Consider the following 56,890-nt stretch of genomic DNA (forward strand, 5'->3'; position numbering starts at 1 on the left):
CCCCCCCCCCCCCCCCCCCCCCCCCCCCCCCCCCCCCCCCCCCCCCCCCCCCCCCCCCCCCCCCCCCCCCCCCCCCCCCCCCCCCCCCCCCCCCCCCCCCCCCCCCCCCCCCCCCCCCCCCCCCCTCATCCCCCGCCGCCCCCCGAGATCTACACTGTTCGCATTTCGTCGGCAGCGTCAGATGTGTATAAGAGACAGGGCGGGCCTGCTGCCGCGCCCTGCTCCTGCAGGTAGGAAGCGAGGGCCTGCAGATCCTGCGGCTGCCAGTGCTGTGTGCTGCGCGCCACGACTTCGGCCATGGGGCCCAGCGCCGATCCCGAAGGACCCGAACCCGTCTGCAGCAACTGCACCCAGGCGGACTCCTGGCCCGCGCGCACGCCGGCTTCGCCCGGATCAAGCAGCGACGGCGCATACCAGGCCTGCCCTGCCACAAAACCACCGGACATGGCCTGGGACGAGGCACCCATGCCGTTGCGCGGTGCATGGCACGCCGCGCAGTGCCCCAGGCCCTGGGCAAGATAGGCACCGCGATTCCAGGCAGCCGCCTTCTGCGGCCGGTCCTGCCAATCCTGCGGGGTGAAGAACAGCGCGCGCCAGACAGCCAGCGAGCCCTGCCAGCCATAGGGAAAGTCCAGCGCATGCCGGGGCGCCTGCGCGCGCACGGCGGGCAGGCTTTGCAGATAGGCAAACAATGCGTCCGAGTCGGCGCGCGTCACATGGGTGTAGCTGTCATATGGAAAGGCCGGATACAGCAGACGCCCCTCCCGTGACCGCCCGTTATGCATTGCACGCCAGAAGTCCTGGGCCGTCCACAGCCCCAGGCCACTTTCCTTGTCAGGCGTGAGATTGCTGGTGTACAGCGTGCCGAACGAGGTGGGCAGGCCCCGCCCGCCCGCATACTCGGCGCCGCCAGCCGCCGTATGGCAGCCTGCGCAGTTGCCCACGCGGGCCAGGTAGGCACCGCGCTCTATCAAGGCGGCCGGCGTTTCGCGCGCGCCTGACCAGCCGCCATGGCCGTAGGCGTGCACGCCCTGCTCGCCCCGCAGGTTGAGCCAGACCAGGAGCGCGCCCAGCAGGGCGATGATCAGCAACGCCAGCCCTGCCACCCTGGCCAGCCGCCGTCGCCCGCGTGTGTTCCCGCTTGCCGCGTTTTCTGCCAGGGTGTTCATGGCTTGCCCTCCTGGCCAGCAATGGCGGCCACGGCGCCGCAGCGCAGCGGCATGGGCAGGGCCAGGGCTTCATGTCCGCCCGGCCCTGCCAGTGCGGGGCGTGATGACAGCCAGGCCGTGACGGCCACGACCTCCTGCGCCGTCAGCGCCTTGGCAACCCGGTCCATGCAATCGGGCGCTGCCGCCTTGCGCTGGCCGGAACGCCAGGCACCGATCTGGCTGTTCAGATAGTCGCGCGACAGGCCCAGCAGGCCCGGAATATCGTCACCCGCACCCATGAGCCGCTCACCATGGCATGCAGCGCAGGCGGGCAGGCCGCGCTGCGCGTCGCCCCGCAAGACCAGCTGCTCGCCACGGGCGAGTTCAGCGGGCGGCAGTTGTACCGGCACGGGCGGGGCATAGGGAAGCTCCAGGCCTGCGAAATGCGTGGCGATCTGGCGCAGATAGTCGTCCGACATGAATTCGATCAGCCGGTTCATGGCCGGATAGCTGCGGCGCCCTTGCTGGAAGTTCTTGAGCTGGCGGTACAGATAGCCTGCGGGCTTGCCCGCAATGCGCGGAAAGTAGCCGCTGGGCGTGGCCCGGCCCTCGGGACCATGGCAGGCCGTGCAGGCCAGCACCCTGGAGGCCATGGAGCCCACATCGGGCAGCGGAGCGCTGACCACGGCGGGCGGCAGGTCTGCCATGGGCACGCCCGGTGCTGGCTGCATGGTCTGCGCGGTCTGCGCCATCACCCCGCAGGTTCCACACGCGCCGGCCACCAGCCATGCGCCCAGCAGGGCCCTCCATCCCCTGGAGCCTGGACGCCCCCGCCCAGCCCGCCACCGACTGCCATGTGCCATGTCCGACGCCTCCTGTTCCGTCCTGCCGACGCGCGAATGTAATGAACCCGTCACAAGATGCCAGTCAAGCAGGAAAAGGCCCATCGGTTGAGACCCTGCCATGACCGGGCTATGCTGCTTTCGGGTTTGTCCAGAACATCGCCCGCAAGGGCCGGAGGACGGAAATTCATGGATTACAAGGACTACTACCGCATCCTGGCCGTGGACAGGCAGGCCAGTGCCGATGACATCAAGAAGGCCTACCGCAAGCTGGCGCGCAAGTACCACCCCGATGTCAGCAAGGAGGCGGACGCCTCCGAGCGCATGGCCGAAGTCAACGAAGCCAATGCCGTGCTGTCGGACCCCGAAAAGCGCGCAGCCTATGACGCCCTGGCCGATGCGCCGCGCCGCAGTGGGCCGGGCGCCGGCGGCTTCCAGCCACCGCCCGGCTGGGAAGGGCAGGACTTTCACTTTCGCAGCAGCGACGGCGCCATGCCGCAGGGCGACGCGGACTTCAGCGAGTTCTTCTCACAGATGTTCGGCCAGGGCGCGCGTGCCCGCCATGCGGGCGGGGGCGGCCAGCATCGCGCCCCACCCGACATGCGCGGGCAGGACCAGCACGCCAGCATCGAGCTGGACCTGCTGGACAGCTACCAGGGCGCGCAGCGCAGCCTGCACCTGCGCACCACGGTGCTGGATGAGGACGGACACCCGGTGGCGCGCGACAAGGAATTGCAGGTCAGCATTCCCAAGGGCGTGCGCGAAGGCCAGATGATCCGCCTGGCCGGCCAGGGCGGCCCGGGCCTGGGCAACGGCCCGGCAGGCGATCTGCTGCTGGAAGTGCACCTGCGCCACGACCCGCGCTGGTGGGCCGAGGGCAAGGATGTCTACCAGCCCGTGTCCCTGGCTCCCTGGGAAGCCGCACTGGGCGGCCCGGTCCGCGTGGCCACCATTGCCGGTGAATTCGAGGTCAGCGTGCCCGCGGGCAGCCGCGCTGGCCGCAAGCTGCGCATCAAGGGCAAGGGCTTGCCAGCCGCCACGCCGGGCGACCTGTACCTGGTACTGGGCATCGCCCTGCCCGAGCCCAAGACCGACGCCCAGCGCCAGGCCTATGCGGCACTGGCCCAGGCCTTTCCTTCGTTCGATGCCCGCCAGCACGCAGCGGGCCAAGGAGCCACGCGATGAGCACGCCGCTGTATCCCTTCTACGAGCCCGCAGAACTGCTGGACGAAGGCGCTCTGGACCTGCAGGATTTGGCCCGCCACTGCCAGCGCAACACCGACTGGGTGGTGGAGCGTGTGCAGACCGGCGTGCTGTACTGCGAAAACGAGCCGTCCGGCGAAGCGGCCGCGCCGCCGGCACAGTGGCGCTTCAGCAGCCAGACCCTGGTGCGCGCGCGCCGCATAGCCCATCTGGAGCACAGCTTCGATGCCGACCCTCAACTGGCCGCGCTGACGGCGGACCTGATCGAGGAAGTGCAGATGCTGCGCCGCAAGCTCCAGGCACTGCAGCATTGAGAACGCCGCCTCAAAAGCAAAAGCCCTCGAAAGAGGGCTTTTGCTTTCAGAACGTGGCCGCAGCAGGCATGCATGCGGCCCGCCGTGCTCAGCGGTGACGCTTGCCGGGGTTCTTCTTGGTATGGGTGTGGGCGCCACGGGCGCGGCTCACGCGCTGGCCACGGCCGGGCGTCGGCAGGGTGACGCCGTTGGGCAGGGGGGGCTGGGGAGTGAACTTGCGGTCGGCTTCGGTAACGATCTTGTTGCCCATGGCATTTCCTTCTTCAAAAAAATGAGAACGCGCAATTAGGCCATAGACCTGCATGACCGCGCACAAAAAAACACATGGCCTGCTCTGGCATAGGGAAAGTTCCAGCGTTGCGCGGCCCGCACAGCACCGGCGCAGGCAGCGCCGGCCTACACTGCGGCCCGGTTTTCTGTCCTAAAGTAGGAGCACGCTGCCAAGCGCGCAAGACCCTGGCATGCACGTCTGCCTGAACACGGAGTTCCGCAACATGTCACCCCGCTACCCCAATACAGAGTCAACCACGCCATCCACTTCCCGCCCCGCCTGGGTGCTGCCCACGGCCGGCCTGGCAGGGCTTGCCGTAGGCGCCGCAGCAGCAGCGTTGCTGTGGAAGGGCCTGCGCAACCCGCCCATCCCCCCTACCGTGGAGCCGGTGCGCGGCTGGGACATCCAGCGGTACATGGGCCGCTGGTATGAAGTGGCCCGCATCGACCACAGTTTCGAAAAAGGCCTGGAGCGCACCCAGGCCGAGTACACACAGCTTCCCGACGGCACGGTGCACGTGCTGAACCGGGGCTACGACGCCCGCCACCGGCGCTGGAAATCCTCCGAGGGCAAGGCCCGCACGGTGCACGGCCCGGACGTTGCGGCGCTCAAGGTCTCGTTCTTCGGCCCGTTCTACGGCGGCTACAACGTGGTGGCTCTTGATGCCGAGTACCGCTGGGCCATGGTGGTGGGTTCGGACCTGCGCTATTTCTGGATTCTTTCGCGCACGCCCGAACTGGCCGACGGCGTGGCGGCACGCCTGCTGGCGCAGGCCCGGCTGCTGGGCGTGCCCGTGGACAAGGTCCAGTGGATCCTGCAGGACGGGGTCAATCCCACGGGCAGCTGGTAGCGCGGTCCGGCAACTGCCTCAGAACCCCTCGGGCATGCCGTCGCCCGAGAAGCCGGCGGCCTCCACCAGCCGCTGCGTGTACGCCTGGCGCGGCGCGCCCAGCACCTGGGCGACGGGGCCGGATTCGACGATGGCGCCGTCCTTCATGACCACCACGTCATGGGCCATGGCGCGGATCACGTCCACGTCATGCGTGATCAGCAGATAGGCCAGACCCCGCTCGCGCTGCAGCCGCTGCAGCAGGCCCAGCACCTGCTGCTGAATGGTCACATCCAGCGCGCTGGTGGGCTCGTCGAGCACCAGCACCTCGGGCTCCAGCACCAGGGCGCGTGCAATGGCGATGCGCTGGCGCTGGCCTCCCGAGAATTCGTGGGGATAGCGGTCAAGCAGGCCGGGAAACTGTTCCTGCGTCAGGCCCACGGCCGACAGCATCTCCATGATGCGGTCGCGTTGCTGCGGCGCCGTCAGTGACGGCGCATGCACGCGCAGGCCCTCGCCAACGATCTGCTCCAGCGTCAGCCGGGGCGACAGCGATGAATACGGGTCCTGGAACACCACCTGCACCTTGCGCCGCAGCGCACGGTTGGCGGGCGAGTTGCGCGTGGCTGGCTGCTGCCAGGCATGGCCTGCAATGCGCAGCCGGCCTTCATGGGGCAGCAGCCCCAGCACGGCCTGGGCCAGCGTGGATTTGCCCGATCCCGATTCACCGACCACACCCAAGGTGCGCCCGGGCAACAGCGCCAGGTCTGCGGACTGCACGGCGACGAAGCGCCCCTGGCCGAACCATCCGCGCATGCCTGCCAGCGGCACCGGATAGCTGACCTTGAGGCCCTGTGCCTGCACCAGCGGCTCGCCAGCCGTGGCCTCGGCGCCTGCCTCCACCTCGATCAGGTCGCGGCGCGGCACGCTGGCCAGCAGCTTGCGCGTATAGGCATGGCGCGGAGCCGCCATGACCGCCGACACCCCGCCCTGCTCCACCAGTTGCCCGCGCTCCATCACCGCCACGCGGTCGGCAAAGCGCCGCACCAGGTGCAGGTCGTGCGTGATCATCAGCACGGCCATGCCGGTCTGGCGCTGCAGGTCATCGAGCAACTGCAGGATCTGGCCGCGCAGCGTGACATCGAGTGCCGTCGTCGGCTCATCGGCCAGGAGCAGGCGCGGGCTGCTGGCCAGCGCCATGGCGATCATGGCGCGCTGGCGCTGCCCGCCACTGAGCTGGTGGGGAAAGGCGCGGGCGCGGCGCACAGGCTCGGCAATGCCGGTGGTCGCCAGCAATTCGGTGGCCTGGACCAGGGATTGCGCTCGCGTCAGCCCCTGCTTGAGGCGAAGCACCTCGCCCACCTGCTCGCCCACGGTCATCAGCGGGTTGAGCGCCGTCATGGGCTCCTGGAAAATCATGGCCACGTCGCCGCCGCGCACGGCGCGCATCTCGCGCTCGGGCAGGCGCAGCAGGTCGCGGCCGTCGAACAGGGCCTGGCCGCCCAGCTGAGCGTCTCCAGCCAGCCGCAGCAGCGACAGCGCGGTGATGGTCTTGCCCGAGCCGGACTCGCCCACCAGCGCCAGCTTCTCGCCTGCCGCCAGGTCGAAGCTCACGCCGTGCACCACATCCTTGCTGCCGAAGCGCACGCGCAGGTTGCGCACGGACAGCAATGTCCGGCCACGGCCCGGGGGCGAAGGTAGCTCCATTGCCGGCTGCTCTGCGTTCATGCGGCGTCCTTTGCATCGACACCGGGGGCGGCATCGCTGGCAGCGGCCTTGCGCGGGTCCAGCGCATCGCGCAGCGCATCGCCCATGAAGGTCAGCAGCAGCAGCGTCACCACCAGCACGGCAAAGGTGGACAGCGAGATCCACCAGGCATCGATGCTGTTCTTGCCCTGGTTCAGCAGCTCACCCAGGCTGGGGGTGTCAGGCGGCACGCCCAGCCCCAGGAAGTCCAGCGAGGTCAGGGCCAGGATGGCCGCACTCATGCGAAACGGCAAAAAGGTCACCACGGGCGTCATGCTGTTGGGCAGCAGATGGCGCCAGATCAGCGCGCCATTGCCCACGCCCAGCGCCCGCGCCGACTTCACATAGTCCAGCTGGCGGTTGCGCAGGAACTCGGCACGCACGTAGTCCGACAGGCCCATCCAGCCGAACAGCGACAGCAGCACCAGCAGCAGCGAGACGCTGGGCGCCAGCACCGCGCTGAAGATGATCAGCAGATACAGCTCGGGCATGGAGCCCCAGATCTCGATGAAGCGCTGGAATGCCAGATCGGTCCTGCCGCCGAAAAAACCCTGGACGGCCCCCGTCACCACGCCCAGCACCACGCCCGACGCCGTCAGCGCCAGCGCAAACAGCACGCTGACGCGAAACCCGTAGATCAGCTGGGCCAGCAGGTCGCGCCCCCGGTCATCGGTACCCAGCAGGTTGTCGCGCGAGGGCGGCGCCGGATTGGGCGAGGTCGCGAAGTAGTTCAGCGCCTGTGGCCCATAGGGATTGAGCGTATACAGCGCCCAGTTGTCGCCCTGGCGCAGGCGGTCGCGGATGAAGGGGTCCAGGTAGTCGGTGGCCGTCTCGAAGTCGCCGCCGAAAGTCTTCTCGGAATAATCGTTCCACAGCGGCCAGTAGGTCTGGCCCTCATAGCGCACCACCAGGGGCCGGTCGTTGCTGATCAGCTCGGCGCCCAGGCTCAGCACCACCATCACGCAAAAAGCGACCAGGCTCCAATACCCCAGCCGATTGCGCCTGAACCGCATCCAGGCCCGCCGCGCTGGCGACACTGCCACCACAGCCAGCGATACAGGCGCTGCCCCGGGCAGCCCTGCGCCTGGTGCGGCAAGGGAGTGCATCTCAGTTTCCATGTTGCTGCATCACAGGGGCGCGACCGCCCAAAGTCAGGGACACCAGGCAAGGGCCTGCGCCAGCCGCCAATGGCCCGGACGCTCCCCCCGCAAAGCAAGAGGGGGAAGCGGCGCAGCCGTTCAGGGGGCGCTCAATCAAACCGTACACGCGGATCCACCCACACATAACAAAGGTCACTGACCAGCTTGGTCACCAGGCCAATCAGCGTGAACAGATACAGCGTGCCCAGCACCACGGGATAGTCGCGCCGAATCACGCTGTCATAGCTGAGCAGGCCCAGGCCGTCCAGCGAGAACAGCGTCTCTATCAGCAGCGAGCCCGTGAAGAAGGCCCCGATGAAAGCGGCCGGAAATCCGGTGACGATGGGGATCAGCGCATTGCGCAGCACGTGGCGGTAGAGCACCTGCCGCTCGGACAGGCCCTTGGCGCGCGCAGTCAGCACGTACTGCTTGCGGATCTCTTCCAGGAAGGCATTCTTGGTCAGCATGGCCGTGATGGCGAAGCTGCCCGCCACCATGGCCGTCACCGGCAGCGCGATATGCCAGAGATAGTCCACGATGCGCGCGCCCCAGGACAACTCGTCCCAGTTGGAGGAAGTCAGCCCGCGCAGCGGAAACCACTGCAACTGCCCGCCAAAGATCACCAACAGCGCCACGCCCAGCACGAAACCCGGAATCGCATAGCCGACCAGGATCAGCAGCGTGGTGGCGAAGTCGAACCGCGAGCCAGCCCGCACGGCCTTGGCAATGCCCAGCGGCACGGCAACGAGGTAGCTGATGAAAAAGGTCCACAGTCCCAGGCTGGCCGAGACCGGCAGCTTCTCCTTGATCAGCTGCCAGACATCCTTGTTCTGAAAGAAACTGCGCCCCAGGTCGAAGCGCGCGAACTGCCCGAGCATCTGGAAGAAGCGCTCATGGGCCGGCTTGTCAAAGCCGTAGAGGGCCTTGATCTGCTCTATGCGCTGGGGGTCCACCCCCTGGTTGCCACGGTAGGCCAGGCCACCGCCCTCGCCGCCACGGCCCACGCTGGCCTTGGCCTCGGCCAGATACTGCTCGACCGGGCCACCGGGCACGAACTGCACGACCACGAAGGTCAGCAGCAGTACGCCCAGCAGGGTCGGCACCATCAGCAGCAAGCGTTTGAATATGTAGGCCCACATAAGAAGTCTTGCATTATGTCCATTGCGGGGAGGGGCCCCGGCCGGGGGACGCCCTCATCATGCAACGGATCGCAACGACACAGCCGCAACGCCGGCTCATGGAGGCGGCGCGGTCAGCACCGGCATGCGGGCCCACCAGGTGTCCATGGCCCAGCTCTCGCCCTTGGCATAGGCCGGAACCACGGCCGGACGCACCAGGCGCCAGGAGTCGTAGACCATGCGGTGCGTGCCCGCGCTCCACTGCGGAATCAGGTAGTGGCCGTGCGTGATGATGCGTTCGAGTGCGTGGCAGGCAGGCAACAGTTGCGCCTCTGTCTTGGCCTCGGTCATGCGGCGGATCATGGCGTCGACCGCCGGGTTCTTCACGCCGGGGAAATTGCCGGAACCCTCGGTTGCCGCCGCCTGGCTGCCGAACAGGTCGGCGAACTCCTGGCCCGGATTGTTCGTGCCCTGGTAGGCGATGGAGATGATGTCGTAGTCGAACTTCTCCACGCGCTGCTGGTACAGCGCAAAGTCCGCCGAGCGAAAGCGCAGCCGGATACCCAGCTTTTCCAGATTGCGTATCCAGGGCGAGACCTGGCGAATGCCCGACTCGCTGCTGTCCAGGTACTCCAGCTCCATGGCCTGGCCCCGCGCATTGCGCAGCACGCCATCCTGAATGGTCCAGCCGGCATCGGCCAGCAGTTGCCGCGCCTGGCGCAGATTTCCGCGCAACGAGCTGTCGCCATCGGTGCGCGGCGGCTCGGCCATGGGGCCGAAGGCCTCCGGCGGAATGTCCTTGCGCAAGGGCTCCATCAGCGCCAGCTCCTCGGGCGAGGGCTCGCCATGGGTCTCGCAGGCCGTGTTGCCGAACAGCCCGCGCACGCGCTGGTAGGAACCGTAGAACATCTGCCGGTTCATCCACTCGTAGTCCATGGCCAGGCCCAGGGCGCGGCGCACCCGGACGTCCTGCAGCACAGGCCGGCGCACGTTGAGCACGTAGCTCTGGAATCCCGATGGCAGCTTGTTGCTGAACTCGCCCTTGACCAGCTCGCCCCGGTCGAAGCGCTTGCCGTACAGGCGCCGCGCCCAGTCACCGGCGCTGTAAAAGCGCATGAGGTCGAACTCCCCGGCCTTCAACGCCTCCAGCCTCGCCGTGTTGTCGCGGTAGATCTTGACGGAGATGCGATCGAAATTGGCCGTGCCCACGCGCACAGGCAGGTCGCGGCCCCAGTAGTCCGGGTCACGCACATAGGTGATGTCCTTGCCGAATCGCACGGGACCTATCTTGTAGGGCCCGCTGCCGATGGGCGTGTCCGTCACCACCTGGTCGAAGGGCTTGGCCTTGCCGTTTTCCACGCCCCAGTCGCGGCTGAACACCGGAATGGCCCCCACGGTCAGCGGCAATTCCCGGTTCGGCTGCTTGAAGCGAAAGCGCACGGTGCGCTCGTCCAGCACATCGACGCCCGCCACATCGAAGAACAGCGTTCTGTAGCCGGGCAGTGCATGCGGGCCCACCAGCGTGTCATAGCTGAACTTGACATCGGCGGCCAGCACGGGCTTGCCGTTGTGAAAGCGTGCCTGGGGCCGCAACCGGAATGTGGCGGACAGGCCGTCGGCCGCGGCCTGCACGTCTTCGGCCAGCAATCCGTAGCCGGTGGCGGTCTCGTCCAGCGAGGGCCACAGCAAGGTGTCGAACATCAGCTCCGCCAGATAGGCGGGCGACGACCCCTTGATGGTGAACGGGTTGTATTTGTCAAAGGTGGAGATGCGCAGATTGCTCACCAGGCGCAGCTCGCCCCCCTTGGGAGCCTTGGCGTTGACATAGTCGAAATGGCTGAAGCCCTCGGCATAGCGGGGTTCGCCCCACAGGGCATAGGCATGCGAGCCCCAGGCCGGCACGCACGCCGAGGCCAGCAGCAGCGAAGAAATCATCCAATGGCGCATGCGACAATTCTGCACCACGCAGCCAGCCCTTCCGCTGGCAAACGCTGACGCGGGCCCCGGCCGTCGCCGCCAGCTGGTGCGCACTTCCACTCACTTTCTCTGGAGAACAACAATGGGCTTTCTCGCCGGTAAAAAACTGCTGATCACGGGCGTTCTGTCCAACCGCTCCATCGCCTACGGCATCGCCAAGGCCTGCCATGCACAGGGCGCGGAGCTGGCCTTCAGCTATGTGGGCGAGCGCTTCAAGGACCGCATCACCGAGTTCGCCGCCGAATTCGACTCCAAGCTGATCTTTGACTGCGACGTGGCAGACGATGCCCAGATCGACAAGCTGTTCGCCGACCTGGGCGCGACCTGGGGCAAGTTCGACGGCTTCGTGCACAGCATCGGCTTTGCGCCGCGCGAGGCCATCGCCGGCAACTTCCTGGACGGCCTGTCGCGCGAAGGCTTCAAGATCGCGCACGACATCAGCGCCTACAGCTTCCCCGCGATGGCCAAGGCGGCCCTGCCCTACCTCAACGACAAGTCCTCGCTGCTGACGCTGTCGTACCTGGGCGCCCTGCGCTCCATCCCCAACTACAACACCATGGGCCTGGCCAAGGCATCGCTGGAAGCCTCGGTGCGCTACCTGGCCGAGGCCGTGGGCCGCACGGCAGACGGCCGCGCTATCCGCGCCAACGGCATCTCGGCCGGTCCCATCAAGACCCTGGCCGCCTCGGGCATCAAGGACTTCGGCAAGCTGCTGGGCCGCGTGGCCGATGCATCGCCGCTGCGCCGCAACGTGACCATCGAGGACGTGGGCAATGTGGCCGCCTTCCTGCTGTCGGACCTCGCCTCGGGCGTGACGGCCGAGATCACCTACGTGGACGGCGGCTTCAGCCAGACCGCAGGCCTGTCGGCCGACCAGGTCTAAGTCACCGCCAGACTGCGACCCGCCCCGCAGGCATTGCCGCCTGCGGGGCTTTTTTTCGCCTGGAATCCAGGCATCCGCATCCTGCCGATGCGCGAAAGGAAATACACATCGGATTGCATACGGTCATTTTTGTTTTGAATGAGAATGATTCTCATGAATAATACAATTCTCAGATCAATATCAAAGAACCTCTGAAAACCTCGGAGCCAGCAGATATGCAAGCAACCTCTGACCTCAGTCTGCCCTCTCCCGTCCCGGCACCCTCCGAAGCATCCTTGAATCAATGGGAACAGCTGGCCCGCCGCGCCCATGGGCATTTCCATGCAGGCCAGATCGAAAGCGCGCTCGCCATGCAGATGAAGGCCCTGCATGTGGCGCAGCGCCTCATCGCCGGCCCGCTGCTGGCGGAACACGCCGATCACTGCATGGCCGCCTGGGTGGTCTCCCACCACAACCTGGCCGAGTTGCTGGCATTGCGCCAGCAGCCCGCACTGGCCATCGAATACCTGTGCGAGGCGCACCAGGGCCTGCTGGCCCTGGGTGATGCGCGCCACCATGCGGCCGCCGTGTGCAGCGCCGCCTGGCGCCATATGCGCGAAACCCATTCAGCCCTGCTGCAGTGGCACCGCCAGCACGGCAGCCAGCCCCGCATCGATGCGGCGCTTCAGGCCTCGGCCCGCGTCTTCGACTGCACAGCCACCGCCCTGCCGCCCCGGCTGGCGCATTGATTGCAGCCGCACAGACACCGCAACGCACCGATTTTTTCCCCGTAGTCCCTGAAAGAAACCACATGAGCAACTACACCCTGCCTCCCCTGAACTACGCCTACGACGCGCTGGAGCCCCATATCGATGCGCAGACCATGGAGATCCACTACACCAAGCACCATCAGGCCTATGTGAACAACCTGAATGCCGCGCTCAAGGACACGCCGCACGGCAGCCAGCCCGTGGAGCAGTTGATCGCCGACCTGTCCCTGCTGCCTGAAGGCGTTCGCGGTGCCGTGCGCAACAACGGCGGCGGGCACTCCAACCACAGCCTGTTCTGGACCGTGATGGCCCCGGTGGACCAGGGCGGCGGCGGTGCTCCCTCGGGCGAACTGGCACAGGCCATTGACCGGGAGCTGGGCGGCTTCGATACCTTCAAGGCCGCCTTCACCCAGGCCGCGCTCACGCGCTTTGGCAGCGGCTGGGCCTGGCTGGTGGTGGGCAAGGACGGCAAGCTGGCCGTGGAAAGCAGCGGCAACCAGGACAGCCCGCTGATGGCCGGCATCGGCTCCGGCGCCACCCCCATCCTGGGCCTGGACGTGTGGGAACACGCCTACTACCTCAAGTACCAGAACCGCCGCCCTGAATACATCGCGGCGTTCTACAACGTAGTCAACTGGGCCGAAGTGGCCCGCCGCTACGCCGCCGCACGCGGCTGAACGGTCCGCAACGCCAACCTCTGACCTCGACCAGCATGGATCTGCCACAACGCTTCCGCTCCAAGACCAGCGTACGGTCCAACATCCGCCTGTGGATAGGCCTGGCCATCATGATGGCCGGCGCCTGGGCGCTCACCAGCCAGTTCTGGGCCTACGCCCAGAACCATCCGGTGGTCTTCCAGGCCCTGGCCGGAGGCTCGGCCGCCGCGCTGGCGACCGCACTGGGCACCGTGCCCGTGATGCTGTCCCAGCGCCTGTCCGAGCGCACGCAGGACACCCTGTTCGGCTTTGGCGCCGGGGTCATGCTGGCCGCATGCGCCTTCTCGCTGATCCTGCCTGGACTGGAGGCCGTGCGCACCCAGGAACTGTTCGGTGGCGGCAGTTGGGCGGCTGGCGGGGTCATAGGTTCGGCCATCCTGATGGGCGGTGCCGCCCTCATGCTCATGGACAGGCTCCTGCCCCATGAGCACTTCATCAAGGGCCGCGAAGGCCTGGACCCGCAAGGCGCGCGCAAGCTGCAGCGCACCTGGCTGTTCGTCTTCGCCATCACCCTGCACAACCTGCCCGAAGGCCTGGCCATCGGCGTGGGCTATGCGGGCAACGACGGACTGCGCGCCAATGCGCTGGCCACGGGCATTGCCATACAGGACGTGCCCGAAGGCCTGGTGGTGGCCGTGGCCCTGCTGGCCGCAGGCTACAAGCACAGCTTTGCCGTGCTGCTGGGCATGGCATCCGGCCTGGTGGAGCCCGTGGGCGCCGTGCTGGGGGCAGCCATCGTGAGCGGCTCGGCAGCCATGCTGCCCTGGGGACTGGGCTTTGCAGCGGGCGCCATGCTGTTCGTGATCAGCCACGAAATCATTCCCGAGTCGCACCGCAAGGGCCATGAAGCCTTTGCCACGGGCGGCCTCATGCTGGGCTTCGTGCTGATGATGGTGCTGGACACGGCCCTGGGCTGAGCCAGCGCACCGCGCACGCCTGGCTCAGGGCAGCAAAAGCCCCAGGTCCCGCGCCGCCGCCAGCACATGGCGGGCGTGGCGCTCTTCATAGCGGTGGGCTGGCATGGTCAGTGTCAGCGCCGCTGCCAATTCCCCATCGCGCTTGAACACAGGTGCCGAAATCCCGGCGATCTCGCGGTGCCTGTCCCCCACCATGGCGCAGTAGCCATCGGCACGCACACGGGCCAGCTGCGTGCGGCTGCCGCCGCGCGATGCGGCGTACAGCTCAGCATCGAACGCGGACAGCACGCGCCCGCCTGCGCCCTGGCCCAGCGGCAGCAGATCGCCCGTGCGTGCATGGTCGCGCACGGGATGGGGCGAATCCACTCGGTACAGGCACAGCCGGTCCTGGCCCTGGCGCACGTGGTAGGCCGCACTTTCGCCCGTGGCCTGCACCAGGGTGCGCAGCACGGGCATGACCACGCTGTCCAGCGAGAAATGCCGGGCATAGACGGTGTTCAGCCGCGCCACGGCCGGGCCCACGGCGTAGCGGCCGTCATCCATGCGCAGCACCCAGCCGCCATGCTCCAGCGAGGCCAGCAGCCGCAGCACGGTGCTCTTGTACAGGCGCGTGCGCTCCGACAACTGGGCCAGCGTCAGCCCGTCGTCGCCGTCGCGAAACGCTGCCAGCAGGCTCAAGGCCCTGTCCACGGCCGCCACGCCGCCCGGCGCGGCGTTCTCGTCGGCCACCGATTCCGTCACTGATTTGCGAGGCATAAAAAGGCACCCAAGGGAAAACCCCAGGCACGCAGGCTTGACGATGGCGCGTGCAGCAGGGAATATTTCAATAGAGAGAATATAGTTCTATCTATTAGAACCACACAGAACCCCGATGTCAACAGGTGAATCCGCCACCATCGACACCCACCACCGGATGCAACTGCCCATGTCCTCCCACCGTTTTGACGTACTCATCAGCGAAGTCGGCCCGCGCGACGGCCTGCAGTCCGTGGCCTCCACCATGTCCACGGCGCACAAGCTGGCCTGGATCGCCGCGCTGGCCCATGCAGGCCTGCAGGAGATCGAGGTCGGCTCCTTCGTCTCGCCCAAGCTGCTGCCGCAGATGGCCGACGCAGCCGAGGTGGTCGCCCAGGCCATCACCCTGCCGGGCGTCACCGTGATGGCCCTGGCCCCCAATCTGCGCGGCGCCGAGGCCGCGCTGCGCGCCGGCGCCCACAAGGTCACGCTGCCCGTCTCGGCCAGCCCCGCGCACTCCATGGCCAATGTGCGCAAGACGCCCATGCAGATGGTGGACGAGGTGCGGGCCATTGCCGCGCTGCGCGACGAGATCGCGCCGCAGGCCCTGATCGAGGCGGGCATCTCCACGGCCTTCGGCTGCACGCTGCAAGGGCTGGTGCCCGAGGACGAAGTGATTGCACTGGCCCTGGCCTGCGTGGCGGCGGGCGCCGATGAATCGGGCCTGTCCGACACCACGGGCATGGCCAACCCGGCCCAGGTGCGGCACCTGTTCACACGGCTGCGCGCCGAGCTGGGCGAACATGCAGGCGCGGCCCACATGCACAATACGCGCGGCCTGGGCCTGGCCAACTGCCTGGCCGCCTACGAGGCCGGCGTGCGCACCTTCGATGCCTCGCTGGCCGGCCTGGGCGGCTGCCCGTATGCGCCCGGTGCCTCGGGCAACGTGGTCACCGAAGACCTGGTCTTCATGTTCGAGGCCATGGGCATCCGCACCGGCGTGGACATCGATCGCCTGATCGCCGCCCGCCAGCCGCTGGCCGCAGGCCTGCCCGGCGAGGAACTGCACGGCATGACGCCGCTGGCCGGCCTGCCCAAGGGCTTTGTGCCCCGCATCTACGCACCGGCCTGAGCCGCAGCGACAACCCACACATTCATTCACCGTTTTTCCATGAGCCAACCCACTACCCCCGACACGGCCTCAGGCCAGGCCACGCCACTGCCGTACGCAGGCATCCGCGTGGTCGAATTCACGCACATGGTCATGGGCCCGTCCTGCGGCATGATGCTGGCCGACCTGGGCGCCGAAGTCATCAAGATCGAGCCCGTGGGCCATGGCCGCGACGGCGATGCCACGCGCAAGCTGCTGGGCTCGGGCTCGGGCTTTTTCCCGCTGTTCAACCGCAACAAGAAAAGCCTGACGCTGGACCTGCAGACCGAGGAAGGCAAGCAGGCCGCGCTGCGCCTGATCGCCACGGCCGACGTGGTCTGCGAGAACTTCAAGCCCGGCACCATGCGCAAGCTGGGCCTGGACTACGACAGCCTCAAGGACCGCTTCGAGCGTCTCATCTACGTGAGCCACAAGGGCTTTCTGCCCGGCCCCTACGAGCACCGCACGGCGCTGGACGAAGTGGTGCAGATGATGGGCGGCCTGGCCTACATGACAGGCCGCCCCGGCGACCCGCTGCGCGCCGGTGCCAGCGTCAACGACATCATGGGCGGCATGTTCGGCGCCATGGGCGCGATGGCCGCCCTGGCCCAGCGCGAGAAGACCGGGCGCGGCCAGGAAGTGCAAAGCGCGCTGTTCGAGAACAACATCTTCCTGGTCGCCCAGCACATGATGCAGTTCGCCGTCACCGGCAAGCCGGCCGCGCCCATGCCGGCACGCATCTCGGCCTGGGCCATCTACGACGTGTTCGAAGTCCGGGACGGCGAGCAGATCTTCCTGGCCGTGGTCAGCGATGGCGCCTGGCGCCTGTTCTGCGACGCCTTCGGCCTGGGCGAGCTGCGCGACGATCCGCGCCTTGGCAGCAACAACGACCGCGTGCTGGCGCGCAGCTGGCTGATGCCGCTGCTGCGCGAGAAGATGGCCCCGCACAGCGCCGCCCACATTGCGGAGATCTTCGAGAAGAACGGCCTGCCCTTCGCGCCCATCGCACGCCCGCAGGACCTGCTGGAAGACCCGCACCTGAACGCCACGGGCGCGCTGGCTCCCATCACCCTGCCCGATGGCCGCGAGACCAAGACCGTGCTGCTGCCCTTCACGCTGGACGGCAAGCGCCTGGACGTGCGCCTGTCGCCCCCGCGCCTGGGAGAGCACAGCCTGGAGATCCTCACCGCCCTGGGCTACAGCAGCGAGCAGGCCCTGGCCCTGGCCCGGGGCGACACCACCGACAGCCACGCCAAGGCTTCCCACTGAAGCCAGGCTGAGCCACTGAAGGCGCCGCCGTCCACCCGGCGCGCGGCGCCCCTGCAACCTTGCACCCCATCCACCCCACACGGACGACGCTTGCCGCGCGCCCGGCGGGGAGGCCTTTTCCCAAAAATTCCCGGAGACAACACCATGCCCGCCATCCACCGCAACCCGGCCGCCCAAAAACAGATACAGACACTGACACAGACCCAGGCCCGCCCTTGTTCCACCCCGCGCCGCCAGTTGCTGCTGTGCGCCCTGCCCGCATTGGCTGCCGCCCTGCTCCCGCTGGCGGCCCAGGCCCAGCCTGACCACTGGCCCTCACGCGCCGTGCGCATGGTCGTGCCCTACACGCCGGGCGGCGGCACGGACGCGGTCGCGCGCCAGATCAGCGAGCGCGTGGGCACGCTGAACAAATGGACCGTGGTCGTGGACAACAAGCCCGGCGCGGGCGGCAACATCGGCCTGGATGCAGTGGCCAAGTCCGCGCCGGATGGCTATACCTTCGGCATGGGCCAGACCGCCAACCTCGCCATCAACCCCGCCCTGCTGCCCAGCATGCCCTTCAACCCGCGCACCGACCTGATCCCCGTGGCCCTGGTCGCCGCCCAGCCCACGGTGCTGGTCGTGCCGCAGGACTCGCCATGGAAGTCGGTGCAGGACCTGGTCAAGGCCGCCAAGGCCGACCCGGGCGGCATCCGCCAGGGCCTGGCATCGACGGGCACGGTAGGCCACCTGGCCGGCGAGATGCTGGCCTTCAAGGCCGGCATCCAGGTGCTCAACGTGCCCTACAAGGGCGCAGCGCCGGCCGTGACCGACCTGCTGGGCAAGCAGACGCACTACATGTTCGGCACGCCCCAGGCCGTCTATCCGCTGCTCAAGGGCGGCAAGCTGCGCGCCCTGGCCGTGACCTCGGCCAAGCGCCTGCCCATCCTGCCCGAGGTGCCCACCGTGGCCGAATCGGGCTATGCAGGCTTCGAGGCGGTGGACTGGAAGCTCATCGTCGCGCCCAAGGGCACGCCGGCTGCCATCGTGCAGAAGATGAACACCGCCGTGAACGCGGCGCTGCAGCAGCCAGCCGTGCAGCAGCAATTGCAGGCCGAGGGCAGCACGGCCCTGGGCGGCAGCATTCAGGATGCGGCCCAATACCTGCTCAAGGAACAGACGGACTGGGCCGCGCTGATCCGCGACGCAAAGATACGCCTGGAGTGACCACGGAATAACGACGCCGCAGCGGCGCAATGAAAAAGGCGCGGAGCCCCTTTCGGGACCCGCGCCTTTTTGATGGGCCGTCAGCCGGCCCGGCGATCAGATCGTGCGGCCGAAGGGACCATCGTCCCCCACCTGCACCATCTTGCGGCCGCGCGCAGGCTTGGCTGCCGTGCCGACTTCGGGCGCGGCCGGCTGCGCCTTGCGCGCTGCGGGGCGCTTGGCAGGCGCCTTGACCGCGGCGGCCTTGGCAACCTTGGCGGCCGGCTTGGCTGCCGGTTTCGCTGCCGGTTTCGCGGCTGCCTTGGCAACTGTCTTGGCGGCTGCCTTGGCAGCAGGCTTGGCTGCAGTCTTCACGGCCTTCTTCGCAGCAGGCTTGCCACCTGCCGGCGTCTTGCGCGCCGGCGCGGTCGCGGCCACGCAGTCGGCGTAGTAGCGCACTTCGCCATCTTCGCCTTGCAGTTCCACCAGGCCGTGGATGTCGGTCTCGAAGCCTGGGCACTCCTTGGCGAACTCGCGCGCAAACAGCAGGTAGTCCACGATCTTGCGGTTGAACACTTCGCCGGGAATCAGCAGCGGAATGCCGGGCGGGTACGGCGTGACCAGGCCCACGGTGATGCGGCCTTCCAGGTGGTCGATCTCCACGCGCTCGGTCTTGCGCTGCGCGATGTGGGCGTAGGCATCGGTGGGCTTCATGGCGGGCTGCAGGTCCGACAGGTACATCTCGGTCGTCAGGCGGGCGATGTCGTACTTGGCGTACAGCTGGTGCACGTGCTGGCACAGGTCGCGCAGGCCCATGCGCTCGTAGCGGCGGTGCTGCTGGCAGAACTCGGGCAGGATGCGCGCCAGCGGCTGGTTGCGGTCGTAGTCGTCCTTGAACTGCTGCAGCGCCGTCAGCATGGTGTTCCAGCGGCCCTTGGTGATGCCGATGGTGAACATGATGAAGAACGAGTACAGGCCCGTCTTCTCCACCACCACGCCGTGCTCGGCCAGGTACTTGGTCACGATGGAGGCAGGGATGCCCGTGTCCGAGAAATCGCCGTCCAGGTCCAGGCCCGGCGTCACGATGGTGGACTTGATCGGGTCCAGCATGTTGAAGCCGTCGGCCAGCTCGCCGAAGCCGTGCCAGTTGTCGAACTCCTTGCCGTTCTTGGCCTTGGAGCGCTTGGGCGCCGCGTCATGGCCGCGGATGATCCAGTCCTGGGCCGAGCCCACGCCTTCATCGGCCAGCTTCTCGGGACCCCAGACCTCGAACCACCAGTCGTCGTCGCCGAACTCGTCCTCCACCTTGCGCATGGCGCGGCGGAAGTCCAGCGCCTCCAGAATGGACTCCTCCACCAGGGCCGTGCCACCGGGCGGCTCCATCATCGCGGCGGCCACGTCGCAGCTGGCGATGATGCTGTACTGCGGGCTGGTCGAGGTGTGCATCAGGTACGCCTCGTTGAACAGGTGGTGGTCCAGCTTTTCGGTCTGGCTGTCCTGCACCAGCACATGCGAGGCCTGGCTGATGCCGGCCAGCAGCTTGTGGATGGACTGCGTGGCATACACCACCGAGTGCTTGGGGCGCGCGCGCTTCTTGCCCATGGCGTGGTAGCTGCCATAGAACGGGTGGAAGGCCGCGTGCGGCAGCCAGGCCTCGTCGAAGTGCAGGTTGGCCACATAGCCGTCCAGCATGCTCTTGATGGTCTCGGTGTTGTAGAGCACGCCGTCGTAGGTGGACTGCGTCAGCGTCAGCACGCGCGGCTTGACCGTCTTGGCATCCACGCCCTTGAGCAGCGGATTGGCCGCGATCTTGGCCTGGATGGACTCCACCGAGAACTCGCTTTGCGGGATCGGGCCGATGATGCCGAAGTGGTTGCGCGTGGGCTTGAGGAACACCGGAATCGCACCCGTCATGATGATGGAGTGCAGGATGGACTTGTGGCAGTTGCGGTCCACAACGACCACGTCGCCGGGCGCCACGGCGTGGTGCCAGACGATCTTGTTCGACGTGGACGTGCCGTTGGTCACGAAGTAGCAATGGTCGGCATTGAAGATGCGGGCGGCATTGCGCTCGCTCTCGCCGATGGCGCCGTTGTGGTCCAGCAGCTGGCCCAGCTCCTCCACCGCGTTGCACACGTCGGCGCGCAGCATGTTCTCGCCGTAGAACTGGTGGTACATCTGGCCCACGGGGCTTTTCAGGAAGGCCACGCCGCCCGAGTGTCCGGGGCAGTGCCAGCTGTAGGAGCCGTCTTCCGCATAGTCCAGCAGCGCCTTGAAGAACGGCGGCTGCACGCCTTCCAGGTAGCTCTTGGCTTCGCGGATGATGTGCTTGGCCACGAACTCCGGCGTGTCCTCGAACATGTGGATGAAGCCGTGCAGCTCGCGCAGGATGTCGTTGGGCAGGTGGCGGCTGGTCTTGGTCTCGCCGTAGATGTAGATCGGCACATCGGCGTTCTTGCGGCGCACTTCGCCGATGAAGCTGCGCAGGCTGTGGATCACGGGATCGGTTCCGCCATCGCCCAGCGAGAACTCCTCGTCATCGATGGACAGAATGAAGGCACTGGCCCGGCTTTGCTGCTGCGCGAATTGCGACAGGTCGCCGTAGCTGGTCACGCCCAGCACCTCGAAACCTTCCTCCTCGATGGCCTGGGCCAGGGCGCGGATGCCCAGGCCCGAGGTGTTCTCGGAGCGGTAGTCCTCGTCGATGATGACGATGGGAAAGCGAAACTTCATGGGGGCAGCCTCCGTAACCTGAGCGGGCCAAAAAACGAAACAGGCGCGAAGTGTAAGGAATATCCTTATTGCGCCTTTGAAGCGTGCGGATTTTCACCCAGAATGTGCTGCACTAAACACAAGCAACTGTCACAAAGGGAGTCTCACGCATGGAATATTCCACCATCTGGTGGCTAGTCGCCGGCGCCTTGGTCATCGCCGAGCTGCTGACCGGCAGCTTCTATCTGCTGATGCTGGCGCTGGGCGCCATCGTCGGCGCGCTGTGCGCGCATGCGGGCCTGGCGCCCATTGCACAGATCATCATCGCCGCCGCGCTGGGCAGCGCCTTCGTGCTGGCCTGCTATCTGGTGCGCCGCCGCCAGCCCAGCCGCCAGCCGGCATCGAGCAACCGCGATGTCAACCTCGACATAGGCGAGTCCGTCATGGTCGAGCAATGGAATTCCGACGGCACGGCCCAGGTCCGCTACCGTGGCGCCCAATGGACCGTGATCGGCCGCCCGGGCAACCTGCCCTCGGCCGGCATGCACCGCGTGGCCGAGGTCGTCGGCAACCGGCTGCTCGTGGACAAGCTCTGAGCCACCGCTGCACCTCTTGCGCACACCTGGGGATGCAGTCCTCGCGCCCCTTCGCCTCACCCTCTTGTTTCACTGAATGCCCTCCGGGCTTGGAGACACCATGGAAATCGCCATCGTCATCGCCGTCATCGCGGCCATCTTCATCGCACGATCCGTCAAGGTCGTGCCCCAGCAGCACGCCTGGGTCAAGGAACGCCTTGGCAAGTACGCCGGCACGCTTACGCCGGGCCTGAACTTCCTCGTGCCCTTCGTGGACCGCGTGGCCTACAAGCACAGCCTCAAGGAAATCCCGCTGGATGTGCCCAGCCAGGTCTGCATCACGCGCGACAACACCCAGCTGCAGGTGGACGGCATCCTCTACTTCCAGGTCACCGATCCCATGCGCGCCAGCTACGGCTCGTCCAACTACATCATGGCCGTCACCCAGCTGGCCCAGACCTCGCTGCGCAGCGTGATCGGCAAGCTCGAACTGGACAAGACCTTCGAGGAGCGCGACATGATCAACGCCCAGGTGGTCTCCGCCATCGACGAGGCCGCGCTCAACTGGGGCGTGAAGGTGCTGCGCTATGAAATCAAGGACCTGACACCGCCGGCCGAAATCCTGCGCTCCATGCAGGCCCAGATCACGGCCGAGCGCGAAAAGCGCGCCCTGATCGCCGCCTCCGAAGGCCGCCGCCAGGAACAGATCAACATCGCCACCGGCGAGCGCGAAGCCTTCATCGCACGCTCCGAAGGCGAGAAGCAGGCCGTCATCAACAAGGCCCAGGGCGAGGCCGAATCCATCAAGGCCGTGGCTGACGCCACCGCCCAGGCCATCGAACGCGTGGCCAACGCCATCCGCCAGCCCGGCGGCGAACAGGCCGTGCAGCTCAAGGTGGCCGAAAAGGCCGTCGAGGCCTACAGCCAGGTGGCATCGGACGCCACCACCACCTTGATCGTTCCCAGCAACATGACCGAGGTATCGAGCCTGATCACCTCGGCCATGAAGATGATCCAGACCGGACAGCGCACCAGCTGAGATCTGCCGGAACCCCACGAAGAACGGGCCATCGCGGCCCGTTTTTCATTGCGCGCCGGTCTGCTGCACCAGTGCCATGGCGAAGCGCCCATGGCCCACGGACCAGTCCGAGTAGTCGTTCTCATGCATGAAGATGAACACATCGGCCGGCGCAACCCCGGCCCCCTCGTGCAGGTTGCGCGCAATGGCCGCATACAAGGCCTTCTTCATCGCGTCGCTGCGTCCGCGCCGCATGGTGATCTCGACCACCACCACCGCATCCGAACGCGCCACCCCGTTGAAACTGCGGCTGAACGCGAACTGCCCGGGAGCGTACGGGTGCACCATGTTGAACAGCTCGTCCTCGGGCATGCCGATGCCTTGCACCAGCGCCTGGTGGATGCCCTGCACGACGGCATCGCGCTGGGAAGTGGAGGTGGACTGGGGCAGATAGGTGTGGACGAAGGGCATGGTGCTATGTGCTTTGGGATCGAATTGAAAGGGGGAGTCCGGCCAGAATCCACGCAGGAATTGCCGGCCGAAGCGGCAAATCTATCCACCGGCCCATTGCCTGAAAAGCGATGATTTGGCCGGTTCTATGTACCTGGAACTCACATAGCCTCCACCCGCCCGTGACCCGACTCATGACCCCACCCATGACCCGCCGCCTGCCCCCGCTGGCCGCCCTGCGCGCCTTTGAAGCTGCCGCACGCCTGGGCCGCATGACGGCGGCGGCAGACGAGCTGTGCGTCTCGCCCGGCGCCGTCAGCCGCCAGGTACGGCAGCTGGAGCAGCACCTGGGCCTGGCGCTGTTCGCGGGCACCAAGGCCCGCCCCACGCTCACCGCAGCGGCGCGCACCCTGCAGCCCGCGCTCACCCAGGCCTTCGAGCAGATCCATGAGGCGGTGCGCAGCCTGGGCGACGCCCACGAAGGCCCGCTGGACGTGGCCTGCTTCAGCACCTTCACCGTCAAATGGCTGATCCCCCGGCTGTTCGACTTCCACGCGCACCACCCCGGCATCGAGGTGCGCCTGCGCACCACGGACACCGGCACCGACGCTGCACGCGAAGGCTGCGACCTGCTCATCACGGCCATCCCCACCGACAGCAGCGGCAACAGCGGCCAGGCCATTGCAGACGACGAGTTGGCCCTGCCGCTTTTCGACGAGTACCTGGGCCCCGTGATGTCCCCCGCAATGGCCGGGCCTGTCGCGCGGCCCCAGGACCTGGCCAGTCTCCCCTTGCTGCACACGCGCGGCCGGCGCAACGCCTGGGACCTGTGGGCCGACTCCATGGGCATGGCCCCGCCCGCAGCGGCCGGCCCCGTCTACGAGCACTACTACTTCACGCTGGAAGCGGCGCTGCGCGGCCTGGGTGCAGCCGTTGCTCCCTGGCACCTGGTGATGGACGACGTGCAGGCCGGCCGCCTGCTGGCACCCTTCGGCTTCACGGCCTCCGGCTACCGCTACCTGGCACTTCGCCGCAGCACCGCCGCGCCTGCCCGGCTCGACACCCTGTGCACGTGGCTGCAGGCGCAGGTGCGGGCCATGCCGCAAGCGCCAGCCGTCCAAGGCATGCCGATCACGCCGGCAGGCAACTTCGCCGCCGCCCCCAAAAATCGATGCTAGAATCGCGGTCTTCGGAGAGGTGGATGAGCGGTTTAAGTCGCACGCCTGGAAAGCGTGTGTGGGCTAATCCCCACCGCGGGTTCGAATCCCGCCCTCTCCGCCAAAATGATCTAAGCCCTTGATTGATTCAATCAAGGGCTTTTTTCTTTGCGCAGCGTGACCACACGGCAGGCATCAGGCGAACCCGCTCCTGATGGCAGCGGGTTCGATTCAGGCCTGCCGCCCGGGCTACCTGAGCCGTGGCTGCACGATGATCTTCACCGCCGATTCGTTGTTGTGAATCAGCGTGTCGAAGCCCTGCGCCACCAGGTCATCGAGCTGGATGCGCTGGGTGATGAAGGGCTCGAGGTTGATCTTTCCCTCCTCGACCAGCTTGATGGTTTCCTGGTGGTCGTTGCAGTAGGCAATGGTGCCGCGCACGTCCAGCTCCTTCATGACCACGCTGTGCACGTTGATGGTGGCCGGATGGCTCCAGATGGACACGATCACCACCACGCCCGTGGCCTTCGTCACGGCCACCAGCGTGTCCAGCACCTTGTTCACGCTGGAGCATTCGAACGACACATCCACGCCCTTGCCGCCGGTGAGCTTCATCACCTCGGCCACCACGTCCACTTCGGAAGGGTCGAGGATGTGATCGGCCACGCCCGATTCACGCGCCTTCTGCTTGCGCTTGGCGCTCAGTTCGGTGATGACCACCGTCAGGCCCTTGGCCTTCAGGATGGCGGACAGCAGCAGGCCGATGGGGCCTGCGCCGCCGACCAGCGCCACATCACCCGCCTTCGCTCCGCTGCGGGTGTAGGCATGGTGGCCCACGGACAGCGGCTCGATCAGCGCGGCCTGGTCCAGTGGAATGGCACTGGAGATCGGGTGCACCCAGCGGCGCTTGACCGCAATCCGCTCGGACAGCCCGCCGCCGCGCCCGCCCAGGCCGATGAAATTCATGTCCTTGGACAGGTGGTAGTGGTCGCCCGGCCCCGTGGGCACGTCGTCGGCCACGATGTAGGGCTCCACCACGACGTGCTGGCCGACCTTGATATCGTCGACGCCCGCGCCCACGGCGTACACCACGCCGGAGAACTCGTGCCCCATGGTGATGGGTGCGGACTCGCCCGAGATGGGGTGCGGATGGCCGCAGGGCGGAATGAAGATCGGCCCTTCCATGAACTCATGCAAATCCGTGCCGCAGATGCCGCACCAGGCCACCTCGATGCCCACGGTGCCGGGCTCCACCACGGGTTCGGGGATGTCTTCGATGCGGATGTCGCCCCGGTCGTAGAAACGTGCTGCTTTCATGATTGAACTTTCTGTTTTGCAAGGCTGGGTTGGCGGGCGGCACAGCCGCCCCATGGCGATTATTCGGCCTTACCGCAGGTGATGAACTTGCTGCAGGTCATAGACACGCACTGGCAGGCCTTCCTGCCGCGCCTTGAGCTGCAGCGCCAGGTACAGCGAGTAGTGGCGCGACTGGTGCAGGTTGCCGCCGTGGAACCACAGCGCCTCTTGCTGCGTGGGCTTCCACATGTTGCGCTGCTCGCCCTCCCACGGTCCCGGGTCCTTGGTGGTGTCCGAGCCCAGGCCCCAGACCTTGCCCACCTTGTCTGCCACCTCCTGGCTGATCAGGTCGGCCACCCAGCCGTTCATGGAGCCATAGCCGGTCGCGTAGACCACCAGGTCCGCCGGCAGCTCGGTGCCATCGGCCAGCACCACCGCGTTTTCCGACAGGTGGCTGATCTGCTTGCCCGCCTGCAGCTTGATGCTGCCGTCGATCACCAGATCGCAAGCCCCCACATCGATGTAGTAGCCCGAGGCGCGGCGCAGGTACTTCATGAAAAGGCCCGAGTCGTCATCACCGAAGTCCAGCATGAAGCCGGTCGCCTCCAGTTTGCGGTAGAAGTCCGCGTCGCGCTCGCGGATGCGGTCGTACACCGGCACCTGGAAGTCGGCCATGATGCGGTAGGGCAGCGAGGCGAAGATCAGGTCCGCCTTCCTGGTCGTCACGCCGCTGGCCACGGCGCGCTCCGAATACAGGTCGCCCAGGCCGATGTCCATCAGCGAATCGGAGCGCACGATGTGCGTGGACGAGCGCTGCACCATGGTCACATCGGCGCCGTGCTCCCAAAGGGCCGCGCAGATGTCGTGCGCTGAATTGTTGGCGCCGATCACCACCACCTTCTTGCCCGCATAGGCATCCGGGCCATGGTGCTGGGACGAGTGCTGCTGCTCGCCCTTGAAGACGTCCTGGCCCTTGATCTTGGGCACATTCGCCTTGCCCGACATGCCGGTGGCGAACACCACATGCCTGGGGCGCAGCACCTGCGTCTCGCCGTTTCGCTCCACGGTCACTTCCCATTCCTGCCTGTCCTCATCGAAGCGGGCGTTCAGGCAATCGGTGGAGGGCCAGTAGTTGACCTCCATCACCTTGGTGTACATCTCCAGCCAGTCGCCGATCTTGTCCTTGGGCGCGAACACGGGCCAGTTGTCCGGGAAAGGCATGTACGGCAGGTGGTCGTACCAGACCGGGTCGTGCAGGCACAGCGATTTATAGCGATTGCGCCACTGGTCGCCGGGGCGCGCCTGGCGGTCGATGACGATGTGCGATACCCCCAGCTGGCGCAGCCGCGCGCCCAGCGCAATGCCGCCCTGGCCGCCGCCGATGACGAGCACGAAAGGCTGCTTGTCGCGGCCCAGCTCCTGGGCCTCCTGCTGGCGGCGTTCCAGCCAGGTCTGGCGGCCACGCCGGATGCCGTGCTCGGCCCCCATAGGGCGGCGCGTGCCCATGGGTTCCTCATGGCCCTTGAGCTCCTGGGCGGCCGTCAGCAGCGTCCAGATGCGCCCGTCCCTGATGCGGACATGGCCGCCGCCGCGCGCATGGCGCGTGTCGATCACGATCCAGGCGGACACCACGCCATCGGCCTCCTCCACCGTCTCGCGCTCGTCCAGCGAAAAGCGCACGGGCGCCGCGGCGTCCAGCTGCGCAGCCAGCATGTCGGCGATCTGGCTGCGCCCTTCCATGGTCTTGATGTTCCAGGTCAGCAGCACCAGGTCGCGCCAATAGCATTCATCGGCGAACAGGCGGCTGGCGGCCGCGAAGTCGCGGTCTCCCAGGGCATGGTTGAGTTGGTCAAGCAGCGCCTTGGCGCGGGCGTTGGGCGTCGTATCGGTCATGGTTGTCTCCTTGATGCGGTCATGCCCGCTGGTTTTTCTTCGGGCAGGCGCTCTTACGCAATCACCATGCCAGGCAGGCCCGGCGGCAGGATGCGCCAGGCAAATCAAGGGGTTGCCTGCGCGCCTCCGGTACAAACCCTGAGCCTTGCACCCCGCTGCCCGGCGTTGCCGCCCGCGACAGGTGGGGCAGCCCTGCGACACCTGTCGCACCAGGCGTGCTGCAGCGCAGCAGGGGCAGTGGGTAAGTCTTGATTGGCGCTGCGCCGCACAGGGCACAGAATCGTCTGCGGCACGTTCAAAGCCCGCATCGACTCCACGCCCATGCAGTCCTACGCCTCGCACATCCAGGAAATCGAAGCCTTTGGCCTCGGCTACTCCAACCGCGGCCAAGAGCGCGACCGCGCCGTGCTGCGCAGCTGGCGCCGCTGCATCGACTCCCACCGGCTCGACCCGGCGCATACCAGCGAAGCCCACATCGTGACCGACGGCCAGCTGCGCGCGCACCGCGAGGAATCCGAGCCGCTGATCCACATCGCCCGCCATGCGCTGGAGCGGCTGTACCAGCAGCTCAAGGGCCTGGACTACGTGCTGCTGCTGGCGGACCGGCACGGCGTGGCCGTGGACTTCCTCGGGCACGAGGCCGATGCTGGCGACCTGCGCCGCGCGGGCCTGTACCTGGGCGCGCAATGGCGCGAGGACCACTCGGGCACCTCGGCCGTGGGCGCCTGCCTGGAAACGGGCGAGGCGCTGACCGTGCACCAGAGCGACCATTTCGACTTCACCCACACCGGCCTGTCCTGCACGGCCGCGCCCATCTACGACATGCACGGAGAACTCGCGGCGGTGCTGGACCTGTCGCTGCTGCGCTCGCCCGCCGAGCGGGCCAGCCAGAACCTGGCGCTGAACCTCGTCGTGGCCGCCGCGCGGCGCGTGGAGCAGGCCAACCTGATGGCCCAGTCCGGCCAGGACTGGGTGGTGCGCCTGGCGCAGTCGCCCGATTTCCTCGACGTCGATCCCGACGCCTCCATCAGCGTGGACGCACGGGGCCGCATCCGCGCCATGACCCACGCAGGCGCCCGCCTGCTGGTGGCCGCCGCGCAGCTGGACTGGCGCCAGCGCCACAAGCTCATCGGCCAGCCGCTGGAGCGCTTCTTCGACGTGGACCTGCGCCACCTTCCCGAGCTGCGCCGCCATCGCCCGGCGCAGGAGCGCATCATCCGCGCCCGCGACGGCAGCATCCTCTTCGCCCATGCCATGGAGCCACAGCGCCCGACACGCCGCCTGCGCGCGCAGGCCATGCCGGCGCAGCCCCCGCTGCCGGCAGCGCTGCAGGCGCTGGACACGGGGGATGCCAGGCTGCAGACGCTGCTGCGCAAGGCCGCACGGCTCGCGCCGCAAACGCTGCCCATCCTGGTGCAGGGGGAGACCGGCGCAGGCAAGGAATACCTGGCCCGCGCGCTGCATGCCAGCAGCGGCCGCAGCGGCGCCTTCGTCGCCATCAACTGCGCGGCCATTCCAGAGGCGCTGCTGGAAAGCGAGCTGTTCGGCTACCTGCCCGGCACCTGGACCGGCGGCGCCAGCAAGGGCCGCGAGGGCCTGATCGCCGCGGCGCACGAAGGCACGCTGTTCCTCGACGAGATCGGCGATATGCCACTGGCCCTGCAAGCCAAGCTGCTGCGTGTCCTGTCCGAATCCGAAATCACCCCGCTGGGCGCCCGCGCGCCACGGGCGGTGTCCGTTCGCGTCATCTCGGCCTCACACCGGCCGCTGGCCGAATTGGTGCGGCGCGGCAGCTTCCGCGAAGACCTGCTTTACCGCCTCAATGCCGCCGAGCTGCAACTGCCCGCCCTGCGCCAGCGCAGCGACCTGCAGGCGATTGCCGACCAGATGCTCGCCACGCTGGGCAGCCATCTGCACCTGGGCGACGCGGCCCGCGCGCTGCTGGCCGCGCACGCCTGGCCCGGCAACCTGCGCGAGCTGCACAACGCGCTGCGCTACGCCGCAGCCCTGTGCGGGAACGATGGCGACGGCAGCATCGAGCCCGACCACCTGCCCGATGCGCTGCACGGCAACCCGCCCTGCACCGCCGCCCTGGCCAGCAACACCAGCGAGCCCGCCGCACAGGCGCTGGAGCAACTGCTTGCCCAATGCCAGGGCAACGTCTCCGAGGCCGCGCGCCAGCTCGGCGTCAGCCGCTCCACCATCCACCGCCGCATCCAGCAGCTGCAGCTTGGCGTGCGTCATGCCCAATGGCGCGGGCCATAGGGCCAAGCGGCAACGGGCAACCGGCAACCGGCAATCCCGAAGCATCGCTGACACGGTGTTACAGCAGCTGCGGCGTTCACCAGTAGATTGGCGCGTTTCGTCCATTGCAGCCCCAAAAAAAGATGAAACCCAAGATCAACTTCATTGAACGCGAGCGCCTGTTCCGGCGGGAACTGAAACGGCGAAAGGTCAGGTTCCTGCCCATGCAGGTATTGCGCCGGCTGTTCAAGAAGGCAGGTGTCTGAGCCCTCCCCCACGGCTGCGACAACTGAAGCAGGTCCGGCTGCGCATGCAGCCTGGTCACACCCGCCGCATTCAGCGCTACACTGCCCGGCTCGCTGCCCATGGGCGATGCAATGAATACGGCCGGGTGACTTGGCATGTATGGGCAGCTTTGGCTTTGGATTGCCCCAGAAAAACGGGAGAGTGGCTTGCCGATATACAGCTTGTCTTGTGCCAATTGCTCCGCTCCACTGGAGATTGGAAGTGATACGGAACGCTTCATCTGCGCGCATTGCGGAAGCGCCCAAATTCTTGAACGTCAAGGCGGAATCATTTCACTGAAAAAGGTGGAAAACTCCCTTCACGCCATCCAACGGGGCACGGATCGCACAGCGGCAGAACTGGCCATTCCAAGGCTGACGCAAGAAAAGCAGCAGATTCTTGCGCTGCGTGCACAAGCGTTGGAAGCCCATCAAAAGAAGCGTGCGCACGCACGCGGCCGAAGGTTGAAGCTGGCCGGCATCAGCTTCCTCGTCCTGCTTCTTGCGGGTCCTACGGCGATAAACCAGATCAAGATGACTGCCCTCAACACTGCGCTCACGTTGGCGTGGATGCTTTCCTTGATCGTCATACCCGTTCTTGTTTTTCTAAAAACAAGGATGCCGCGGAGTACTTCCGCGCAGCAGGTCATCAGTGATTACGACGCGCAACTGGCGTCGATTGAAGCCCACCTGCAGGCCAATCGCGCCATTGTTTCCACCCTGCCATCTTGATGTGATGGCTTGCGAAAACGCTTCGCAGGCCATCTCCATGGGAGCTCACGCCCTCATCAACTGATGCAGCAACTGGCTCAGATCCTCCTGCGAATAAGGCTTGGCCAGCCGCGTCATTCCAGGCGGCAGCGCCGGGATGTCTGCAAAGCCGCTGGCCAGGATGAAATTCAAGCCTGGATACCGCTGCGCAATGTGTTCGGCCAGCTCGACGCCGTTCATACCGGGCATGGCGTAGTCGGAGATGACCACGTCAAAGCGTGCCTGGCGCGCCAGCAGGTCGATGGCCTCCTGCCCGGCGCCGAGGGCCGTGACACGGTGGCCCAGGTCCTCCAGCAGGGCCGAGGCGTTGGCCAGCACCAGCGGGTCGTCGTCCACCAGCAGCACGTCCATGGGTCCCACGTCCTGCGTGCGCTGGGCGCCCAGGTGGCAGGCCGTGCTCTCGTCCTTGGAGATGGGCATCCACATCTCCACCGTGGTGCCGTTGCCCGGTGTGCTGTGCAGCACGAGCTTGCCGCCGGATTGGGCCACCAGCCCGTCCACCATGGCCAGGCCCAGGCCGGTGCCCTTGCCCACGCCCTTGGTGGTGAAGAAGGGCTCGACCACGCGGGACAGCGTCTGCTCGTCCATGCCCTCGCCGGTGTCCTCCACGCGCACGCAGACATACGAGCCTGCGGCAAGGCCTGCAAGCTGGCGCGGCAGCGTCGTTTCCACGGCCGCCGCGATCTTGATGACGCCGCCGCCCGGCATGGCGTCGCGCGAGTTGGCAACGAGGTTGAGCATGCTGCTCTCGAACTGGCTGGGGTCGGTGAGGATGCGCGGCAGGTTGGCGGCAAGGGCCATCTTGAGAAAGATATGCGGGCCGGCCGCCTGCTGCAGCAGGCCTTGCAGGCCCGACAGCAGCACCGCCACATCCACCGCCTGCGTCTTCAATTCCTGCTGCCGCGCAAAGGCCATCATGCGCTGGGTCAGCGAGGCGCCACGCTGGGCGCCGCGCGTGGCGGTCTCCACCAGCGCGCGCAGCCGCTCGTCGGGCGGCATGCGCTTGCGCAGCAGCTCAAGGCTGCTGAGCACGGCCATCAGCAGGTTGTTGAAGTCATGGGCCACGCCGCCCGTGAAGCGGCCGATGGCCTCCATCTTCAAGGCCTGGCGCAGCTGGGATTCGGCGGCCTTGCGCTCGGTCACATCGCGGGTGACCTTGGCAAAGCCGAGCAGCCGGCCCTCATCGTAGATGGCATCGATGACCACCGAGGCCCAAAAGCGCGAGCCATCCTTGCGCACGCGCAGGCCTTCGGCCTCCATGCGGCCCGTGCTGACCGCCGTGCGCAGCCCCGCCTGGGGCAGCCCGGCCTGCTGGTCTTCGGGCGTGTAAAAGCGCGAGAAATGGGTGTTGAGGACCTCCTCCTCCTCATATCCCTTGATGCGCTTGGCGCCCAGGTTCCAGCTCACGATGCGGCCTTCGGGGTCGAGCATGTAGATCGCATAGTCGGTCACGCTTTGCACCAGCAAGGCAAAGCTGCGCTCGGCGCTGGAAAGCGGGCTGGACAGGGGCGGCGGCTCGGACGGCGGCGCGGACAGCGGCGTTGCAGGCGAGTGCGCATCGGCCTCGCGCACGCACAGCAGCAACGCCGGGCTGCCGTCCGGCAGCCGTATGCGCGCTGTGCTCGAAGCCACGGGCCTCTCGCGCCCTGAACAGGTCAGCAGCGGCCAGCAGCTGGCCTGCCTAGGCTGTGCGGCCTGGGCAGGCTCCCATTGGCGGCTTGCCCAGCCTGAGCGCGCAGCCTGGGCCACGAAACGCTCTTCGAAGACACTGCCCTCCAGCGCATCTCCGGAGTGGTCCAGCAGGCTGCGGGCCTGGCGGTTGCAGTGGGCCAGACGGCCGTCGAGCCCGACGACAAAGACGGCGTCGGGAAACGCATCCAGAACGGCGTGGCCCGGGTCAAGGGGCAAGAGAGCGTCGGAGCCTGGAGAGGCCGACGCCAGACCATTCGAGGTCAGCATGTGAGCGACTCCGTAGGCAAATGGGTTGAATGCGCCGCGAAAATTGTAAGCAGCACGGATTCATCGCAAGCGGTTGCATCACAGGATCAGGGACGCGCTTCCTGCTCGTGCTCGGAAGCCGCCGGGGCAGGCACGGCGTCCAGGTCGGGCTCGGAATGCAAGGCTTCGCTGAGCTGGTCCACCACCAGCGCCCAGGTCGCATCGGCATGCCACTGCTGCGAGAACAGGGCGCGTTGCGCGTCGGTCCAGAACGGCGCGTCCACCAGCAGCGTGTTTTTCTCCAGGCGGTGCGAAAGAATGAACTGACGGATGCCCTCCGGGCTGGAGTCCAATCCCAGCTGATCGAAGAGGTTGGTCATGGTGGGTTCGGCTGTGATCATGGTGTGTCCTTTTTGGGTGTGGCGGGGGTTGGTGCAAGGCTAGAAGCTCGGCCGGCAGCCCCATGTCGGACACCGAAGCAAGCTACCGTCGGAAGCCCTTCTGCGCTTGGGCCGCAGTGCCCGCGCACAGCACAGCCCTGCTCCTACAAGGCAGCACCAGCGCACTGGCGCACCATGCAGCCATCTCATCACAGGACACCTGTTCCATGAAAAAACTGCTGCTTGCCACCGCCATTTCCCTTGCCTTCGCCGCAGGCCTGTCGCCCGCCCACGCCCAGGTGGGCAAGGCCGCCTCCGAGGCCGCCGACGCCGCCGACCACAAGGTGAAGGAAAAGCAGGCCGACGCCAAGGCCAAGGACAGCGGGCCGGTCGGCAAGGCCGTGAACAACGTCAAGTCGGACTACCACAAGAAGCGCTCCAAGCAGTCGGCAGACAACGCCAAGGAATCGCTGAAGAAGGCGACCGAGTAAACGGCACCGCCCGGATGGACAAAGGCCCACTTGCGTGGGCCTTTGTCTTTTGCAGAGGCCGGCGCTGCCGGCGCGGTCTCAGAAGCTGTGCCGCAGCGTCACCATCACATTGCGCGGCGCACCGGGCAGGTTCAGGTTGGGGCTGGTGCCGTGGGCCGAGACGATATAGCGGCGGTCGAACAGGTTGCGCAGGTTCAGCTGCACCGTGGTGGCACGGCCGATGCGGTACTGGGCCATGGCGTCCACCACCGTGTAGGCGGGCAGCGTGACGGTGTTGCCGGGGTTGGCAAAGCGGTCGCCCACGTAGTTGAGGCCGCCGCCCACGGTCCAGGCATCGCCCAGGCGCTGGGTGAGCCAGGCAGACAGGGAGCTCCTGGGCGTGATGGTGGCGCGCTTGCCCTGCACGGGCTGGCCGGCGTCCACGGTGGTGGATTCGGTGACCACGGCATCCAGGTAGGCGTAGCTGAAGGTGGCCTGGGTGCCGGGGCGCAGTTCGCCGGACAGCGACAGCTCCAGGCCCCGCGTGCGCTGCGTGCCGATGGGGATCAGTTGGGTGGGCTGGGCCGGGTTGGTGGTCTTGATGTCGGTGCGTTCCAGCTGGAACAGCGATGCCGTCGCCATGGCCTTGCCGTCCATCAGGTCCCATTTGCCGCCCACTTCATAGTTGGTGGTGCTTTCCGGCTTGATGGCGGCATTGGTGGCCGACAGCGCAAACATCTCGGCCGAAGGCTGGTAGGAGCGGCTGACCGACAGGTAATAGGACTGCACTGCATCGGGCTGCCACACCAGGCCGGCGCGCGGGCTCCAGGTGGAGTCCGTGCGGCTGAAGTCGCTCTGGCCGGCCAGGCGGTTGTCGGTTTCCTGGCCGAAGCGGTCATAGCGCAGGCCCACCAGCAGCTTCCACTGCGGCGACAGCGTGACCTGGTCCTGCAGGTACAGGGCCCGCGTGAGGTAGCGGTTGAGCGTGCTGCCGCTCAGGGTGCCGCCGCCGTTGAGCGGGGCCACGGGCAACACGGGGTTCCAGAGGTTCACATTGGCCAGGGTGCCGCCGCTGTAGGACAGCGCATCCTTGTTCTGCTGGCCCAGCTCCAGGCCGTAGAGCACTTCATGCTGCACGCTGCCGGTGCGCAAGTTCTGGATCAGTTCGGTCTGGTTGAAGATGCCGTGCTCGTTGCGGTCCACGCCCGAGCGGGTCAGCGCCACGGTGCCGGCCGCCTCGTTGGTGGTGCCGGCCGGCAAGGTGTTCTGGCGGTCCAGCTCGTAGTGGTAGTAGCGCAGCGCGTTGCGCACGCGCAGCGTGTCCGAGAAGCGGTGGTTGAAGGTGGCGGTGAAGGAGCCCACGGTGGATTCGGAGGTGTCCGCATCGCGCGCATTGGCCGAGCCGTAGTAGGTGCCGGGCGCCACATCCACGGGGCGGCCGCGGTAGGCGGGAATGCCGAAGTCGGTGACGCGCTTGTCGCGCAGCAGCTCGGCCTGCAGCGTCAGCGAGGTATTGCCGTCCGGCTTCCACATGACGGAGGGGGCGATGGTCTCGCGCTTGAGGAACTGCTGGCTGCGGTAGCTGTTGGCGTCTTCGGCGGCGCCGGTGACGCGCCAGGACCAGTCGCTGCCTTCCGGCGCACGGCCCACATCGAATTCGGCACGCTTGTCGGCCCAGCTTCCAATGCTGACGGCCACGTCGGAGACATTGACGCCCGGCTTCTTGGTCACGCGGTTGACCAGGCCGCCCGAGGAACCCCGGCCATAGAGCACGGCGGCCGGGCCCTTGACGACTTCCACGCGCTCGATGTTGGAGAGGTCGCGGAAATACAGCGCATCGTCGCGAAAGCCATCCACGAACTGGTCGCCGATGCTGGTGAAGCCGCGGATGCTGACCTGGTCGCGCTGGCCGTCGCCGTGCGACAGGCCGATGCCGGCCACGTTGCGCAGCGTGTCCTGCAGCGAGGTGGCGGCCTGGTCGCGCATGACCTGCTGGGGGATCACGTTGATGGTCTGGGGCACGTCGCGCAGCGGCGCCTCGGTCTTGGTGCCGCTGGCGGCCGAGGGGGCGTAGTAGGCCGTGTCCTCCGCGCGCGAGGCCAGCACGCGCACTTCTGCCATGACGGCACCCGCCGCGCCGGAGCTGGCAGCCGGGCCGCCGCTGCGCTCCACGGTGAAGGTGCGCTCATCCTGCGCACGCACCTGCAGGCCGCTTCCGGCCAGCAGGCGCTGCAGGGCCTCGCGCACTTCCAGCGTGCCGCGCAGCGCGGGCGCCTGCAGGCCCTGGGCCACATCGGTGAGGAAGATGATCTGGGCGCCGCTTTGGCGCGCCAGCGCGTTCAGCGACTGGGCCAGCGGCTGGGCCGGCAGGTCCACGGCCAGGGGCTGGGCATGGGCCAGGCCGGCAATGCACAGTGCGGCGGCCATGGCCGCGATGCGAAGGCGCGGCAGGCCGGTGACGGTAGGGGAAGGGTTCATGGCGACATCTCTCCTGAGGCGTTGGATACGGAATACGGGGTACGGCGGTGGCGGCATGCCCCTCCAGGGCCAGCTCGGGCCCGGGCGCGATGCCGGTCTGCCTGTAAGCCGCTGCAGCGCGCAGGTTTGTACACATGGCCACGGAAAATTTCTGGATCAGGCCAGCGGCTGCAGGGACAACTGCCGGGCGGCCTACCTGCGTCTACCTGCGCCTACCTGTGGCGCGTGGAGATCAGCACGCGGCCGTCGTTCTCATGCCGCACCTGCACGGGCGCAAGGCGGGGCAGCAGGTCCAGCAGCTGGTCGATATGGTCCAGGTCGAACTGCCCCGAGATGCGCAGCTGCGCCGCATGCCGGTCGGCCAGCACGATGGGTGCGCTGCGGTAGCGCTGCATCTGCGCCACGGCCTCGGACAGCGGCGTGCCGTCCAGCACCAGGCGGCCCTCCCGCCAGGCCAGGGCGGCCAGGGCAGCGGCGCCGTCGCCCGCCTCTGCCGGCACGAGCTGCGGCAGCGGCCGGCCGGCGCGCGTGCGCAGTTGCTGGCCGGTGGACAGCTCCACGGGTGCGCCGCCACCCTCCATGGAATGCACGCGCACCCTGCCCTGCAGCACGGTGATGTCGGCACCATCCTCATGGCGGTGCACGCCGAACACGGTGCCGATGTCCTGCACCACCACGCCGCCGGCCTGCACGGTGAAGGGCCGCTGCAGCCAGGGCACCCAGCCGTGCCAGAAGGCATGGGATACCTCGAAGGACGCCTCCCCCTGGTCCAGCACCAGGCGGCGCGAGCGCAGGTGCAGCACCACTTGCACGCGCGAGCCGGTGTTCAGCCGCACCTCGCTGCCATCGGCCAGTTGCCAGCTCTGGCGCTGGCCCACGGCTGTCGCCAGGGTCTGGCGCTGCAGCGCGGGGTCGGCCCAGAGCAGCAGCGCCAGCGCCGCCAGGGCCGCAGCCGTGCCTGCGCGCAGCGCCCTGCGCTGGCGCAGCTTCTGGCGCTGGGCGGCGGCCTGCTCGATTTCCTCGGGCGTGGGCAGGTGCCGGCGCAGCATGTCGGCAAAGGGGGCCAGGGCGTCATCGACGGGCAGATGGGCGCTGCGCCCCGAAGACTGCGCAGAAGCACCCTGGCGCGCGCTGCGCGTGCCGCCTGTGCTGCGCGTGATCTCAGGCGGCATGGTCGGCCATGAGCACGGGCTGCACATCGCGCAGCGCACGCGCCAGATGGCGGGCCACCATGCCGCGCGAGATGCCCATGCGCTGTGCGGCCTCTTCCTGCGGCATGCCGTAGAGCTTGGTGAGGATGAAGGCCTCGCGGCTGGCCTGGGGCAGTTGCTCTATCGCCACCAGCAGCGCGCGCTGGCGCTGGGCGGCGGCCACGGCCAGCTCGGGCGGGGACAGCGGCATGGCTGCGGCGGGGGCAAGGCGCTCTTCCAGCTCGGCGCCATCGAAGGGCGTTTCGGGCCGGCGCGCCTGGGCGCGGTGGCGGTCTATGGCCAGGTCGCGCGCCAGATGCCGCAGAAAGGCCAGCGGGTTGGCAATGCCCTGGGGAACGGGCCGCTCCATCAACCGCAGGCACAGCTCGTTGACGATTTCGCGGGGCTGGCATTCATCGCCGAAGCGGTGGCGCAGGAAACCGACCAGTTCGTCATAGTGCTGCACCAGCTGGGCCAGCAGGGGCTCGGCGGGCGGTTGTAGCGTGGAGGGGGACGGCATGGAGGAAAAGCCAATCGCGAAGAAGATCGCAAATGATTCTTATTATCCTATGCAGTTGCCATGCTTACCGTTGGCAAACCGGGCGGTGACGCGCCGCCGCAACAGCGGCGGGCGAACGGCTCAGGGCAGCGGCGCGCGCATTCCGGTGAGTCCCGGCATGACCTCCCGCATGGCCGCGATGAAGGCACGCAGCCGCGCCGGCTGGTGGCGCGCCGGCGGATACACCACGTGCACGGGCAGCGGCGCGGCCTGCCAGTCCGGGGCCAGGTGCACCAGGCGGCCCGCCTCCAGATCGTCGCGCACGATCCAGGCCGAGGCCAGGGCCGCACCCAGCCCGCCCAGGGCGGCGTTGCGCAGCGCATAAAGGCTGTCGGTGCTGAGCCGGGGCTCGAACTGCAGGCGCCAGGATTTGCACACCCGCTCATCGCCCACGCGGTGCAGTTCCAGCTCGCGCTGGTAGAAAGTGCGCAGCGCAATCCAGGGCAGCCCCTGCAGCTCGCGCGGGTGCTGGGGCACGCTGCCCTGCCCCAGCAAGGCAGGCGCGGCCACGGCAATGCGCGGCACCTCGGCCACGCGCAGCGCGACCACCGATGGATCGACCACGGCGCCCACCTGCACGGCGCAGTCGATGCCCTCGGCAATGAAGTCCGGCTGGCGGTCATGCAGCAGCCACTCGACCTTGACGGCCGGATGGCGGCCCAGGAACTGCAGCAGCGGCGCCATGAGCTGGTCCTGGCCGAAGGCGTGGGGCGCGACCACGCGCAGCAGGCCGCGCGGCGTGTCCTGGGCGCCGCGCAGGTCGGACTCCAGCGCCCGCCATGTATCGAGCAGTTCGCGCGCATGGGCCAGGCAGCGCTCTCCGTCGTCGGTCAGCGCCATGGCGTGGGTGGAGCGCCGCAGCAGGCGCAGGCCCAGCGCGCGCTCCAGCGTCTGCAGGCGCCGGCTGACCGTGGGCTGGGTGGTGGACATCTGCTGCGCGGCGGCCGAGAGGCTGCCGCTTTCGACGATGCGCACAAAGGTCTGCAGCAGTTCGATGCGGTCTGCGCCCGAAGGCAGGGAGAGGTCGTCGATGGTCATACGCCAAGCGTATATCGATTCTGCGAATGCAGCCACTACCGTTGGTTGCTGCATCGCACCACACTACGACCATCGTTTCTCAAACACGCCGTATCGGCGGATCAACATGTCTTGCATTCAATCTACGCATAACCAGGCGGCCACCAGCGAAAAGGCATCCGGCGTGCCCCGGTCGCTGGTGCTGCTGATGGCGACCACGGCGGGCGTGGGCGTGGCCTCGCTCTACTACAGCCAGCCCATGCTGGGCGTGCTCGGCCCCGACCTGGGTGCGGGCGAGCGCGCCGTGGGCTTTGTGCCCACGCTGACCCAGCTGGGCTATGCGCTGGGCATTTTGCTGCTGGCACCTCTGGGCGACCGCATGGACCGCCGGCGCATCATCCTGGCCAAGACCGCCGCGCTGATGCTGGCCCTGTTGGCCAGCGGCCTGGCCCCGGGCCTGGCGCCGCTGCTGGCCGCCAGCCTGGCCGTGGGCCTGGCTGCCACCCTGGCGCAGGATGTGGTGCCGGCCGCCGCCACGCTGGCGCCCGAGCACCAGCGTGGCAAGGTGGTGGGCACGGTGATGACGGGGCTGCTGCTGGGCATTTTGCTGTCGCGCGTGGTCAGCGGGCTGCTGGCCGAGCATGGCGGCTGGCGCAGCGTCTACCTGATGGCCGCCGCTGCCATGGCACTGCTGGGGGTGGCCCTGTGGCGCGGGCTGCCCAGTTTCAGGCCCACCACGCAACTGGGCTATGGCGCGCTGCTGGGCTCCATGGTGCAGCTGTGGCGCGGCCAGCCCGCGCTGCGCCGTGCGGCCCTGGCCCAGGGCCTGCTGTCGGTGGCCTTCAGTGCCTTCTGGTCCACGCTGGCCGTGATGCTGCACCAGCAGTTCCACATGGGCAGCGCCGCAGCCGGCGCCCTGGGCCTGGCGGGCGCCGCCGGTGCGCTGGCCGCGCCGCTGGCAGGCCGGCTGGCCGACCGCAGCGGCCCGCAGCGCGTGACCTGCCTGGGTGCGGGCCTGGCCCTGGCGTCGTTTGCCGTGCTGGCACTGTCGCCCTGGCTGCCAGCCGGCGCACAGCTGCCGCTGCTGGTGGCCAGCGCCATCGGTTTCGACTTCGGCATCCAGGCCACGCTGGTGGCGCACCAGACCCTGGTGTATGGCCTGGACCCCGCTGCACGCAGCCGGCTCAATGCGCTGCTGTTCACGGGCGTGTTCATCGGCATGGCCTCGGGCTCGGCGCTGGGCGCCCTGGCCCTGGCGCAGTGGGGCTGGAGCGGCGTGGTGGCCCTGGCCTGCGCGGCATCGGCGGCGGCCTTGGCCGTGCGGCTGGCGGGCCGCAACCGCTGAACTTCTGCAGGCTGCCGGCAGGCCTATGCCCCGCCCTGCAGCCGTGCCGCGCGCTGGGCCAGCCGCTGCTGCTCCGAGGCGCGCAGGGCAGCGATCTGCGCCAGGATCTGCTGCTGCTTTTCCATCAGGCGCTGCGTGTGCACGCCATGCGCATCCCCCGCCAGGCCCTGGGCGATGCAGGCCAGCGCGCGCGCCGGGTCGCCGCGCTGTTGCCAGGTGTAGGCCAGGTTGAGCTGGGTGCGCGCATCGCGCGGGTCTATGCCTTCGGCCTGCAGGTAGGCGTCATGCGCGGCCGCGAACTGCTCCTGGCAGAACAGGCAGTCGCCCAGCACATTCCACAGCCAGGTACTGAGCCAGGGATTGAGGTCCAGCGCGCTGCGCGCCAGCTCGATGCCGGCGGCAAAGTCCCGCAGCTGCAGGCCCACGAATTCGGCCACCTCGCCCAGCAGCCGCCAGTCGCGCGGGCTGCGGGTAATGGCCTGGCGGTAGCTTTCCAGGGCGGCGTCCTGGCGGCCCGACTCCAGGTGCGTGCGGGCCTCCTGGGCCGGGGCCTCGAAGAACTGCTGCGCGTCGGCGCTGAAGCGGTTGAGAAAGGCTGCCGCCGTGCGCTCGCATCCCTCGCCGATCAGCAGCCGCGCATGGATGGCCCTTTGCGCATCGCCCGAAGGCGCCAGCACCTGCCAGCCCTCGCGCCCGAACAATTGCGCCAGCAGCGGGAAGTTCAGGCCGATGGCGCTGGTGCGGCCAAAGCGCTGGGAGGCGCCCGATTGGGCCGCCGCCTCGGGCGTGCAGGCGCCGTAGTCGTTGATGAGCACCAGCCCCTTGGGCGCCAGCCGCTGCTGCAGCGTCTGCAGCGCGCCAAAGGCGCCGTGGTTGACCAGCAGGCGCGGTGCCGCCTCGCTGACGGACAAGGCGGCATCCACCCAGGGCGACAGCGATGCCTGGTCGCAGTCGAAGAAGCCCACCTCCTGCTCGAACAGGCCCACCAGGGGCAGCAGGCGCGCACGCTGGGCCGCATCCGCATGGTCCACCAGGGCACGGATCTCGCCCGGCGACAGCGCGGTGTACTGGCGCACGAGCTGGGCGTCATCGGTGAGGCGGGTGCGTATGCGCAATTCCTGCACCGGCCCGTCGCCCTGCCACCGCACGACGGTGGCAGGCAGCACGTCCAGCACGTAGTTGCAGAACACGGCGTGCAGCGGCGGCAGGGGCACCGTGCTGCCGTCCGGCAGCTGCACGGCCTCGGGCCGCATGGCGTCGCAGCAGCCGGCCACGACCTGGCCGCCGAACTCGGCAAACAGGGCGCGCTCCTGCCATTGCGCGACCGTGCGGGGAGAGCCGTCGGTGACGTAGTAGACCAGCCGCTGGTCGAAATCACGTCCTTCCTGCTGGCACAGGTGCCGGAAGGCCTGCAGGAACATGCGCGCAAACAGGCCGCAGCCGGCGCCCAATTCCAGCACGGCAATGGCGCCTTGCGGCGCGGTGTCCGCGCAGTGGTGGAACAGCAGGGCCGCCGCATCTTCCGAGAGGCGGCCGCTGTTGTTGACCACGTAGGGCACTTCGTTCTCGGCAAAGGTCAGCAGGCCGGCCTGCGCCCAGTGCAGGTGGCCCAGCTCCCACTCGATGCTTTCGGTGATGGGGCGAAAGTCCTGCAGCAGCTGCGAGGCAACGCGCACGCCCGAAAGAACGTCCTGCGGGGCGCGGATGGCAGGCGGCCCGCCCGGCGCTGCGTCAGCGTCCATGGCGGAAAGGGACGCTGAAAGCGACGCGGACAGGGACACAGGCAGGGGCAGCGAAAGGGACAGTGGCGCGCGCAGGGCGGCCTCGCCCGTCGAAGGGTCGATTCTCAAGATGCTCTCTCCGGAAGATGCGATGGGAGTGACGCCTGCCTGCACGGCAGGCGTCCGGCCAGGCTCAGGGCACGGGCGCCCACTTGGACCAGTTCAGGTCGGCCTGCTCGAAATCGGCCTTGAGCATGCGGCGCATGGCGTCCACCTCGTCCTGGGTGATCTGCGCTTCCTTGACCTGCTTGCCGGTGGCCGCCGTGCGGGCCTTGGCAAGATCGGCCTTGGTCACGGAGGCTGTTCCGGCCCAGATGGACTTGGCGGACCCCACGTTCACCCAATGCTTGCCCTGGGACTGCAGGTCTGCCTGGTAGGCGGATTTCCAGCCCATGTTGTTCTGCGACACGGCGTTGAGCAGCTTGGCCAGCGAGCGCTGGTTGCTCACCCCCTGCTGTGCGAAAGCCTGCAGGTGAACGCGCTCGAACTTCAGCGGCAGCAGGCCCTGCTTGGCCGCCAGGCTGTCGCGCTCATTCCACCAGCGCGATGCATCGGCGGACTTGACGGCCTCCAGCTGGTTGAGCCAGTCGGCGTCGGTGACGATGCTGCCGTCGCCCTTGACCCACTGGAAGCGCTTGAAGCCGATGTCGGCCGCGCGGCCGAAGTTGTGGTTGCTCTCGCCCGGGCCGGCCTTGGTCTGGGTCTCGGCGGCCTGCTGGGCAAAGGTGCGCCGGCGCCCCGTGGGCGTGATCCACAGCGCGATCTTGTGCGTGTCATACATCTGTTGCACCAGGCTGGCCAGCTTGGCGCGGAAGGTGGGCTCGTACTCCGCATCGTTGGCAATGGCGGCCTTGCTGGTGGCCACGTCCTGGGCCTTGGCCTCCAGGTACACCGTCTTGGAGTTCTGCGCGGCGCGCATGCCCTGGTGCGAGGCCGGCAGCATGCCGCTGAGCTTGGCCACCGTGGCCCCTCCGGCTGCCGCCAGGCCCAGCGCCTCCTTGGCACCCCCGGCCTGCGGCTGGCCCGGTGCGGCCTTGGCGGCGGCCAGCTTGTGGTCGTTCTGGAAACGCTCCAGCGCGGCGCGCGTCTGCGCGCCGTAGCTGCCGTCGTAGTCCACGCCCAGATACGGCGCGTTCTTGGCGTCCTTGACCACGCGCAGCATGGCCTGCAGCAGGGCCACGTCATGCACCTGGTTGCTGCCGCCCTCGCCTACGCTGTCCTTGATGTCAGGCATGTTTCTCCCCTCGTTGTGGTTGTCGATATGGCCCGCAGCAACGGCTCAGCGGGCGGGCTCGGGTTTGCGGTCGGTTTTGCGGTCGGTTTTGCGGTCGGGTTTGTTGCCGGGCTTCAGGCCGGCATCCGGCAGCAGGTGCACCAACGGCACGGTGCGCGGCTGCAGGCTGGCCGAGCAGGCACGCAGCCGCAGCGATTCGGCATGCGCCTGCGCCATGTCCGCCGCCACCTGCACCAGGGCGTGATGGGGCGCGGCGCCTGCGGGGCGTGTGCGCACGACGAAATAGGTGCCCAGGCATTCAGCCTGCTGCGCGCGTGCGGCACGTGCTGCCGCCACGCTGGCATAGCGCGCCGCCACCACGGCCTGCACGGCGGCCGGTGGTGCCGAGGCCTGCTCGGCAAACGCCTGCCGGCCCTTGTTCCAGCGCAGGCTGCGGGTCTCGATCTGGTCGGGCGCATCGTCCTGCGGTGATGCATAGCGCACCAGCAGCACCGGAATCCGACCCGTGGGCGCCAGCACCCAGCTTTGGTAGTTGCCCTGGGGCTCGTCGTACTGCCAGGCCAGGTGCGGGCCCTGGGCGGTGGCGACATACAGCGCATGGCGGCGCTTGGGATGCTCAAAGCCCCCCATCTGCGTGACCAGCAGCGCACGCGAGCCGCCCTGCACGCCGGGCAGGCGCAAGCCGCGCACGGCAGCGGTGACGGTGTCTTCTTCCTCGCCAGTCATCCACACGCGCTCGAGGTGCTGGAGCCCTGCTGCCGCAGACAGCGGATCACCCACGCCGTACAGCGGATCGGGCTGCGCCAATTGCGCCGGCCCCCTGGACGCAGGCCAGGACAGCGCCGCTGGCTGGCCCTGCTGCACGCCGGCACGCACCAGCCTCAGCTCAAAGGGACAAGGCGCCGCCGTGCAGGCGGGCAGCGACAACTCATAGGCAGGCGCTCCCTTGGCCGTGCCGGACGGCAGGCTTTCCAGCACCTGCCGCTGCGGCCCGGCAGCGAAAGCCGCCCCGGCACCCAGCACCGCCACAAGGCTCAAGGCCAGTGCCCGCCATGGCAGCGCCCCGCCACAGTAAAAATCGGAGCGCATTGAATGGTGAGCCATGGTGATAGCGGGTTTCTATGATTGGCCTGGGCTGTCGATACGCCGCAATACAGGAGGAATCTGCCGCAATGGGCTTGAAACAGGCATTTCAAGGCCCGGCGCCGCAGGCATTGTCTACAAGCTGGCATGCGGCGTCTGTTGCAAAATGCATCCGGCGCTTGAGAATTGCATTCAACATTTGCAATTCGTCCAGGATGCATTCTGGAACCTTTCAAACCAGATAGATTTCATTTGAACAAAAATCAACAACATCAATGACTTACATGAAATTCACTCCAATTTCACAAAGCAAGGAAAATACCTTCTTGTATACATGACAGCTCCCGACATCTGCTTCCATCGAATGCACCGGGCTGAGGAAAACCTGAATCAATGCGGATACGCCATGGGTTGCCCACTGCAAATAGTGCGCACCGAGGATTCCCTAGATGGACCCGCATCAAAAGTTCGCCGGATTTCACGATACTGCAACCATTCACCATCCCAAATGGCTTGCGGCTGAACGACCGGAGCTGCCTTGCCGGTTTTACCTGCAAGGTGCGGCGGGACGCATGCGCATCGCTGCCGGTTCCAGCTTCTTACCGTGACCACCCGAAATCACTGCTACAATCGCTGGCTTCGGAGAGGTGGATGAGCGGTTTAAGTCGCACGCCTGGAAAGCGTGTGTGGGCTAATCCCCACCGCGGGTTCGAATCCCGCCCTCTCCGCCATACACCCAGCAAAACGGGCCCCTACACGGGGCCCGTTTTCGTTTCCGGGCCGGCTTGTGGCAAGGTTCATGCCCAGGTTTGCGCCCGCCCCTGCCCCGGCCCCACGCACCGGCCGCACATCAGGGAAAGCGACAGCACGGACACCCCCTCCAAGCCTTGCGCAGACGCGCCCCAGGGCTTGCAATAGGCAGCAGCTGGCAGCAATAGGCAAGCGTCTGACAAGCACATCCTTGTTTCGGTGATGTACTAGCTGCAACAAAGCCCCCAGGCGCGCAGCTTTGTGCAACAGCACCCTTGGCGCGAACGTGCATCCAGCCCCATGGCGCGCATGGCTTGCGGCGCTTGAGATTCGACGGAGGTTCCCCAATGGAAAGCAAGGTCATCAAGCTCCCTCAAGTCCTCTTAACTTCCGTCAATTTCTCTCAATTGACGATAGTTTTCAATCGAATCGGAGCAATCGATCGAAAATTCCAAAAACCCGCCGTATATTCCACACCGCTTTGCGGCCTGCCCGGCCCGTCTTCGGGCTGAGACGGGTCCTGCCCCTGCCGGGTACAGCGCAGCACAAGAACGCACAAGCGAAGAGCACAGGAAAACGCAAAAGGGGTTGGCATGAAGATTCTTTCGTTTTTCGGGACCCGTCCCGAGGCCATCAAGATGGCGCCACTGGTCACGGCCCTGTCGCAGACGCGGGGCATCGAGAGCGTGGTGTGCGTCACCGGCCAGCACCGGCAGATGCTGGACCAGGTGATGGATCTGTTCGGCCTGCAGGCGCAGCACGATCTCGCCGTCATGCAACCCAACCAGACGCTCAACGGCCTGTTCTCCCGCGTGGTGGCAGGTGCCGATGGCGTGCTGGAGCAGGAAAAGCCCGACTACGTGCTGGTGCACGGCGACACCAGCACGGCCACCGCCTGCGCGCTGGCGGCGTTTCACCGCCGCATTCCGGTGGGCCATGTGGAAGCCGGCCTGCGCACCGGCGATCTGGCCCAGCCCTTTCCCGAAGAGATGAACCGCCGCGTGGTCGATGTGGTCAGCCAGTGGATGTTTGCGCCCACGCCCACGTCGCGCGCCAACCTGCTGGGCGAGAACCTGCAGGGCCGCATCGCCGTGACGGGCAACACCGTCATCGATGCGCTGGCCACGCTGTGCGACCGGCTCGATGCCCAGCCCGAGCTGGCCCGTGCCATTGCCCAGCGCCATCCCTGGGTGGATGCGCAGCGCCCGCTGCTGCTGGTCACGGGACACCGGCGCGAGAATTTCGGCGAAGGCTTCCAGAACATCTGCGCTGCGCTGGCCGAGCTGGCGCAGCGCCATCCGGACCTGCTCATCGTCTACCCCGTGCACTTCAACCCCGCCGTGCGCGAAGTGGTCATGCGCACGCTGGGCGGAATGGACAACATCCGCCTCATCGATCCGCTGGACTATGTGGACTTCGTCTGGTTCATGCAGCGCGCCCACATCATCCTGACCGACTCCGGCGGCGTGCAGGAAGAGGCGCCCTACCTGGGCAAGCCCGTGCTGGTGATGCGCGACGTGACCGAGCGGCCCGAGGCCGTATCGGCCGGCACCGTGCTGCTGGTGGGCACGCAGCGCGCGCGCATCGTGGCCGAGGTCAACCGGCTGCTGGCCGACGAGGTGCACCACGCCTCGTTTGCGCGCCGCATCAATCCCTATGGCGATGGCCAGGCCTCGCAGCGCATCGTGCGTGCCCTGCTGGGACAGCCCTTCGACGAGTTTGCCGCCGGACACACAGGCGGCGCGGCCGTCCCGGGCATCGCGGCCGCCGTGACCAAGGGCATGGCGCCGGCCTGAACCACGCACGCACCACCCCGCGCACCACGTCCACGAAGCGCATTACGAATCGAGCACCGAAGTGAGAAAAGAGGCCCCCATGCAACCGACCATCCGCCAATCGCTTTCCCGCACCGGGGCCCGCTGGGCGCTGGGTTCGCTGCTGGGCCTGGGCGCCCTGTTCGCGCAGACGGCCTCGGCCTCGGCGCTGGGTGACGCCATACGCCAGCTGGGCGCCAGCGACGGGCTGCAGCGCAGCGTCACGCTCAAGGAGCTGGGCATCGTCGATCCCGTGGTGCTGGCCGGCACGGCCACCCAGGACTTCTACCTGCCCGTGCCGCGCGGCCTGCCGCTGGGCGATGCCAGCATTGCCTTCGACAGCCGCTACCTCAAGGGCGAGCCCGGCGTCTCGACCGTGGTGATCTCGCTCAACGGCACGCCCGCCGTGTCGCAGACCGTGCCCGATGGTGACGGCATGCTGCAGCGCACGCTGCCCGTCGGCCAGCAGGCCCGCGCCAGCGATTTCGTGCGGCTGGGCGTGAACTGGCGCAGCCGCAACGGCCAGGTGCGATGCGATGACAACCACTCCCTGGCCAACTCCCTGACCATCTCGCCGCAGACACGGCTGAGCTACCGCGTGGACCCGCGCGATGTGCGCAGCATCGAAGATGTCTGGAACACCCTGCCCGTGCGCACCACCGTGCTGGTGGCCGGCCGGCAGCTGGAGCAGGCCTCGTTCGACAGTGCCTGGCGCATTGGCGCCAGCCTGCAGCGCAACAACAGGCGCATGACGGTGAACGCATTGCCCGCCGTGGGGGAGGCGCTGGACCTGCGCGGCCTGGAGGTTCCCGCCGCCCTGGCCGGCGTGCCCGCCTTTGCCGCACTGCGCGGCGCCGAGCCCCAGCACAAGCTGGCCAGTGACGCCGAGCTGGGCGCGCTGCTCATGCTGGGGGCCGCCCAGGTCAGCGGAGACATCGTGGTGGCCGACAAGGCACTGCAGCAGCGCCTGACCGCCGCCTTCGCGGCCCTTCAGGCCCAGCTGGCGGCCGACCCCGATGCGGGCCAGGCCCTGCAGCAATGGCGCGCCCGGCGCGCGCCGCTGGGCAACGAGGCGCTGGCCTCGCAGCAGTTGCGCGCCCTGCCCATGGGCCGCCAGATGGTGCTGGCCGTGGCCGCCGACGCGGGTGCGCGCGTGGCCGGCCTGCAGGAGGCCGCCCTGCAGCGCCTGCTGGTCAGCGACAACGTGACCGTGGCCGCGGCCCAGCCCCCGCAGTGGGACGAGGCCAAGGGCATACGCCTGTCCAGCCTGGGCGGCAGTCCCGACAGCTTCGACGTGCTGTCGCGCGGCGACTGGACGATGAACTTCCCGCTGAGCGCCGTGGCCTCGCAGGGCCAGATGCCGGGCGAGATCACGCTGTACGTGGCCGCCGCCCCCGGCGCGTCGGCCACGCGCCCCGTGGCCACGCTGTTCTGGAACGGCATGCTGCTGTCGGCCCGCCAGCTGGAGGCCAACGGCCAGCCCGAACGCCTGCGCGCCCGTGTGCCCGGCTATGCGCTGGGCATCAACAACACCTTGCGGGTGTCCGTGCAGCGCCAGCCCTACTCGGCCGACTGCAACGAGATTCCCCAGCCCTACCCCGCCAGCGTGCTGCCGGCCATCAGCTACGTGACGCCCGGCAAGGCCGAGGCCAACGGCAGCTTCATCGGCCTGCTGCCGCTGCTGGGCGCCAAGTCGCAGTTCCTGGTGCCCGCCAGCTATCTGTCGGCGGCGCCGGCCGCGCTGGAGCGCATGGCCAACCTGGCGGCCGCCAGCGGCCTGTCGGCTTCGCAGGCCGAGCTGGTCGTGGCCCAGGCCGATGCAACGGCCAAGCCCTCCATGCCCTTTGTCGCCATGGAAGTGCCGGTGGACGGCGCCAAGCCCCTGGTGACGGTGACGGACCGGCAGCAGCTGCGCATCCGCGGCAAGTCGGCGGACTGGCTGGACATCAAGGGACTCAAGCAACTGTCCTCGGCCGAAGTGGTCACGGCAGGCGGCCAGCAGGGCGTGCTGTGGCATGCCATCGGCGAGTGGACGGGCGGCCTGGGCGAGCCCTTCCTGCTCAATCGCGGCAACATCGCCGTGATCGGTGGCGACGGCCCGCTGGCCTGGGTGGACAGCAGCAATCCCGAAACCGGCATTCCGTCGGGTCCGCGCGAAAGCGCCTTCCACGAATGGCGCAACTTCCTGTCCTGGAGCGTGCCGGGCATCGCCATCGCGCTGTTCGTGGTGCTGCTGCTGGTGGTGCTGGCCTGGGCGGTGGCGCGCAGCAAGCAGTCCAAGCACTGAGCCCGGCCCGGGCAACGATGACGACGGCATGAGGCGATCGCCATGATCTCTTCCCTCTACTGGCCCTACCTGGTGGCCGACTACTACCACGCGCTGGAGATCGTCAGCGCCGTGGTGGCCGTCGTCATCCTGCTGTCCAGCATCGACGACCTGTTCATCGACGCCTGGTACTGGGTGCGCGAGGCCTGGCGCGCGCTGACCGTCAAGCGCCGCTACCAGCCGCTCAAGGCACAGCAGTTGCAGGAGGTCGAGGAAAAGCCGCTGGCCATCATGGTGCCGGCCTGGCTGGAGTACGACGTGATCGCGCCCATGCTCGAGAGCATGGTGGGCACGCTGGACTACAAGAACTACATGATCTTCGTGGGCACCTACCGCAACGACGAACGCACCAAGAACGAGGTCGAGCGCATGCGCCGGCGCTACCGCCAGCTGGTCCGCGTGGAGGTGCCCCATGACGGCCCCACCTGCAAGGCCGACTGCCTCAACTGGATCGTGCAGGCCATCTTCCAGCAGAACACGCTGCAGCCAGAGCCCTTTGCCGGCGTGATCCTGCACGACAGCGAGGACGTGCTGCACCCGCTGGAGCTCAAGTACTACAACTACCTGCTGCCGCGCATGGACTTCATCCAGCTGCCCGTGACCTCCCTGGAGCGCGAGTGGTACGAGCTGGTGGCCGGCACCTACATGGACGAATTCGCCGAATGGCACACCAAGGACCTGGTGGTGCGCGAGAGCATGTCGCACATGGTGCCCTCGGCCGGCGTGGGCACCTGCTTTTCGCGCAAGGCGATGGAAGAGCTGGCGGCCGAGACCCACAACCAGCCCTTCAACACCGACACGCTGACCGAGGACTACGACATCGGCGCTCGGCTGGCGCGCCGGGGCATGAAGCAGATCTTCGGCAAGTTCCCCGTGGACTACGTGATACGGCGCAAGCCGCTGTTCGGCCTGGGCAAGGAAAAGGTGTCCACGCTGACCATGCCGCTGGGCATCCGCGAGTTCTTTCCCAACACCTTCAAGACCGCCTACCGGCAAAAGGCGCGCTGGACACTGGGCATCGGCCTGCAGGGCTGGAGCCAGGTCGGCTGGGCCGGGCCGCTGTCCACCAAGTACCTGCTGTTCCGCGACCGCAAGGGGCTGGTGACCTCCTTCGTGGCCATCCTGGCCTATCTGCTGCTGCTGAACTTCCTGCTCTTCCTGCTGGCCGATCACATGGGCTGGTGGACGGTGTACTACCCGTCCCTGTTCGCTCCCAACGGCTGGCTGGTGACGCTGATGAGCGTCAACGTCATCGCCCTGCTGCTGCGCGTGGTGCAGCGCGCCTGGTTCGTCTCGCGCCTGTACGGCTGGGAGCACGCCATGCTGTCCATCCCGCGCATGGTGATCGGCAACTTCATCAATGCCATGGCAGCGGCGCGCGCCTGGAAGTTGTTCATCGTCCACCTGGTCACGGGCAAGCGGCTGGCCTGGGACAAGACCATGCACGACTTCCCGTCCACCGACCAGTTGAGCCACCAGCGCCAGCGCCTGGGCGAGCTGCTGCTGTCATGGCAGGCCATCGACGAAACCCGGCTGGCCACCGCGCTGGAGATACAGCAGCGCGAACGCCGTCCGCTGGGCGCCATCCTCATGGAGCAGGGCTGGCTCGACGAGGCCACGCTGCGCGAGGCCATCAGCTTCCAGCAGGGGGAGCCCACCGACCCCACGGTGCATCCCGACATTCCCGCACAAGGCATTCCAAGCACCCCAAGGGCCGGCATATGAAGCATCTCGCTCCCCTCGTTCGCCCTCTCACGCTGGCCGCGCTGCTGGGCGCCGGCTGGAACACGCCGCCGGCCTGGCCGCAGGCCGTGGCAGCCGTCAAGGCGGAAGCGCCGCTCAGGGGCCGCGCGTGGCAACTGGCCAACCAGGCCTATGCCCACTACCAGGCCGGCCGCTTTGCACGGGCCGCGACCGCCGCCGCATCGGCCGTACAGCTGCGCCCCGACCTGCTGCGCCTGCGCATGCTGCTGATCTACTCGCTGCAAAAGCAGGGCAAGAACGAGGAAGCGCTCAAGGCCATCGCCTCGGCCCGCGCCGCCGGGCTGGACGAGGCCACGCTGCAGCAGGCCGAAACCAATGTGCGGGCCGCAGCGGCAGGCGGGGCGGCGGGCGGGCCTGCGGGGGCCACGGCTTCCGAGGCCTACAACAAGGCCTTTCCCATCGCCACGCAGGCCTACACCGACTACAACGCCAAGAACTACGCGGACAGCGCGCGCAGGGCCGAGCAGGCCTTTCGCCTGGACCCCAGCCAGGGCCAGTGGGCGCTGCTGTGGATAGGCGCGCTGGAGGCGCAGGAGCAACTGGGCGCCGCCATCGAGGCCGCAGATGCCGCCCTGGCCCTGGACCCACCCAACAAAAGCGACCTGGTGGCCAAGCGCCAGACGCTGCGCCGCAGCCAGGCCGTGCTGCCGGCGCAAAAGGCCTACCAGGCGCTGATCGCCAACAACCCGGCGCAGGCCGTGCCCTTTGCGCGCGAGGCCGTGGCGCTGGCGCCGGGAACGGCATCGCACCGCCTGCTGCTGATCACCTCGCTGCTGCTGGCCGAGCAGTTGCCCGATGCGGAAAAAGCCGCAGACGAGGCGCTGGCGCAGGACAACGAAGACACAGCGGCGCTGGGCATGCGCGGCTACATCCGCCAGCGCCAGGGCAAGACCGCACAGGCCAATGAGGACTTCGATGCCGTGCTCAAGCAGGACTGGCTGGACGAAAAGCAGTCCGCCAACCTGCGCCTGATCGCGGCCGACGCGGCACTGGCCGCTGGCGACGCGGCACGCGCCCGCGCGCTGCTGGCGCCCATGCCGGCACAGGATGAATCCGTGGCCCGCCGCCTCAAGCAAGCCGATGACCTGCGCCCCGGCCGCGACACGCCCATGGTGGCCGATACGCGCGGTGCCTCGCAGACCCTGGCCATGGCCGACTACCCGCCGCCCCTGCAGGACTGCCGCGACACGCCCTATGGCACGGTCTGCGAGCTGCAGCCTTCCGATGCCCAGGGCACGGGCGGCCCCAGCGCCCAGGCCTATGCGGCCTACGCGCGCCAGGACTACAAGGCCGCCATCGACCACGCGCGCACGGCCGTGGAGCAGGACCCCGACAACCCGCAACTGCAAAAGCTGCTGACCACCACGCTGGCCGCAGGCGACCGCGACCAGCAGGGCCAGGCCCTGCTGCGGCTGGACAAGTCCCTGTCCCTCACCCCCAACGACCCCCAGCTGCTGATGCAGCGCGGCTACCTGTACTCGCGCCAGGAAGAGCCGGCCAAGGCGCTGCAGGACTTTCGCGCGGCGCGCGCCACGGGCGAGGCGCCAGCGGGCGCCATGCTGGACGAAGGCTATGCGCTGGCCGGCACCGGCGACAACCGGGGCGCCGTGCGCACCTTCAAGGAAGCCATCGACCTGGACGACGCCGGCACCGCCAAGCTCACGCCCGGCCAGCGCGAGAACGCACGCAGCGCCGTCTCCGGCTACGCACGCGAGTGGGGCGCCATCGTCTCCATGGGCTACCGGGGTGCGCGGCCTGCGGGGCGTGCGTTCTCGGACGGCATCCTCACCCAGGCCGGCGATGCGGTCTTCGGCACGGCCGAGGCCTACTGGCGCCCGTCCAACTTCCTGAACTCGTCCACCCGCATCTTCGATGTCTACGGGCGGCTGGGCAGCACCTTGCACGACGGCGGCGGCACCACGCTGGGCCAAAGCGCCATCGACCCCTGCACCGGCCTGCCCATCAATGTGCAGGCCGGCGACAACCGCGGCATCTCTGGCCTGCCCACCACCACGGGCTCGCTGGGCATGCGTTTCACGCCGTCCACCAAGTACGCGCTGACCTTCGGCATAGAGCGCCAGTTCAACATCGGCTCCGCCACGCGCTCGGGCTTCATCACGCCGGAATCGCCCCAGCTGCGCTGCCTGATGAGCGGGCGCGACCCCCTCAACCCCACGGGCCCGGCGCTGGGCAACCCCATCTCGGCCAAATACAGCGCGGGCGCGGGCCAGGGCGGCTGGCTGGCCTATGTCACCCATGGCTTCTACGAGGGAACGGGCCGGCGCACGGACCGCTCCAGCTGGTTCACCATGGAGGGCTACAGCCAGGCCGGCTATGCCAACCAGAGCATGGCCTCGCGCTTCACGCTGACCGACCAGACCAACGGCGCCCTGGTGGGCGACGGCTCGGGCCGCTACAAGCGCGAGCAGTGGTTCTTCTCCACCGAGGCCCGCTTCGGCCGCAGCTTCCGTGCCGACGGCATCAACCAGGGGCTGGTGATCTTTCCGTTCGGCGTGGTCGCGGCCGACTGGATCAAGCAGAGGAACCGCGTCGATGTGCGCTCCCTGCAAGCCGCCCCGGGCGCCACGCCCACCGCAGCCCAGTTGGCCGCCCAGCAGGGGCAGACGCTCGCCCTGCAAGGCAATGGCAGCAGCTGGTCCGCCAGCGCTGGCGTGGGCGTCAGCCTGCGCCAATGGTTTCGCGAAAGCCACTACAGCACGGCCCAGTCCTATCTGGACTGGTCCATGCAGTACCGCTTCAACATCGGTGGCGGCCAGGCCGACCGCGCCAAGGGCCTGTTCATGACGCTGACGCTGTCCTATTGAAAGCCCTGTCCCGCCGCCGCCACCACCACACAGACAAGAGAAAAGGAGAAAGCTCCCATGGATTCGACCAAGCAAGCACCCCGCCCCGCCCTGCACGGACTGCGCTCGGGCATGGCACGCGCCGCACGCGGGCTGGCCGGCTGCGCACTGGTGCTGGGCGCGCTGGCAGCGCAGGGTACGGCACAGGCCCAGGCACAGGACAGCTCCTCCATCGTTCTCAGGGGCAAGGACGGCTGGCTGTTTCCGGGCTGGGGCAGCCTGACCCAGGTGGACCGCGCCGGCATCACCGAATCCACCCGGCTGATCACCGAGGCGCGCAACCTGCTGGCCGCGCGCGGCGTGAAACTGCAGGTGCTGCTTCTGCCCGACAAGGTGCGCTTCTATGCCGACAAGATGCCCGACGGCAAGGCCATGAGCGCCGATGTCCAGGGCCGCTACAAGCAGGTGCTGCAGGCGCTGCAGGCCGCCGGCATTCCCAGCTTTGACGACGAGGCCGTGCTGCGCACCGTGCGCGACAGCGGCAAGGACGTGTTCTACCGCACCGACCAGCACTGGACCCAGGCGGCAGCCGACGCCACGGCCGAGGCCACCGCCCGCATGGTCCAGGGCGAGGTGCCCCAGCTGGCTGGCAGCGCCGGCAGCGGCCTGGCCCTGGGCGACACCGTCACCGAGCGCCGCTATGGCGACCTGGCCGAGCTGTTCCTCACCGCCGACGAGCGCAAGCAGATCGGCCGCGAGGTCTACACCGTGCGCCGCCAGGCTCCGGCCAAGGGCCTGCTCGACGACGAGCCCGCCCCCGTCCATGTCACCGGCCACAGCATGGTCCAGCCCTACTTCGGCTTTCCGCAAAAGCTCTCCAACCTGCTGGACCGCCCGGTCTCGCTGAACTGGAAGCCCGGCAACGTGGGCCAGTGGACCATGCTGCTGGAGTACCTGGAGTCCCCGGCCTTCAAGTCCCACAAGCCCCAGGTGCTGGTGTGGCAGATGTTCGAGCCCACCTACAGCTACGGGCCCAACGCGGCCGGCCAGTGGGACAACGCCTCGCTCATGCCCAACGCCACCTGGCTGGAGCGGCTGCGGGCCGCGCTCAAGGGCTGACACCGTGGACCCCACCGCGCAAGAACTGCAAACCGACAAAGGACACCGGCGCAACGCCTGGATCTGGGGTGCCCTGCTGCTGTCGGGCCTGGCCTGGGGCGGCTGGACGCTGGCCAGCGGGGGACCGAAGGCCGGCGAGCTGCAACTGGCCGCCTGGCTGGATGGCCGCGCGGGCGCGGCGCTGAACAAGGGCCTGCGCCTGCCTGCGCAGTCCTCGCTGGAAACCGGCCAGGCCGCGCTGCGCTACCGCCTGCTGGGCGATACGGGAGCGCAGGTGGCCCTGGGCTGCCCGCAATGGATGTTCTACCGCGACGGCCTGCGGCCCCAGCCTGGCACGGGCGCCGCGCCCTTCGAGGCGCGCCAGCGCCTGCTGCGCCACTGGACCCGGCAGTTGCAGGACAAAGGCATTGCCACCCTGGTGGTGGCCGTGCCCGACAAGTCGCGCATCGAGGCCGCCCATCTGTGCGGCCTGCCCGTGGCACCCGTGATGCTGCAGCGCCTGGACCTGTGGCAGCAGCGCCTGCAGGCCGACGGCATTGCCTTCGCCGATCTGCGCCCCGCCCTGCGCCCTGCCCTGCAGACACAGGAGCAGGCGCAACCCGTTTTCTTTCGCACTGACGTGCACATGAATGCCGAGGGCGCACGCGCCGCCGCCCTGGCCGTGGCCCAGGCCGCGCTGCCGCTGCTGGGCGGGCAGCGCGGCGCCCAGGCCTTCGAGGAAACCGCGCCCGGGCCGCTGCAGCCGCTGCCCGGCGACCTGCTGGCCCTGGCCGGCCTGGCCGATGCCCCGGCCGGCTGGCGCCCACGGCGCGACCAGGTGCGCCCGCAGACCATCACCCCCGTGCGCGGCGGCGGCCTGCTGGACGAGACGCCGCCCGTGCAGGTGCTGCTGGCCGGCAGCTCCAACGGGCTGCGCAGCAATTTCGCGCCGCAGCTCGGCCGCGCGCTGGGCCAGGAAGTCTGGAACCTCAGCATGGACGGCGGCCAGTTCAGCGGCGCCATGGTGGCCGCGCTCAAGCGCCGCGCCTCCTGGCCGGCCAGCCTGCGGCTGGTGATCTGGGAGTTCTCGGAAAACACCTTGTCCCTGCCCCTGACGGACGATGAAAAAGCGGCGCTCAAGGAGATGGACGCCGCCTCCCCGCCTGCGTGACCCCGCCCGCTACATGCTGTTCAATTCCTATCTTTTCCTGCTGCTGTTCCTGCCCATCGCGCTGGCGGGCCACTACCTGGCCGGGGCCATCAGCCTGCGGCTGGCCGCGTTCTGGCTGTGCCTGACGTCCTTTGTCTTCTACGGCTGGTGGAACCCGCAGTTCGTCGCCCTGCTGGCGCTGTCCATCGCCTTCAACTACGTGGTGAGCCTGCTGATCCTGCGCTTTGCGGGCCGTGCGCGGCTGCAGGGGCTGGTCACCGCCCTGGGCGTGGGCGCCGACCTGGCGGCGCTGTTCCACTACAAGTACTTCGCCACCCTGTTCAACTTCCTGGGCGAATGGGGGCTGACGCAGGGCGGCATGCACGAGCTCATCCTGCCGCTGGGCATCTCGTTTTTCACCTTCACCCAGATCGGCTACCTGCTGGACTGCCGCTCGGGCATCGTCAAGGAACGCAGCCTGCTCAGCTACGTGCTGTTCGTGACCTTCTTCCCGCACCTGATCGCGGGGCCCATCCTGCACCACAAGGAAATGATGCCGCAGTTTGCGCAGCCGGATAACTACCGGTTCCGCGCGGACAACCTGTCCATCGGCGGCACGCTGTTCGTGATCGGCCTGGCCAAGAAGGTGCTGCTGGCCGACGAGATCGCGCCCTATGCAGACGCGGGATTCGCCGCGCCCGGCGAGCTGCAGTTCTGGGCCGCCTGGGGCGCCAGCCTCAGCTACGCGCTGCAGCTGTACTTCGACTTCTCGGGCTATTCGGACATGGCCCTGGGCCTGGCGCGCATGTTCGGCATCCGTTTCCCGCTGAACTTCAACTCGCCCTACAAGGCCGGCAGCATCATCGACTTCTGGGCACGCTGGCACATGACGCTGACGCGCTACCTCACGGCCTACCTGTACTACCCCGTGGCCATGGCCATCTCGCGCGCACGCGAAAAGCGCGGCCTGTCCGTGGGATCGAGCGCCGCGCGCACGCCCGGCGGCTTTGCGGCCACCATCGTCGTGCCCACGCTGTTCACCATGGGGCTGGCCGGCATCTGGCACGGCGCTGGCCTGCAGTACGTGATCTTCGGCCTGCTGCATGCCTTCTACCTGT

Annotated in this window: 48 protein-coding genes and 2 tRNA genes (1 of these 50 cut by a window edge); 29 read left to right on the top strand and 21 right to left on the bottom strand. The window is 67.9% G+C overall.

All coding sequences use genetic code 11. From position 1 onward, the window contains the following. On the top strand, positions 1-234 hold a 234-nt coding region (locus JHD82_RS05115), incomplete at its 5' end, for a hypothetical protein (RefSeq protein ID WP_199135617.1). On the opposite strand, the gene JHD82_RS05120 is transcribed toward JHD82_RS05115, so the two are convergent. Both JHD82_RS05120 and JHD82_RS05125 read right to left on the bottom strand, forming a co-directional pair. Then, entirely contained in the window at positions 150-1,169 is a 1,020-nt protein-coding gene (locus JHD82_RS05120) for a c-type cytochrome (protein ID WP_233174628.1), read from the bottom strand. The genes JHD82_RS05115 and JHD82_RS05120 overlap by 85 nt on opposite strands. After that, complete coding sequence (locus tag JHD82_RS05125) at positions 1,166-2,011, bottom strand: c-type cytochrome (protein ID WP_199135618.1); 846 nt, start codon at positions 2,009-2,011, stop codon at positions 1,166-1,168. The genes JHD82_RS05120 and JHD82_RS05125 overlap by 4 nt, the downstream gene beginning before the upstream one ends. A 168-nt stretch (positions 2,012-2,179) precedes the next feature. On the opposite strand from JHD82_RS05125, the gene JHD82_RS05130 reads away from it, so the two are divergent. Both JHD82_RS05130 and JHD82_RS05135 read left to right on the top strand, forming a co-directional pair. Then, positions 2,180-3,175: a DnaJ C-terminal domain-containing protein gene (locus JHD82_RS05130; RefSeq protein ID WP_199135619.1), complete on the top strand. Its 996-nt coding sequence runs from the start codon at positions 2,180-2,182 to the stop codon at positions 3,173-3,175. Then, the gene (locus tag JHD82_RS05135; RefSeq protein WP_199135620.1) at positions 3,172-3,507 is read left to right on the top strand and encodes a MerR family transcriptional regulator; all 336 of its coding nucleotides are present in this window, start codon (positions 3,172-3,174) and stop codon (positions 3,505-3,507) included. Before JHD82_RS05130 ends, JHD82_RS05135 begins: the two co-directional genes overlap by 4 nt. A gap of 88 nt (positions 3,508-3,595) precedes the next feature. Here the strand turns inward: JHD82_RS05135 and JHD82_RS05140 are convergent, their stop codons facing one another. Next, complete coding sequence (locus JHD82_RS05140; protein WP_012204826.1) at positions 3,596-3,757, bottom strand: hypothetical protein; 162 nt, start codon at positions 3,755-3,757, stop codon at positions 3,596-3,598. Positions 3,758-4,001: 244 nt separating this feature from the next. Between JHD82_RS05140 and JHD82_RS05145 the strand changes: the two genes are divergently transcribed. Further along, the gene (locus JHD82_RS05145) at positions 4,002-4,628 is read left to right on the top strand and encodes a lipocalin family protein (RefSeq protein WP_012204825.1); all 627 of its coding nucleotides are present in this window, start codon (positions 4,002-4,004) and stop codon (positions 4,626-4,628) included. An 18-nt stretch (positions 4,629-4,646) separates the two neighbouring features. On the opposite strand, the gene JHD82_RS05150 is transcribed toward JHD82_RS05145, so the two are convergent. The 4 genes from JHD82_RS05150 to JHD82_RS05165 all read right to left on the bottom strand — a co-directional run bounded on the left by JHD82_RS05150 (position 4,647) and on the right by JHD82_RS05165 (position 10,545). After that, positions 4,647-6,335, bottom strand: a complete 1,689-nt coding sequence (locus tag JHD82_RS05150) for an ABC transporter ATP-binding protein (RefSeq protein ID WP_199135621.1) — start codon at positions 6,333-6,335, stop codon at positions 4,647-4,649. After that, on the bottom strand, positions 6,332-7,471 hold the full coding sequence (locus tag JHD82_RS05155) for an ABC transporter permease (RefSeq protein ID WP_199135622.1): 1,140 nt from the start codon (positions 7,469-7,471) through the stop codon (positions 6,332-6,334). Before JHD82_RS05155 ends, JHD82_RS05150 begins: the two co-directional genes overlap by 4 nt. 131 nt (positions 7,472-7,602) lie before the next feature. Further along, positions 7,603-8,631 (bottom strand): microcin C ABC transporter permease YejB, encoded by a 1,029-nt coding sequence (locus JHD82_RS05160; protein ID WP_013803046.1) that lies wholly within the window; start codon positions 8,629-8,631, stop codon positions 7,603-7,605. Positions 8,632-8,727: 96 nt separating this feature from the next. Next, complete coding sequence (locus JHD82_RS05165) at positions 8,728-10,545, bottom strand: extracellular solute-binding protein (protein ID WP_199135623.1); 1,818 nt, start codon at positions 10,543-10,545, stop codon at positions 8,728-8,730. 124 nt (positions 10,546-10,669) lie between these two features. Between JHD82_RS05165 and fabI the strand changes: the two genes are divergently transcribed. The 4 genes from fabI to JHD82_RS05185 all read left to right on the top strand — a co-directional run bounded on the left by fabI (position 10,670) and on the right by JHD82_RS05185 (position 13,852). Beyond that, positions 10,670-11,470, top strand: coding sequence for an enoyl-ACP reductase FabI (gene fabI / locus JHD82_RS05170; RefSeq protein ID WP_012204820.1), 801 nt, complete (start codon positions 10,670-10,672; stop codon positions 11,468-11,470). A 275-nt stretch (positions 11,471-11,745) separates the two neighbouring features. Next, on the top strand, positions 11,746-12,198 hold the full coding sequence (locus tag JHD82_RS05175; RefSeq protein ID WP_233174629.1) for a hypothetical protein: 453 nt from the start codon (positions 11,746-11,748) through the stop codon (positions 12,196-12,198). 62 nt (positions 12,199-12,260) lie between these two features. Then, positions 12,261-12,896 carry a superoxide dismutase gene (locus JHD82_RS05180; protein ID WP_199135625.1) on the top strand — a complete coding sequence of 212 codons (636 nt, stop codon included), beginning with the start codon at positions 12,261-12,263 and terminating at the stop codon, positions 12,894-12,896. Positions 12,897-12,931: 35 nt separating this feature from the next. Further along, positions 12,932-13,852 carry a ZIP family metal transporter gene (locus JHD82_RS05185; protein ID WP_199135626.1) on the top strand — a complete coding sequence of 307 codons (921 nt, stop codon included), beginning with the start codon at positions 12,932-12,934 and terminating at the stop codon, positions 13,850-13,852. Positions 13,853-13,876: 24 nt separating this feature from the next. On the opposite strand, the gene JHD82_RS05190 is transcribed toward JHD82_RS05185, so the two are convergent. Next, positions 13,877-14,608, bottom strand: coding sequence for an IclR family transcriptional regulator (locus tag JHD82_RS05190; RefSeq protein WP_199135627.1), 732 nt, complete (start codon positions 14,606-14,608; stop codon positions 13,877-13,879). Positions 14,609-14,765: 157 nt separating this feature from the next. Between JHD82_RS05190 and JHD82_RS05195 the strand changes: the two genes are divergently transcribed. The 3 genes from JHD82_RS05195 (at position 14,766) to JHD82_RS05205 (ending at position 18,212) form a co-directional block, all read left to right on the top strand. After that, on the top strand, positions 14,766-15,719 hold the full coding sequence (locus tag JHD82_RS05195; protein WP_199135665.1) for a hydroxymethylglutaryl-CoA lyase: 954 nt from the start codon (positions 14,766-14,768) through the stop codon (positions 15,717-15,719). 39 nt (positions 15,720-15,758) lie between these two features. Beyond that, the gene (locus tag JHD82_RS05200; RefSeq protein ID WP_199135628.1) at positions 15,759-17,006 is read left to right on the top strand and encodes a CaiB/BaiF CoA-transferase family protein; all 1,248 of its coding nucleotides are present in this window, start codon (positions 15,759-15,761) and stop codon (positions 17,004-17,006) included. A 144-nt stretch (positions 17,007-17,150) separates the two neighbouring features. After that, positions 17,151-18,212 carry a tripartite tricarboxylate transporter substrate binding protein gene (locus tag JHD82_RS05205; RefSeq protein ID WP_012204813.1) on the top strand — a complete coding sequence of 354 codons (1,062 nt, stop codon included), beginning with the start codon at positions 17,151-17,153 and terminating at the stop codon, positions 18,210-18,212. Positions 18,213-18,308: 96 nt separating this feature from the next. Here the strand turns inward: JHD82_RS05205 and JHD82_RS05210 are convergent, their stop codons facing one another. Next, entirely contained in the window at positions 18,309-20,924 is a 2,616-nt protein-coding gene (locus tag JHD82_RS05210) for an arginine/lysine/ornithine decarboxylase (RefSeq protein ID WP_012204812.1), read from the bottom strand. A 149-nt stretch (positions 20,925-21,073) separates the two neighbouring features. Between JHD82_RS05210 and JHD82_RS05215 the strand changes: the two genes are divergently transcribed. Continuing rightward, positions 21,074-21,499, top strand: coding sequence for an NfeD family protein (locus JHD82_RS05215; RefSeq protein WP_012204811.1), 426 nt, complete (start codon positions 21,074-21,076; stop codon positions 21,497-21,499). 100 nt (positions 21,500-21,599) lie between these two features. Beyond that, a complete protein-coding gene (locus JHD82_RS05220) occupies positions 21,600-22,517 on the top strand; it encodes an SPFH domain-containing protein (protein WP_012204810.1) in 918 nt (305 codons plus the stop codon). A 45-nt stretch (positions 22,518-22,562) separates the two neighbouring features. Here JHD82_RS05220 and JHD82_RS05225 read toward each other — a convergent pair whose 3' ends face one another. After that, the gene (locus JHD82_RS05225; RefSeq protein ID WP_012204809.1) at positions 22,563-22,967 is read right to left on the bottom strand and encodes a tautomerase family protein; all 405 of its coding nucleotides are present in this window, start codon (positions 22,965-22,967) and stop codon (positions 22,563-22,565) included. Between the two features lie 185 nt (positions 22,968-23,152). On the opposite strand from JHD82_RS05225, the gene JHD82_RS05230 reads away from it, so the two are divergent. Beyond that, entirely contained in the window at positions 23,153-24,124 is a 972-nt protein-coding gene (locus JHD82_RS05230; RefSeq protein WP_199135629.1) for a LysR substrate-binding domain-containing protein, read from the top strand. A 13-nt stretch (positions 24,125-24,137) separates the two neighbouring features. Continuing rightward, a tRNA-Ser gene (locus tag JHD82_RS05235) sits at positions 24,138-24,227 on the top strand. 125 nt (positions 24,228-24,352) lie between these two features. On the opposite strand, the gene JHD82_RS05240 is transcribed toward JHD82_RS05235, so the two are convergent. Together JHD82_RS05240 and JHD82_RS05245 are read right to left on the bottom strand one after the other, a co-directional pair. Then, positions 24,353-25,420, bottom strand: coding sequence for a 2,3-butanediol dehydrogenase (locus tag JHD82_RS05240; RefSeq protein ID WP_097202747.1), 1,068 nt, complete (start codon positions 25,418-25,420; stop codon positions 24,353-24,355). Positions 25,421-25,489: 69 nt separating this feature from the next. Continuing rightward, on the bottom strand, positions 25,490-27,292 hold the full coding sequence (locus JHD82_RS05245) for an NAD(P)/FAD-dependent oxidoreductase (protein WP_096915907.1): 1,803 nt from the start codon (positions 27,290-27,292) through the stop codon (positions 25,490-25,492). Positions 27,293-27,613: 321 nt separating this feature from the next. Between JHD82_RS05245 and JHD82_RS05250 the strand changes: the two genes are divergently transcribed. The 3 genes from JHD82_RS05250 (at position 27,614) to JHD82_RS05255 (ending at position 30,552) form a co-directional block, all read left to right on the top strand. Further along, positions 27,614-29,557, top strand: coding sequence for a sigma-54-dependent Fis family transcriptional regulator (locus JHD82_RS05250; RefSeq protein WP_199135630.1), 1,944 nt, complete (start codon positions 27,614-27,616; stop codon positions 29,555-29,557). Positions 29,558-29,679: 122 nt separating this feature from the next. Next, positions 29,680-29,802, top strand: coding sequence for a hypothetical protein (locus JHD82_RS30275; protein ID WP_269848129.1), 123 nt, complete (start codon positions 29,680-29,682; stop codon positions 29,800-29,802). Between the two features lie 135 nt (positions 29,803-29,937). Then, on the top strand, positions 29,938-30,552 hold the full coding sequence (locus JHD82_RS05255) for a hypothetical protein (protein WP_016452402.1): 615 nt from the start codon (positions 29,938-29,940) through the stop codon (positions 30,550-30,552). A 45-nt stretch (positions 30,553-30,597) separates the two neighbouring features. On the opposite strand, the gene JHD82_RS05260 is transcribed toward JHD82_RS05255, so the two are convergent. Next, entirely contained in the window at positions 30,598-32,550 is a 1,953-nt protein-coding gene (locus tag JHD82_RS05260; protein WP_199135631.1) for a PAS domain-containing sensor histidine kinase, read from the bottom strand. Positions 32,551-32,636: 86 nt separating this feature from the next. Beyond that, on the bottom strand, positions 32,637-32,930 hold the full coding sequence (locus tag JHD82_RS05265; RefSeq protein WP_012204803.1) for a DUF2789 domain-containing protein: 294 nt from the start codon (positions 32,928-32,930) through the stop codon (positions 32,637-32,639). Between the two features lie 206 nt (positions 32,931-33,136). On the opposite strand from JHD82_RS05265, the gene JHD82_RS05270 reads away from it, so the two are divergent. After that, positions 33,137-33,400, top strand: coding sequence for a hypothetical protein (locus JHD82_RS05270; RefSeq protein WP_063327954.1), 264 nt, complete (start codon positions 33,137-33,139; stop codon positions 33,398-33,400). Between the two features lie 78 nt (positions 33,401-33,478). Here the strand turns inward: JHD82_RS05270 and JHD82_RS05275 are convergent, their stop codons facing one another. From JHD82_RS05275 to JHD82_RS05290, 4 genes are all read right to left on the bottom strand, one after another. Then, entirely contained in the window at positions 33,479-35,857 is a 2,379-nt protein-coding gene (locus JHD82_RS05275; RefSeq protein ID WP_199135632.1) for a TonB-dependent siderophore receptor, read from the bottom strand. A 212-nt stretch (positions 35,858-36,069) separates the two neighbouring features. Then, positions 36,070-37,029 carry a FecR family protein gene (locus JHD82_RS05280; protein WP_199135633.1) on the bottom strand — a complete coding sequence of 320 codons (960 nt, stop codon included), beginning with the start codon at positions 37,027-37,029 and terminating at the stop codon, positions 36,070-36,072. Beyond that, positions 37,019-37,567, bottom strand: coding sequence for an RNA polymerase sigma factor (locus JHD82_RS05285; RefSeq protein WP_199135634.1), 549 nt, complete (start codon positions 37,565-37,567; stop codon positions 37,019-37,021). Before JHD82_RS05285 ends, JHD82_RS05280 begins: the two co-directional genes overlap by 11 nt. A 120-nt stretch (positions 37,568-37,687) precedes the next feature. Next, positions 37,688-38,644, bottom strand: coding sequence for a LysR family transcriptional regulator (locus JHD82_RS05290; RefSeq protein WP_199135635.1), 957 nt, complete (start codon positions 38,642-38,644; stop codon positions 37,688-37,690). 106 nt (positions 38,645-38,750) lie between these two features. On the opposite strand from JHD82_RS05290, the gene JHD82_RS05295 reads away from it, so the two are divergent. Beyond that, the gene (locus JHD82_RS05295; RefSeq protein WP_199135636.1) at positions 38,751-39,968 is read left to right on the top strand and encodes an MFS transporter; all 1,218 of its coding nucleotides are present in this window, start codon (positions 38,751-38,753) and stop codon (positions 39,966-39,968) included. 23 nt (positions 39,969-39,991) lie between these two features. Here the strand turns inward: JHD82_RS05295 and JHD82_RS05300 are convergent, their stop codons facing one another. From JHD82_RS05300 to JHD82_RS05310, 3 genes are all read right to left on the bottom strand, one after another. After that, a complete protein-coding gene (locus JHD82_RS05300) occupies positions 39,992-41,818 on the bottom strand; it encodes a tetratricopeptide repeat protein (RefSeq protein WP_199135637.1) in 1,827 nt (608 codons plus the stop codon). 64 nt (positions 41,819-41,882) lie between these two features. Beyond that, positions 41,883-42,983: a peptidoglycan-binding protein gene (locus JHD82_RS05305; RefSeq protein WP_063326544.1), complete on the bottom strand. Its 1,101-nt coding sequence runs from the start codon at positions 42,981-42,983 to the stop codon at positions 41,883-41,885. A gap of 45 nt (positions 42,984-43,028) precedes the next feature. Further along, a complete protein-coding gene (locus JHD82_RS05310) occupies positions 43,029-44,012 on the bottom strand; it encodes a hypothetical protein (RefSeq protein WP_307838078.1) in 984 nt (327 codons plus the stop codon). A gap of 503 nt (positions 44,013-44,515) precedes the next feature. On the opposite strand from JHD82_RS05310, the gene JHD82_RS05315 reads away from it, so the two are divergent. From JHD82_RS05315 to JHD82_RS05355, 9 genes are all read left to right on the top strand, one after another. Next, entirely contained in the window at positions 44,516-44,674 is a 159-nt protein-coding gene (locus JHD82_RS05315) for a hypothetical protein (protein WP_199135639.1), read from the top strand. A gap of 33 nt (positions 44,675-44,707) precedes the next feature. Beyond that, positions 44,708-44,797: transfer RNA gene (locus JHD82_RS05320), tRNA-Ser, on the top strand. Positions 44,798-45,409: 612 nt separating this feature from the next. Beyond that, positions 45,410-46,612, top strand: coding sequence for a non-hydrolyzing UDP-N-acetylglucosamine 2-epimerase (gene wecB / locus JHD82_RS05325; protein WP_199135640.1), 1,203 nt, complete (start codon positions 45,410-45,412; stop codon positions 46,610-46,612). A 79-nt stretch (positions 46,613-46,691) separates the two neighbouring features. Beyond that, positions 46,692-48,917, top strand: coding sequence for a hypothetical protein (locus JHD82_RS05330; protein WP_199135641.1), 2,226 nt, complete (start codon positions 46,692-46,694; stop codon positions 48,915-48,917). A 42-nt stretch (positions 48,918-48,959) separates the two neighbouring features. Further along, a complete protein-coding gene (locus JHD82_RS05335) occupies positions 48,960-50,681 on the top strand; it encodes a glycosyl transferase family protein (RefSeq protein ID WP_012204791.1) in 1,722 nt (573 codons plus the stop codon). Beyond that, a complete protein-coding gene (locus tag JHD82_RS05340) occupies positions 50,678-53,545 on the top strand; it encodes a tetratricopeptide repeat protein (RefSeq protein WP_199135642.1) in 2,868 nt (955 codons plus the stop codon). Before JHD82_RS05335 ends, JHD82_RS05340 begins: the two co-directional genes overlap by 4 nt. Before the next feature lie 57 nt (positions 53,546-53,602). Beyond that, a complete protein-coding gene (locus JHD82_RS05345) occupies positions 53,603-54,643 on the top strand; it encodes a twin-arginine translocation pathway signal (protein WP_043823597.1) in 1,041 nt (346 codons plus the stop codon). Positions 54,644-54,647: 4 nt separating this feature from the next. Further along, the gene (locus JHD82_RS05350; protein WP_199135643.1) at positions 54,648-55,793 is read left to right on the top strand and encodes a cell division protein FtsQ; all 1,146 of its coding nucleotides are present in this window, start codon (positions 54,648-54,650) and stop codon (positions 55,791-55,793) included. Positions 55,794-55,806: 13 nt separating this feature from the next. Further along, positions 55,807-56,890: the 5' portion of an MBOAT family protein gene (locus JHD82_RS05355; RefSeq protein ID WP_043823599.1), read on the top strand. It continues 497 nt past the right edge of the window; the window shows 1,084 of its 1,581 coding nt (coding positions 1-1,084); its start codon is at positions 55,807-55,809; its stop codon lies beyond the right edge, outside the window.

The sequence above is a fragment of the Delftia sp. ASV31 genome (genome assembly GCF_016428765.1).
In the GTDB taxonomy this organism is placed as follows: Bacteria; Pseudomonadota; Gammaproteobacteria; order Burkholderiales; family Burkholderiaceae_C; genus Comamonas; species Comamonas acidovorans.

Coding starts and splice junctions, on each gene's coding strand:
- JHD82_RS05120 (WP_233174628.1), bottom strand. CDS start 1,169: ATGAACACCCTGGCAGAAAACGCGGCAAGCGGGAACACACGCGGGCGA.
- JHD82_RS05125 (WP_199135618.1), bottom strand. CDS start 2,011: ATGGCACATGGCAGTCGGTGGCGGGCTGGGCGGGGGCGTCCAGGCTCC.
- JHD82_RS05130 (WP_199135619.1), top strand. CDS start 2,180: ATGGATTACAAGGACTACTACCGCATCCTGGCCGTGGACAGGCAGGCC.
- JHD82_RS05135 (WP_199135620.1), top strand. CDS start 3,172: ATGAGCACGCCGCTGTATCCCTTCTACGAGCCCGCAGAACTGCTGGAC.
- JHD82_RS05140 (WP_012204826.1), bottom strand. CDS start 3,757: ATGGGCAACAAGATCGTTACCGAAGCCGACCGCAAGTTCACTCCCCAG.
- JHD82_RS05145 (WP_012204825.1), top strand. CDS start 4,002: ATGTCACCCCGCTACCCCAATACAGAGTCAACCACGCCATCCACTTCC.
- JHD82_RS05150 (WP_199135621.1), bottom strand. CDS start 6,335: ATGAACGCAGAGCAGCCGGCAATGGAGCTACCTTCGCCCCCGGGCCGT.
- JHD82_RS05155 (WP_199135622.1), bottom strand. CDS start 7,471: ATGGAAACTGAGATGCACTCCCTTGCCGCACCAGGCGCAGGGCTGCCC.
- JHD82_RS05160 (WP_013803046.1), bottom strand. CDS start 8,631: ATGTGGGCCTACATATTCAAACGCTTGCTGCTGATGGTGCCGACCCTG.
- JHD82_RS05165 (WP_199135623.1), bottom strand. CDS start 10,545: ATGATTTCTTCGCTGCTGCTGGCCTCGGCGTGCGTGCCGGCCTGGGGC.
- fabI (WP_012204820.1), top strand. CDS start 10,670: ATGGGCTTTCTCGCCGGTAAAAAACTGCTGATCACGGGCGTTCTGTCC.
- JHD82_RS05180 (WP_199135625.1), top strand. CDS start 12,261: ATGAGCAACTACACCCTGCCTCCCCTGAACTACGCCTACGACGCGCTG.
- JHD82_RS05185 (WP_199135626.1), top strand. CDS start 12,932: ATGGATCTGCCACAACGCTTCCGCTCCAAGACCAGCGTACGGTCCAAC.
- JHD82_RS05190 (WP_199135627.1), bottom strand. CDS start 14,608: ATGCCTCGCAAATCAGTGACGGAATCGGTGGCCGACGAGAACGCCGCG.
- JHD82_RS05195 (WP_199135665.1), top strand. CDS start 14,766: ATGCAACTGCCCATGTCCTCCCACCGTTTTGACGTACTCATCAGCGAA.
- JHD82_RS05200 (WP_199135628.1), top strand. CDS start 15,759: ATGAGCCAACCCACTACCCCCGACACGGCCTCAGGCCAGGCCACGCCA.
- JHD82_RS05205 (WP_012204813.1), top strand. CDS start 17,151: ATGCCCGCCATCCACCGCAACCCGGCCGCCCAAAAACAGATACAGACA.
- JHD82_RS05210 (WP_012204812.1), bottom strand. CDS start 20,924: ATGAAGTTTCGCTTTCCCATCGTCATCATCGACGAGGACTACCGCTCC.
- JHD82_RS05215 (WP_012204811.1), top strand. CDS start 21,074: ATGGAATATTCCACCATCTGGTGGCTAGTCGCCGGCGCCTTGGTCATC.
- JHD82_RS05220 (WP_012204810.1), top strand. CDS start 21,600: ATGGAAATCGCCATCGTCATCGCCGTCATCGCGGCCATCTTCATCGCA.
- JHD82_RS05225 (WP_012204809.1), bottom strand. CDS start 22,967: ATGCCCTTCGTCCACACCTATCTGCCCCAGTCCACCTCCACTTCCCAG.
- JHD82_RS05230 (WP_199135629.1), top strand. CDS start 23,153: ATGACCCGCCGCCTGCCCCCGCTGGCCGCCCTGCGCGCCTTTGAAGCT.
- JHD82_RS05240 (WP_097202747.1), bottom strand. CDS start 25,420: ATGAAAGCAGCACGTTTCTACGACCGGGGCGACATCCGCATCGAAGAC.
- JHD82_RS05245 (WP_096915907.1), bottom strand. CDS start 27,292: ATGACCGATACGACGCCCAACGCCCGCGCCAAGGCGCTGCTTGACCAA.
- JHD82_RS05250 (WP_199135630.1), top strand. CDS start 27,614: ATGCAGTCCTACGCCTCGCACATCCAGGAAATCGAAGCCTTTGGCCTC.
- JHD82_RS30275 (WP_269848129.1), top strand. CDS start 29,680: ATGAAACCCAAGATCAACTTCATTGAACGCGAGCGCCTGTTCCGGCGG.
- JHD82_RS05255 (WP_016452402.1), top strand. CDS start 29,938: ATGTATGGGCAGCTTTGGCTTTGGATTGCCCCAGAAAAACGGGAGAGT.
- JHD82_RS05260 (WP_199135631.1), bottom strand. CDS start 32,550: ATGCTGACCTCGAATGGTCTGGCGTCGGCCTCTCCAGGCTCCGACGCT.
- JHD82_RS05265 (WP_012204803.1), bottom strand. CDS start 32,930: ATGATCACAGCCGAACCCACCATGACCAACCTCTTCGATCAGCTGGGA.
- JHD82_RS05270 (WP_063327954.1), top strand. CDS start 33,137: ATGAAAAAACTGCTGCTTGCCACCGCCATTTCCCTTGCCTTCGCCGCA.
- JHD82_RS05275 (WP_199135632.1), bottom strand. CDS start 35,857: ATGAACCCTTCCCCTACCGTCACCGGCCTGCCGCGCCTTCGCATCGCG.
- JHD82_RS05280 (WP_199135633.1), bottom strand. CDS start 37,029: ATGCCGCCTGAGATCACGCGCAGCACAGGCGGCACGCGCAGCGCGCGC.
- JHD82_RS05285 (WP_199135634.1), bottom strand. CDS start 37,567: ATGCCGTCCCCCTCCACGCTACAACCGCCCGCCGAGCCCCTGCTGGCC.
- JHD82_RS05290 (WP_199135635.1), bottom strand. CDS start 38,644: ATGACCATCGACGACCTCTCCCTGCCTTCGGGCGCAGACCGCATCGAA.
- JHD82_RS05295 (WP_199135636.1), top strand. CDS start 38,751: ATGTCTTGCATTCAATCTACGCATAACCAGGCGGCCACCAGCGAAAAG.
- JHD82_RS05305 (WP_063326544.1), bottom strand. CDS start 42,983: ATGCCTGACATCAAGGACAGCGTAGGCGAGGGCGGCAGCAACCAGGTG.
- JHD82_RS05315 (WP_199135639.1), top strand. CDS start 44,516: ATGGACCCGCATCAAAAGTTCGCCGGATTTCACGATACTGCAACCATT.
- wecB (WP_199135640.1), top strand. CDS start 45,410: ATGAAGATTCTTTCGTTTTTCGGGACCCGTCCCGAGGCCATCAAGATG.
- JHD82_RS05330 (WP_199135641.1), top strand. CDS start 46,692: ATGCAACCGACCATCCGCCAATCGCTTTCCCGCACCGGGGCCCGCTGG.
- JHD82_RS05335 (WP_012204791.1), top strand. CDS start 48,960: ATGATCTCTTCCCTCTACTGGCCCTACCTGGTGGCCGACTACTACCAC.
- JHD82_RS05340 (WP_199135642.1), top strand. CDS start 50,678: ATGAAGCATCTCGCTCCCCTCGTTCGCCCTCTCACGCTGGCCGCGCTG.
- JHD82_RS05345 (WP_043823597.1), top strand. CDS start 53,603: ATGGATTCGACCAAGCAAGCACCCCGCCCCGCCCTGCACGGACTGCGC.